This is a genomic window from Comamonas sp. C24C (assembly GCF_053345995.1).
Genome location: NZ_JBKFBC010000001.1, coordinates 557,345 through 613,789 on the forward strand (window position 1 = coordinate 557,345; position 56,445 = coordinate 613,789).

51 protein-coding genes and 1 riboswitch are annotated in these 56,445 nt (G+C 62.4%); of the genes, 36 read left to right on the plus strand and 15 right to left on the minus strand.

The genetic code is table 11. The annotated features are described in order from the left end of the window. Positions 1-1,277: Na+/H+ antiporter NhaA (nhaA, locus tag ACLBXN_RS02510; RefSeq protein WP_447611017.1), on the minus strand; the 1,277-nt coding region annotated here is incomplete at its 3' end. Between the two features lie 351 nt (positions 1,278-1,628). Here nhaA and ACLBXN_RS02515 point away from each other — a divergent pair. After that, a complete protein-coding gene (locus tag ACLBXN_RS02515) occupies positions 1,629-2,561 on the plus strand; it encodes a DMT family transporter (protein WP_211457593.1) in 933 nt (310 codons plus the stop codon). A 162-nt stretch (positions 2,562-2,723) separates the two neighbouring features. Here ACLBXN_RS02515 and ACLBXN_RS02520 read toward each other — a convergent pair whose 3' ends face one another. Both ACLBXN_RS02520 and ACLBXN_RS02525 read right to left on the minus strand, forming a co-directional pair. Then, positions 2,724-4,154 carry an amino acid permease gene (locus ACLBXN_RS02520; RefSeq protein WP_447611018.1) on the minus strand — a complete coding sequence of 477 codons (1,431 nt, stop codon included), beginning with the start codon at positions 4,152-4,154 and terminating at the stop codon, positions 2,724-2,726. 100 nt (positions 4,155-4,254) lie between these two features. Then, positions 4,255-5,523, minus strand: a complete 1,269-nt coding sequence (locus ACLBXN_RS02525) for a D-amino acid dehydrogenase (RefSeq protein WP_447611020.1) — start codon at positions 5,521-5,523, stop codon at positions 4,255-4,257. Positions 5,524-5,694: 171 nt separating this feature from the next. Next, positions 5,695-5,794: riboswitch (glycine riboswitch) on the minus strand. 531 nt (positions 5,795-6,325) lie between these two features. Here ACLBXN_RS02525 and ACLBXN_RS02530 point away from each other — a divergent pair. From ACLBXN_RS02530 to ACLBXN_RS02545, 4 genes are all read left to right on the plus strand, one after another. Continuing rightward, entirely contained in the window at positions 6,326-7,846 is a 1,521-nt protein-coding gene (locus tag ACLBXN_RS02530) for an amino acid permease (protein WP_249334313.1), read from the plus strand. 193 nt (positions 7,847-8,039) lie between these two features. Next, complete coding sequence (dinB, locus tag ACLBXN_RS02535; protein WP_407716233.1) at positions 8,040-9,257, plus strand: DNA polymerase IV; 1,218 nt, start codon at positions 8,040-8,042, stop codon at positions 9,255-9,257. Between the two features lie 137 nt (positions 9,258-9,394). After that, complete coding sequence (locus tag ACLBXN_RS02540) at positions 9,395-10,951, plus strand: methyl-accepting chemotaxis protein (RefSeq protein WP_447611021.1); 1,557 nt, start codon at positions 9,395-9,397, stop codon at positions 10,949-10,951. A 74-nt stretch (positions 10,952-11,025) separates the two neighbouring features. Beyond that, on the plus strand, positions 11,026-13,386 hold the full coding sequence (locus ACLBXN_RS02545) for a hypothetical protein (RefSeq protein ID WP_447611022.1): 2,361 nt from the start codon (positions 11,026-11,028) through the stop codon (positions 13,384-13,386). 95 nt (positions 13,387-13,481) lie between these two features. Here ACLBXN_RS02545 and queF read toward each other — a convergent pair whose 3' ends face one another. From queF to ACLBXN_RS02565, 4 genes are all read right to left on the minus strand, one after another. Continuing rightward, a complete protein-coding gene (gene queF, locus ACLBXN_RS02550; protein WP_343495809.1) occupies positions 13,482-14,327 on the minus strand; it encodes an NADPH-dependent 7-cyano-7-deazaguanine reductase QueF in 846 nt (281 codons plus the stop codon). A 74-nt stretch (positions 14,328-14,401) separates the two neighbouring features. Further along, the gene (locus tag ACLBXN_RS02555) at positions 14,402-15,301 is read right to left on the minus strand and encodes a 2OG-Fe(II) oxygenase (RefSeq protein WP_447611023.1); all 900 of its coding nucleotides are present in this window, start codon (positions 15,299-15,301) and stop codon (positions 14,402-14,404) included. Positions 15,302-15,346: 45 nt separating this feature from the next. After that, a complete protein-coding gene (yaaA, locus tag ACLBXN_RS02560; protein WP_447611024.1) occupies positions 15,347-16,126 on the minus strand; it encodes a peroxide stress protein YaaA in 780 nt (259 codons plus the stop codon). A 107-nt stretch (positions 16,127-16,233) separates the two neighbouring features. After that, a complete protein-coding gene (locus ACLBXN_RS02565) occupies positions 16,234-19,200 on the minus strand; it encodes an Rne/Rng family ribonuclease (RefSeq protein ID WP_447611025.1) in 2,967 nt (988 codons plus the stop codon). Between the two features lie 586 nt (positions 19,201-19,786). Here ACLBXN_RS02565 and ACLBXN_RS02570 point away from each other — a divergent pair. The 4 genes from ACLBXN_RS02570 to ACLBXN_RS02585 are packed head-to-tail and all read left to right on the plus strand — an operon-like array spanning position 19,787 to position 22,906. Beyond that, a complete protein-coding gene (locus tag ACLBXN_RS02570) occupies positions 19,787-20,791 on the plus strand; it encodes an RluA family pseudouridine synthase (protein WP_447611026.1) in 1,005 nt (334 codons plus the stop codon). Positions 20,792-20,800: 9 nt separating this feature from the next. Then, on the plus strand, positions 20,801-21,484 hold the full coding sequence (locus tag ACLBXN_RS02575) for an HAD family hydrolase (protein ID WP_003058077.1): 684 nt from the start codon (positions 20,801-20,803) through the stop codon (positions 21,482-21,484). Positions 21,485-21,492: 8 nt separating this feature from the next. After that, the gene (locus tag ACLBXN_RS02580) at positions 21,493-21,858 is read left to right on the plus strand and encodes a Rieske (2Fe-2S) protein (protein ID WP_343676238.1); all 366 of its coding nucleotides are present in this window, start codon (positions 21,493-21,495) and stop codon (positions 21,856-21,858) included. Between the two features lies 1 nt (position 21,859). Continuing rightward, positions 21,860-22,906, plus strand: coding sequence for a S49 family peptidase (locus ACLBXN_RS02585; RefSeq protein ID WP_043007675.1), 1,047 nt, complete (start codon positions 21,860-21,862; stop codon positions 22,904-22,906). 97 nt (positions 22,907-23,003) lie between these two features. On the opposite strand, the gene ACLBXN_RS02590 is transcribed toward ACLBXN_RS02585, so the two are convergent. After that, a complete protein-coding gene (locus ACLBXN_RS02590; protein WP_447611027.1) occupies positions 23,004-23,792 on the minus strand; it encodes an SAM-dependent methyltransferase in 789 nt (262 codons plus the stop codon). After that, on the minus strand, positions 23,789-24,397 hold the full coding sequence (locus ACLBXN_RS02595; protein WP_447611028.1) for a Maf family nucleotide pyrophosphatase: 609 nt from the start codon (positions 24,395-24,397) through the stop codon (positions 23,789-23,791). Before ACLBXN_RS02595 ends, ACLBXN_RS02590 begins: the two co-directional genes overlap by 4 nt. 25 nt (positions 24,398-24,422) lie before the next feature. On the opposite strand from ACLBXN_RS02595, the gene ACLBXN_RS02600 reads away from it, so the two are divergent. From ACLBXN_RS02600 to purT, 26 genes are all read left to right on the plus strand, one after another. After that, the gene (locus ACLBXN_RS02600) at positions 24,423-24,977 is read left to right on the plus strand and encodes a YceD family protein (RefSeq protein WP_447611029.1); all 555 of its coding nucleotides are present in this window, start codon (positions 24,423-24,425) and stop codon (positions 24,975-24,977) included. Between the two features lie 240 nt (positions 24,978-25,217). Further along, positions 25,218-25,400: a 50S ribosomal protein L32 gene (rpmF, locus tag ACLBXN_RS02605; protein WP_003058062.1), complete on the plus strand. Its 183-nt coding sequence runs from the start codon at positions 25,218-25,220 to the stop codon at positions 25,398-25,400. A 197-nt stretch (positions 25,401-25,597) separates the two neighbouring features. Then, entirely contained in the window at positions 25,598-26,638 is a 1,041-nt protein-coding gene (plsX, locus tag ACLBXN_RS02610; RefSeq protein WP_447611030.1) for a phosphate acyltransferase PlsX, read from the plus strand. Positions 26,639-26,646: 8 nt separating this feature from the next. Continuing rightward, positions 26,647-27,627 carry a beta-ketoacyl-ACP synthase III gene (locus ACLBXN_RS02615; protein WP_043007685.1) on the plus strand — a complete coding sequence of 327 codons (981 nt, stop codon included), beginning with the start codon at positions 26,647-26,649 and terminating at the stop codon, positions 27,625-27,627. A gap of 51 nt (positions 27,628-27,678) precedes the next feature. Further along, positions 27,679-28,623: an ACP S-malonyltransferase gene (fabD, locus tag ACLBXN_RS02620; RefSeq protein WP_447611031.1), complete on the plus strand. Its 945-nt coding sequence runs from the start codon at positions 27,679-27,681 to the stop codon at positions 28,621-28,623. Then, positions 28,620-29,363 (plus strand): 3-oxoacyl-ACP reductase FabG, encoded by a 744-nt coding sequence (gene fabG / locus ACLBXN_RS02625; RefSeq protein WP_211457579.1) that lies wholly within the window; start codon positions 28,620-28,622, stop codon positions 29,361-29,363. The genes fabD and fabG overlap by 4 nt, the downstream gene beginning before the upstream one ends. Before the next feature lie 159 nt (positions 29,364-29,522). Further along, positions 29,523-29,762 (plus strand): acyl carrier protein, encoded by a 240-nt coding sequence (acpP, locus tag ACLBXN_RS02630; RefSeq protein WP_003058049.1) that lies wholly within the window; start codon positions 29,523-29,525, stop codon positions 29,760-29,762. 36 nt (positions 29,763-29,798) lie between these two features. After that, the gene (gene fabF, locus ACLBXN_RS02635; RefSeq protein ID WP_003057981.1) at positions 29,799-31,046 is read left to right on the plus strand and encodes a beta-ketoacyl-ACP synthase II; all 1,248 of its coding nucleotides are present in this window, start codon (positions 29,799-29,801) and stop codon (positions 31,044-31,046) included. Positions 31,047-31,170: 124 nt separating this feature from the next. After that, the gene (locus ACLBXN_RS02640; RefSeq protein WP_447611032.1) at positions 31,171-31,653 is read left to right on the plus strand and encodes a hypothetical protein; all 483 of its coding nucleotides are present in this window, start codon (positions 31,171-31,173) and stop codon (positions 31,651-31,653) included. Positions 31,654-31,691: 38 nt separating this feature from the next. Then, complete coding sequence (gene rpoE, locus ACLBXN_RS02645; RefSeq protein WP_003064186.1) at positions 31,692-32,321, plus strand: RNA polymerase sigma factor RpoE; 630 nt, start codon at positions 31,692-31,694, stop codon at positions 32,319-32,321. 27 nt (positions 32,322-32,348) lie between these two features. Beyond that, positions 32,349-33,137 carry a sigma-E factor negative regulatory protein gene (locus ACLBXN_RS02650; RefSeq protein WP_447611033.1) on the plus strand — a complete coding sequence of 263 codons (789 nt, stop codon included), beginning with the start codon at positions 32,349-32,351 and terminating at the stop codon, positions 33,135-33,137. Between the two features lie 260 nt (positions 33,138-33,397). Beyond that, positions 33,398-34,900, plus strand: a complete 1,503-nt coding sequence (locus ACLBXN_RS02655) for a DegQ family serine endoprotease (protein ID WP_447611034.1) — start codon at positions 33,398-33,400, stop codon at positions 34,898-34,900. A gap of 428 nt (positions 34,901-35,328) precedes the next feature. Beyond that, entirely contained in the window at positions 35,329-37,137 is a 1,809-nt protein-coding gene (lepA, locus tag ACLBXN_RS02660) for a translation elongation factor 4 (RefSeq protein WP_447611035.1), read from the plus strand. Beyond that, positions 37,137-38,114 carry a signal peptidase I gene (gene lepB / locus ACLBXN_RS02665; RefSeq protein ID WP_003057970.1) on the plus strand — a complete coding sequence of 326 codons (978 nt, stop codon included), beginning with the start codon at positions 37,137-37,139 and terminating at the stop codon, positions 38,112-38,114. The genes lepA and lepB overlap by 1 nt, the downstream gene beginning before the upstream one ends. A gap of 71 nt (positions 38,115-38,185) precedes the next feature. Then, complete coding sequence (locus ACLBXN_RS02670; protein ID WP_407715256.1) at positions 38,186-38,536, plus strand: DUF4845 domain-containing protein; 351 nt, start codon at positions 38,186-38,188, stop codon at positions 38,534-38,536. Between the two features lie 9 nt (positions 38,537-38,545). Further along, the gene (gene rnc / locus ACLBXN_RS02675) at positions 38,546-39,229 is read left to right on the plus strand and encodes a ribonuclease III (protein WP_447611037.1); all 684 of its coding nucleotides are present in this window, start codon (positions 38,546-38,548) and stop codon (positions 39,227-39,229) included. Beyond that, the gene (era, locus tag ACLBXN_RS02680) at positions 39,226-40,329 is read left to right on the plus strand and encodes a GTPase Era (RefSeq protein ID WP_003057966.1); all 1,104 of its coding nucleotides are present in this window, start codon (positions 39,226-39,228) and stop codon (positions 40,327-40,329) included. The genes rnc and era overlap by 4 nt, the downstream gene beginning before the upstream one ends. 91 nt (positions 40,330-40,420) lie before the next feature. Then, positions 40,421-41,197, plus strand: a complete 777-nt coding sequence (gene recO, locus ACLBXN_RS02685) for a DNA repair protein RecO (RefSeq protein WP_447611038.1) — start codon at positions 40,421-40,423, stop codon at positions 41,195-41,197. Then, positions 41,194-41,967 carry a pyridoxine 5'-phosphate synthase gene (locus ACLBXN_RS02690; protein ID WP_447611039.1) on the plus strand — a complete coding sequence of 258 codons (774 nt, stop codon included), beginning with the start codon at positions 41,194-41,196 and terminating at the stop codon, positions 41,965-41,967. Before recO ends, ACLBXN_RS02690 begins: the two co-directional genes overlap by 4 nt. A 64-nt stretch (positions 41,968-42,031) precedes the next feature. Then, positions 42,032-42,427, plus strand: a complete 396-nt coding sequence (gene acpS / locus ACLBXN_RS02695; RefSeq protein WP_003064212.1) for a holo-ACP synthase — start codon at positions 42,032-42,034, stop codon at positions 42,425-42,427. Positions 42,428-42,483: 56 nt separating this feature from the next. Further along, a complete protein-coding gene (gene nagZ, locus ACLBXN_RS02700) occupies positions 42,484-43,575 on the plus strand; it encodes a beta-N-acetylhexosaminidase (protein ID WP_447611040.1) in 1,092 nt (363 codons plus the stop codon). A gap of 192 nt (positions 43,576-43,767) precedes the next feature. Beyond that, on the plus strand, positions 43,768-45,549 hold the full coding sequence (locus ACLBXN_RS02705) for an ABC transporter ATP-binding protein/permease (protein WP_447611041.1): 1,782 nt from the start codon (positions 43,768-43,770) through the stop codon (positions 45,547-45,549). A gap of 112 nt (positions 45,550-45,661) precedes the next feature. Beyond that, positions 45,662-46,717 (plus strand): 6-phosphofructokinase, encoded by a 1,056-nt coding sequence (locus ACLBXN_RS02710; protein WP_447611042.1) that lies wholly within the window; start codon positions 45,662-45,664, stop codon positions 46,715-46,717. A gap of 54 nt (positions 46,718-46,771) precedes the next feature. Continuing rightward, positions 46,772-47,242 (plus strand): hypothetical protein, encoded by a 471-nt coding sequence (locus ACLBXN_RS02715; protein ID WP_447611044.1) that lies wholly within the window; start codon positions 46,772-46,774, stop codon positions 47,240-47,242. Between the two features lie 115 nt (positions 47,243-47,357). After that, positions 47,358-47,711: a hypothetical protein gene (locus ACLBXN_RS02720; RefSeq protein WP_447611046.1), complete on the plus strand. Its 354-nt coding sequence runs from the start codon at positions 47,358-47,360 to the stop codon at positions 47,709-47,711. A 132-nt stretch (positions 47,712-47,843) separates the two neighbouring features. Next, positions 47,844-49,061: a formate-dependent phosphoribosylglycinamide formyltransferase gene (gene purT, locus ACLBXN_RS02725; RefSeq protein WP_447611047.1), complete on the plus strand. Its 1,218-nt coding sequence runs from the start codon at positions 47,844-47,846 to the stop codon at positions 49,059-49,061. A gap of 71 nt (positions 49,062-49,132) precedes the next feature. On the opposite strand, the gene ACLBXN_RS02730 is transcribed toward purT, so the two are convergent. The 6 genes from ACLBXN_RS02730 to ACLBXN_RS02755 form a co-directional block, all read right to left on the minus strand. Then, complete coding sequence (locus ACLBXN_RS02730) at positions 49,133-49,789, minus strand: mechanosensitive ion channel family protein (protein ID WP_034364924.1); 657 nt, start codon at positions 49,787-49,789, stop codon at positions 49,133-49,135. 146 nt (positions 49,790-49,935) lie between these two features. Beyond that, positions 49,936-50,994: a GGDEF domain-containing response regulator gene (locus tag ACLBXN_RS02735; RefSeq protein WP_211457567.1), complete on the minus strand. Its 1,059-nt coding sequence runs from the start codon at positions 50,992-50,994 to the stop codon at positions 49,936-49,938. Positions 50,995-51,107: 113 nt separating this feature from the next. Continuing rightward, positions 51,108-52,136 carry a hypothetical protein gene (locus ACLBXN_RS02740; RefSeq protein WP_447611048.1) on the minus strand — a complete coding sequence of 343 codons (1,029 nt, stop codon included), beginning with the start codon at positions 52,134-52,136 and terminating at the stop codon, positions 51,108-51,110. A gap of 106 nt (positions 52,137-52,242) precedes the next feature. After that, positions 52,243-53,079, minus strand: a complete 837-nt coding sequence (locus ACLBXN_RS02745; RefSeq protein ID WP_447611049.1) for a class II glutamine amidotransferase — start codon at positions 53,077-53,079, stop codon at positions 52,243-52,245. Positions 53,080-53,257: 178 nt separating this feature from the next. Then, positions 53,258-54,802: a lysine--tRNA ligase gene (lysS, locus tag ACLBXN_RS02750; RefSeq protein ID WP_167005730.1), complete on the minus strand. Its 1,545-nt coding sequence runs from the start codon at positions 54,800-54,802 to the stop codon at positions 53,258-53,260. A 242-nt stretch (positions 54,803-55,044) separates the two neighbouring features. Continuing rightward, on the minus strand, positions 55,045-55,695 hold the full coding sequence (locus tag ACLBXN_RS02755) for an LON peptidase substrate-binding domain-containing protein (RefSeq protein ID WP_447611050.1): 651 nt from the start codon (positions 55,693-55,695) through the stop codon (positions 55,045-55,047). 60 nt (positions 55,696-55,755) lie between these two features. Here ACLBXN_RS02755 and ACLBXN_RS02760 point away from each other — a divergent pair, with 60 nt between their 5' ends. Continuing rightward, the gene (locus ACLBXN_RS02760) at positions 55,756-56,322 is read left to right on the plus strand and encodes a YggT family protein (protein WP_211457562.1); all 567 of its coding nucleotides are present in this window, start codon (positions 55,756-55,758) and stop codon (positions 56,320-56,322) included. The last annotated feature ends 123 nt before the right edge of the window (positions 56,323-56,445 follow it).

The window sequence follows — 56,445 nt, forward strand, 5'->3', positions numbered from 1 at the left end:
TCCGCAAAGGCCAGACCGCCGACAAAGATGGACATGGTGAAACCGATGCCGGCCAGCAGGCCCACCAGCAGTACGCCGCGCCAGTTCAGGCCCTCGGGCAGGCTGCACAGCCCGCTTCTGACGGCCAGCCAGGTACAGATGAAGACCCCCAGGGGCTTGCCCAGCACCAGGGCCACCAGCACGGCCATGGCCGTGGTCTGCGGTGCGGCAGCGCTCAGGTCTATGCCCGAGAACTGCACGCCGGCATTGGCCAGCGCAAAGATGGGCATGACGCAGAAAGCCACCCAGGGATGAAGAATCATGGGCAGGCGCAGCGCAGGCGGCAGCAGGTCGCGCTGTGCGAACTGGGCGGTACGCAACTCCTGTAGCAGGTGCTGCGGGTCGGGCCGCCCGCTGAGCACCTGCTCGCCGGCCTTGCGCATGGCCGTCTGTGCCGTGATCAGCAGCGGCATGGGGGCAGGGCGGGTAAAGACGGGCGTCATCAGGCCCAGCACCACGCCTGCCAGGGTGGGATGTGCACCGGTCTTGAGCAGGCCGAACCAGAGAACGGCTCCGGGCAGCACATACAGAGGAGCGGCGGCAATGCCCATACGGTTGAACAGCAGCACCAGCAGCACGCCGGCTGCGGCCACCACAAAGCCCATGGCCTGCAACCCGCCCGAGTAGAAGAAGGCGATGATGAGCACGGCCACGATGTCGTCGATGATGGCCAGGGCCAGCAGGAAGATGCGCAGCGCTCCCGGAATATTGCGACCCAGCAAGGCCAGCACGCCCACGGCAAACGCGATGTCGGTCGCCGTCGGAATTGCCCAGCCGTTGAGCAGCGTCCTGTCATTGCCCGCCAGGGCCACGTAGATGAGCGCGGGCACGGCCACGCCGCCGATGGCAGCGATCAGCGGCAGACTGGCCTGGCGCAGGCTGGCCAGCGCGCCGTTGTGCAGCTCGCGCCGGATCTCCATGCCCACGACCAGGAAGAACACCGTCATCAGCACATCGTTGACGATGAAATGCAGATCGGTGCTGAAGCTCCACGGCCCCAGCGTCAGCGCGACGGGCGCATGCCACAGTGCAAAGTAGCTTGGCGCCGCAGCCGAATTGGCCCAGATCAGGGCGACGGCGGCGGCCAGCATGAGCACCATGCCGGCAAAGGATTCGATATGCAGCAGGTGCGAGATTTGCGCCTGCACGCGTTCGGTGGCGGATTGCAGCGCGGGGATGCGGGGTGAATTTTGGGATGCAGAAGGCGCAGGGGCCTGCACAAGTGTTTGTGGGTCCATGTGTCGGTAGGTGTCTGAAGTCGTCTGCCGACAGGCGTATTGCACCCGAGCTCATGCCTCTTGGTGCAGTCAGCACTGCAAACGACTGGCGCGCTGGCGGCCCGACCTGCGCATGAACATTCACCTGCCATCGCCACCTTGTGTGACGGGCACCCGGCTGGAATTGTAGCTAAAGATGCAGCAATGGTCTGGATATGGGGTTTATTTGCGGGGAAGCAGACTTCGCCATCAGGACGGTTGCCTCTCGCGGTTCGCGTCGCCTTGGCTCAAGCGGGTGGACTGCACGAATCACGTCAGCGCCGTCCGGCAGCCGGCGCTATGCTGGCGCGCTAACGAGAGAGAAGGCGTGTCATGTCGGGCATAGGAATGGAATATTTGTGGGTGGGCGTGGTGCTGTTTGCCGCGGCGGCGCAGACGGTGCGCAACACGGCCCAGCGCTCGCTGACGGCACAGGTCGGCACGTTGCCGGCCACGCTGGTGCGCTTTCTCTACGGCCTGCCGTTCGCCGCCGTCTATCTGCTGGCGCTGTATGCGCTGGGCGATCCGTCCCTGGTGCTGCCGAAGTTCAGTGCCGCCTATCTGGGCTGGATTGCGCTCGGAGCCTTCTTTCAGGTCGCGGCCACGGCGGCCTTGCTGATGGCCATGAAGGAGCGCAACTTTGCCGTGGCGGTCACGCTGTCCAAGACCGAGGTGCTGCAGGTGGCCCTGTTTGCCGCCATGTTCCTGCATGAGCTGCCGACCCGTCTGGCGCTGCTGGCCATGGTGCTGGCCACGGTGGGCGTACTGATGCTGTCGCTGCCGCCGCGCGGGCAGCTTTTCACGCTCTCGGCCTGGACCAGCAAATCCTCGGTGTACGGTCTGATCTGCGGTGCCTGCTTTGCGCTGGCCACGGTGGGCTTTCGCGGCGGCGCGGTCGAGATCGCAACACTGGGCGTGAGCTCGCCCTGGCTGTCCGGGGCCTGGGGCGTGCTGATCGCGCAGACCATGCAGTCCGTCGTCATGAGCGCCTGGATTGCCAGAACCCATGAGCAGGGCCTGCGCCCTATCTTCAAGGCCTGGCGCATCTCACTGCTGGCCGGCAGCATGGGCGCTGCGGCCTCGCTGGCCTGGTTTACCGCCTATGCCATGCAGGGGGCCGCTGCCGTGCGCACCCTGGGCATGGTGGAGGTGGTGTTCAGCTATATCGTCTCGCGCAAGGTGTTCAGCGAGAAGCTGTCGCCGACGGAAAAGCTGGGCATGGCGCTGATGATGCTGGGCCTGGTGCTGATCTGTCTGCAGCTCTGATTTCAAGAGCTGCCTGCGCTTTCCACTGCTCATTTTTAAAGAAAAAAGTCCTTTAAATAAAGCATGGAAGAGCGCAAGAAGCTCCTGAATCAATAGCGTGCTGCCATGGCATCCATGGCATCCATGGCATCCATGGCATCCATGGCACGGCTGTGCTGCGCCTCAGGCGGCTTGCTGTTGTGCCTGCGCCAGGCTTTGGCGGCGCTCGGGCTTGACCGCGTAGAGTCGGTAGCCAATCGTCAGCAGCACAAACCACAGGGGCGCGATATACAGCGCCACGCGGGTGCTGGCATCCAGCGACAGGCAGACCAGCACCACGGCCAGAAAGGCCAGCACAAACCAGTTGGTGAACGGCGCGCCGGGCATGCGATAGGCCACGGCAGCGGCATGACCCAGCCTGACGGCGCGGCGATAGCGCAGATGGGCAAAGACGATGATGCCCCAGGTCCAGACGGCGCCGATGGTGGCAATGCTGGTCACGTAGATGAAGGCCTCCTCGGGCACCAGATAGTTCAGCACCACGCCAAGCAGCATGAATGCCGCAGAGATCACAATGCCGGCCGCAGGCACATGGCGCGCATTGACCCGGCCCAGCCTGGCGGGCGCCTGCTTGAATTGCGCCAGCGTGTAGAGCATGCGGCCCGTGCTGAAGATGCCGCTGTTGCATGAAGAGGCGGCGGCGGTGATGACCACGAAGTTGATGATGCCGGCGGCCGCAGGAATGCCCAGCTTGTCGAAGACATGGACAAAGGGGCTCATGTCGGGGCTGAGCTCGTTCCAGGGCACCAGCGACATGATGACCACCAGGGCGCCGATATAGAAGATCAGAATGCGGTAGACGATGCTGTTGGTGGCACGGGGCAGCACTTTCTCGGGCGACTCGGCCTCGCCCGCCGTCACGCCTATCAGCTCCACGCCGGTATAGGCAAAGCAGGCGATCTGCAAGGTGAAGACCACGCCCACCATGCCCACGGGCGCAAAGCCGCCGTGCGACCAGAGATTGGCGAAGCTTGCCGTCTGGCCCAGCGGTCCCCAGCCCGTGGTGATGATGGCCACGCCCAGCACCAGCGTGGCCACAATGGTCACAACCTTGATCAGCGCGAACCAGAATTCCAGCTCGCCGAAGACCTTGACCGCAATCAGATTCACGCCCAGCAGCACGGCCAGGGTGGCGAGCGCCGGAACCCATTGCGGAATGGCCGGAAACCAGTAGTGGGTGTAGATGCCTATGGCCGTGAGTTCGGCCATGCCCGTCACCACCCAGGTGAACCAGTAGGTCCAGCCGGTGACGAATCCGGCCCAGGGGCTGACATAGGTTTCGGCATAGGTGGCAAAAGAGCCGGCCACCGGGCGGTGCACCAGCAACTCGCCCAGCGCCCGCATGATGAAGAAGATGGCCAGCCCCGCGATGGCGTAGCTGACCAGCAGCAGCGGCCCGGCCTTGTGGATCGCCTTGGCCGAGCCCAGGAACAGGCCCACGCCAATGGCGCCGCCCAGGGCGATCAGCTGGATATGCCGGTCCTTGAGGCCGCGCTCCAGCTCCCCTGTCTGCTGCAGCGACTCCCCGGCTGCGCTTGGATGATTTCGACTCATGTTGTATGTCTCCGTTTTGCCATTCACACGGCAACAGCTGTCCCTCACGGGGCGCTGCGGCTGCCGTGTCTGGCTTGTTGATGAGGTCTTCAGGTCGTGGTCAGGCGCTGGCGGTGCTCAGCGTGGCCGGTCGGGGCTGCCTGCTGGCACTGCCCATGGACTGCAGCACGAGGTCGCCGACCATGTCGGCGGTGACGGCCGACAAGGTCCAGCCCAGATGGCCGTGGCCGGTGTTGTAGAACACGCAGGGCTTGTTGCCGGGGCCCACGCGCGGCAGCATGTCCGGCATCATGGGGCGCAGGCCCGCCCAGGGCACGACGCTGCGCGTGCTGACGCCCGGGAAGCACTGCTGAACCCATTCGATGAGCGGGCGGATGCGGTCGGCGCGGATGTCCTTGTTGTAGCCGTTGAACTCCGCCGTGCCGGCCACGCGGAAGCGATCCTCGCCCAGGCGGCTGGTGACCAGCTTGGTCTCGTCGTCCAGCAGACTCACGACGGGAGCTGCGGCGCGGCTGGCTTGGTCCGGCAGATTGACCGTGATGGAATAGCCCTTGACGGGGTAGATGTTGACGCTGTCGCCGAGCTGGGCGGCCAGCGCGCGGCTGGCCGTGCCCGCGCAAACCACCATGGCGTCGAAAGTCGAGGTCTCGGTTTCCAGACCCTGGCGCACAGTCACGCTGGCCTGTTTGCCGTTGCTGTTCACCGACACGATTTCCTGGCCGTAGCGGCATTGCACGCCCAGTCGCTCGCAGGCGGCGGCCAGGCCGCTGGTGAACTTGTGGATGTCGCCGGTGGAGTCGCTCTCGGTGAAGTAGCCGCCATAGAAGGTTCCGGACAGGGTCGGCTCGATGGCCTTCATTTCATCGGGCGTGACGGCGCGGCGCTCCAGCCCGCCCAGGGCGAGCAGTTGCGAGACCTTTCCCGCATGTTCGAAGCCGGCGCGGTCGCGGTAGATATGCAGGATGCCTTTTTGCTTCAGATCGAAGTCAATGCCTTCGGCTGCCGCCCATTCGAACAGGTGCTCGCGTGCCGCAATCGCCAGCCTGGCGGTCTCTACCGTGTTCTTCTGGTAGTGGGGGATGGCAGCGAGAAACTGGCAGAACCAGGAAATCTTGTGCCAGCCGGGCTTGGGGTTGAGTAGCAGCGGAGCATCGCTCTTGAGCATCCACTTGAGGCCTTTGACGATGGTGGACCAGTGGGTCCAGACCTCGGCATTCGAGGCCGAGAGCTGGCCGCCATTGGCGAACGAGGTCTCCATGGCGGCATAGCGCTGCTTCTCGAACAGGGTGACGGAAAATCCGCGGCGTGCGAGGGCGTAGGCGGTGGTCACGCCCGTGATGCCACCGCCGATGACGGCGATTGTCTTCATGATTCAGATTCCAGAAACGTCAAGGGTGGAGCCCGTGCGCAACATGCGCAGCGGACGCCCCCTCTGTTCTGGACCTGAGAGATTCACGAGGCAGCGCCCTGGGCCGCTGCTCGCTTGCTCCTTCGGTATGCCCGGCGGACGATGACGTCCGGACATTCTTCAGAGTGTGTGAAAGCGATGCCGATCCTTTGGCCTGAGAGTTTCCGGGGCGGTTGCTCCTTCGGCGCTGCATGCGCCAAGTTTGCGCTGCAGTCTCTCTCGGCATCACCGGGCTGAGAGCCTGTGGCGAATGTAGGAAGAATGGCGGCGCCTGGATATACGGGTTTTCTAGAGTTCTGCGCCGGGGCAGGCCGTGCTCCGCTTCTTTTATTTGATAGCGGCTAGCGCTTGTTATTTAAAGACTTCCTTGTGTTTTCATAAGGAAAGTGAAGATATTCATACGCAAGAAGCTTCCGAATTCATAGCATCAGACGCTGTCAAGTGCCGCTGAGCAGCCCCAGAGTCAACCCCTGCATTGACAGGACGGCTCATGGCCTGCGGTGGATTTGGGCAAAATATCGTCTTTGCCTGTCAATGGGCCCGGCGATATCACCGCTTTGCCATTGAAGCGCCCGACCGGGGTGGCTGCCGATTCAGGATGCAACTGGCCTATCCGCCATGGCGTTCTGCTGTCATGGCTTCGTTCCTTTGTCCTTGTTGCCCGCGACCGTCATGGTCGCCTTTTTGCGTTGCCTGTCGCAGCGCCTGCGGGATGGTTGGGTGTTTTGTCCGGATGGGCGCAAACCATTACAACAAGACATTTATGTCCCAACCCAACTCAAGCCAGCAGCTCGCGCCGACTGGCGATGGTGACGATAACCAGCCCCGCTTGCACCGGGTGCTCAAGCAGCGCCACCTGAGCATGATCGCCATTGGCGGCGCCATCGGCACGGGCCTGTTTGTGGCCTCCGGCTCGGCCATCGCCCAGATCGGCCCTGGCGGTGCCGTGCTCACCTATCTGCTCATCGGCATCATGGTCTACTACATCATGACCAGCCTGGGCGAGCTGGCCGCCTTCATGCCGGTGGCCGGTTCCTTCTCGACCTATGCCTCGCGCTATGTGGATCGAGGCTTCGGCTTTGCGCTGGGCTGGAACTTCTGGTTCAGCTGGGCCGTGGTGGTGGCGGTGGATCTGGTGGCCTCGCAGCTGGTCATGGCCTACTGGTTTCCCAATGTGCCGGGCATCCTATGGAGCGGCCTGTTCCTGCTGCTGATGGTGGGGCTGAACGCGTTTTCCGCGCGCGGCTTTGCCGAGGCCGAGTACTGGTTCGCGCTGATCAAGGTGCTGGCCGTGGTGGCCTTTCTGATCACCGGCGTGCTGATTCTGTTCGGCATCATCAGCAACGGCCATGTGCCCGGTTTCGAGAACTGGACCACGGGCGATGCGCCATTCGTCGGCAATTTCGCGACCTTTGTGGGCGTGGCCATGATCGTGGCCTATTCCTTCCAGGGCACGGAGCTGGTGGGCGTGGCGGCGGGCGAATCCGAGAATCCGCGCGAGAACGTGCCGCGTGCGATTCGCCAGGTGTTCTGGCGCATTCTGCTGTTCTATGTGTTGGCGATTATCGTCATCGGTTTCCTGATTCCCTATACCGATCCGCAGTTGCTGCGCACCGATGTGGCCGATATTGCCGTGAGCCCGTTCACGCTGGTGTTCCAGCATGCGGGCCTGCTGTCGGCGGCCACGGTGATGAATGCGGTGATCCTGACCTCGGTGCTGTCGGCCGGCAACTCGGGCATGTATGCGGCCACGCGCATGCTCTACAACATGGCGACCGAGGGCAACGCGCCGCGCATCTTCTCCCGGCTGACCCAGAACGGCGTGCCGCTGGTGGCCTTGATCGGCAGCACGCTGGTCGCCAGCCTGTGCCTGTTTTCCTCGCTCTACAGCCCGCAGGCCGTCTATATCTGGCTGTTGAACCTGGCCGGCATGACGGAGTTCATCGTCTGGCTGGGCATTGCCGTCAGTCACTACCGCTTCCGTCGCGGCTATGTCATGCACGGTCATGATGTGGGCCTGCTGCCCTACAAGGCCGGCGCCTTCCCCTTCGGCCCCATCTTTGCCTTTGTGCTGTGTCTGGTGGTGACGCTGGGCCAGAACTACCAGGCCTTCCTGGAAGATCGCATCGATTGGGGCGGCGTGGTCTCGACCTATCTGGGCATTCCGCTGTTCCTGCTGTTCTGGCTGGGTTACTGGCTGGTCAAGCGCAAGACCTGGGTCAGCTATGCCGATATGCGCTTTGACGAACTCGAAGACATCAAGCAGGGCAAGGTGTCATCCTGAGGCGGTGTAAGCCTTCCCCTTCTCCAGGCGGGAAGGGGTAGCGGCATGGGCTGACGCTGCTTGCGGTATCCCGGTGCCCGTGTGCTTGTTTGACGCATGGCTGCCGTCTCTTGCCAGCGCAGGCAAAATCGGCAATGTGAGCGATCTACCCACCAGCCCCGAGTCCAGGCCCAGGCGCATAGCGCATCTGGACATGGATGCGTTCTACGCCTCCGTGGAGCTGCTGCGCTACCCGCAGCTCAAGGGGCTGCCAGTGGTGATCGGCGGCGGGCGGCGCAGCTTTGACGAGGAGCTGCTGGCGCGCCATGCGGGGCGGCCGCTGTCCGAGATCCCGGTGGCTGACTTTCCGCTGCTGCGCGATTACACGGGGCGCGGCGTGATCACCACGGCCACCTATGCGGCCCGGCAGTTCGGCGTGGGCTCGGCCATGGGCATGATGAAGGCCGCCAGGCTGTGCCCGCAGGCGATTCTTCTGCCCGTGGACTTTGGCGAGTACCGGCGCTTTTCGCGGGCCTTCAAAGAGATCATCGTGTCGATTGCGCCGCTCATGGAGAACCGCGGCGTGGACGAGGTCTACATCGACTTCACCGACGTGCCCGGCGGCCAGCGCGAAGGCGGGCGCGTGCTGGCCCGGCTGATCCAGAAATCCATCTTCGACGCCACGGGCCTGACCTGCTCGGTCGGTGTGGCGCCCAACAAGCTGCTGGCCAAGATGGCCAGCGAGTTCAACAAGCCCAACGGCATCTCCATCGTCCAGCCCGAAGATCTGCAAAGCCGGATCTGGCCGCTGGCCTGCCGCAAGGTCAACGGCATAGGGCCCAAGGCCGATGCCAAGCTCAAGAGCCTTGGCATCGAAACCATCGGCGACCTGGCCGCGCAAAGCCTGCCGCAACTGCTGCACTGGTTTGGCAAAAGCTATGGTCACTGGCTGCACGAGTCGGCCTGGGGGCGCGACGAACGCGCTGTGGTGACCGAGAGCGAGCCGGTGTCCATGAGCCGCGAGACCACCTTCGAGCGCGATCTGCATGCCGTGCGCGACAAGGCCGAGCTGGGTGCCATCTTCACGGACCTGTGCGAGCGGCTGGCCGAGGATCTGCGGCGCAAGGGCTATGTGGGGCGCACGGTGGGCATCAAGCTGCGCTATGACGATTTCAGGATCGCCACGCGGGACCAGACCCTGAACCTGCCGATACAGGATGCGGCCGCCATCCGCCTGGCCGCAGGCCAATGCCTCAAGCGCGTGCCGCTGGGCAAGCGCATCAGGCTGCTGGGGGTCAAGGTCTCGGGCCTGATCGCCGAGCCGCTCTGGCAGGCCAGTGCCCACGATCCGGTGGCGCGAGAGTTGCTGCTCAGGCCTCATGGTTTGACCTCAGTCAAGCATTTGGATCCCTATACCGCATCTCTGTTCTGAGCCTGTGGGCTCGGGAATCATCGCTGTGCGATGATCCAAGTGTGAATTTGTGTATCTGGTTAACCAGCTGTCGACGGGATGCCTGATCGCTCACTCTCGAACAAAAACTACATAGGCCTATTGGAGGAGTGCAAAGCATGCGCCTGAACCTGCCGGTATCTCAACAAAACTACGACTTTCCGGGCGACGAGCTGCTGGTCTCCAGCACCAACACCAAGGGCGAGATCACGCATTGCAATCCCGCCTTCGTGCGCGTCAGCGGTTATGGCTATGAAGAGCTGATCGGCCAGCCGCACAATCTGATCCGCCACCCTGACATGCCGGCCGCCGCCTTCAAGGACATGTGGCGCACCATCGCCCATGGCTACCCCTGGACGGCGCTGGTCAAGAACCGCCGCAAGAACGGCGATCACTACTGGGTGCGCGCCAATGTCACGCCCATCATGGAAGGCGGCAAACCCAGCGGCTATCTGTCGGTACGCACCAAGCCTTCTGCCGCCGAAGTGGCCGCAGCCGAAGCGTTGTACGCGCGCATGCGCGACGAGGAAAAGCAGGCCCGGGCCAGTTTCCGCCTGCGCGCAGGTGCGGTGCGCCGTCTGGGGCTGATGGGCTGGTGGGACGGCCGCAAGGATGTGGGCCTGGTGGCGCGCATGGCCTGGCTGCTGGTCATCGTGGCCTTGATCGCCATGCTGCCCGATATGCTGGGCTGGCAGGGCGCGGCGGCCTGGGGTTGGCGTGCTGCCAGCCTGGTGGTCGGCGGTGCATTCGTGCTGTGGCGCTTTCAGCAGCGCTGTGTGGCGGGGCTGGAAGAAGCCAGCCGCTTTGCAGCCGATGTGGCGGCCTGCAATCTGAGCACCGAATGCAACCAGAGCTATAGCGGCGCCATGGGGGCGCTGATGCTGAGGCTGCAGCAGATTCAGATCAATCTGCGCGCCGTGGTGGGCGATGTGCGTACCGAGGTGCAAGGTTTTGCCCAGACCGCCCATGAAATCGCCCAGAGCAGTTTCGATCTGGCAGGGCGTACCGAGTCGCAGGCCACCAGCCTGCAGCAGACGGCGGCCTCGATGGAGGAAATTTCGGGCACCGTGTCGCAGACGGCCGATACGGCACAGTTCATGGCCGGCGCCAGCGACGAGAGCAGCAAGGTGGCCAGCCGCAGCGGCGCGGCCATCAGCGAAGTGGGGCTGGCCATGGAGCATATCCGCGGCTCCTCCACCCGCATGAGCGAGATCATTGGCGTGATCGAGAGCATTGCCTTCCAGACCAATCTGCTGGCGCTGAACGCGGCCGTGGAAGCGGCGCGGGCTGGCGAGCAGGGGCGCGGCTTTGCCGTGGTGGCGGGCGAGGTGCGGGCACTGGCCCAGCGCAGCGCCGAAGCAGCCAAGGAGATCAGCGTGCTCATCAACCGCACGGTCGATGGCATCAACGACGGCAACGCGCGCATGCGTGCCGCGGGTCAGACCATAGACGGCATGGTGCAGGCCGTGGACAAGGTCGGCTCCCTGGTGCACCAGATCAGCATTGCCACGCGTGAGCAGTCGATAGGCATCTCCCAGGTCAACGAGGCCGTGGCCCAGCTCGACTCCGTGACCCAGCAGAATGCGGCGCTGGTGGAGCAGTCGACCAGCGCAGCGCAATCGCTGCGCCAGAGTGCCAAGACACTGGAGCGTTCGGTGGACGTGTTCCATCTCTAGGCTTTTGTGGTCATGCTCTTAAAAGGCAGCCGTGGAGCTGCCTTTTTCGCATCGGCTTTCGGTAGGATTGCGGCATGAGTGTTGTGCTGACCCTGATCGCCATTGCGGCGCTGGCCCTGTGTTTGCTGATCTGGCTGATATCGCGTTTGCGCGCTGACGCCAGACCCGCGTCGTCTGCAACTGCCCAGCAGGAGGCCGAGCCGTCCGTGGCCCAGGCCGGAGCGGCGTCGGAGGTTGCAGCGCAGACGCTCTCCGATCAAGAGCTTGCGGCGCAGGCGGATACGGCGTCAGAGGCCAGCAGGGATGTGAATTTTCGTCCCCAGGGCGAGCGCGGCATGGGCGGCCCCATCTATGGTGATGTGCTGTGTGCGGACGGCGTCTACCTGCCCCATGTCTGGGAGATGGACATGCACACCTCCTATGACGGGCGCTGGCTGCGTACGGGCTTTTATGACAGCGAGGCCGCCCATCTGGTCGACCGCAAATCACGTCGCAGCTGGGTGATCAGCAAGCCGGAAGGCGAGCTGCTGGATGCCATCCATTGGCGCATGCCGCGCTGGAGTGGCGAGAGCATCAACGAAAGCGGCATTGCCGACGATGCACATGTGATCATGTCCGATGCCAGCTTCGAGGCCTGGCTGGGCGAGCATATGGCTGCGCAGCCGCAGCCTTTGCTGCAGGTGGTGGATCTCTGGGTGCCGGCAGACTGCCTGCCGGCCGAAGTCGCCCGGCCAATGCCGACTCTGCCGCAACCGGCTCAGCCCACTCCGGTGCCGCCGGTGCTGCTGCAGCGCCACTGGCCAGCCTCGCTGCGCAAGCTGCGCTACCCCATGGCTCCGCTGCAGAATCCGCACTGGCAGCTGATGCTGGGTGAGGCCGCCCAACCCTGGGTGCTGGACGAGAGCCACAGCATGGTCTGGCGTGCCGATGCCCAGGCCTTTGCGCTCTATGCCTACCCTACCCAGGGCGATGCCAGCCAGGCCAGCCTGCGGCTGGCCGTCTGGACCATGGAGCGAGGCTGGCAGCAATGGCCGCAGCTGATGCCCGAGGATCGCAAGCCCTGGGCCCTGGGCCTGCCGGATCTTGAGCCGCCGAGCGAGCCGCAAGCGCCAGCGGTTTTGCCGCTGAGCTGGCTCAATGAACAGCTGCTGCAGAGAGTGCAGATCGATATGCCCGAGACCGAGCGCCTGCACGATGGCACCAGCATCAGCTGCGCCATGAGCGAGGTGGATGTCTGCGCTGCCCATCAGCGCGATGGCCTGCCCATCCTCAAACCCTCGCTTCCCTTGTGCTTCGACTGGCTACGTGATCCGGCGCAGCCCGCGCTGTGGCGCGCGCAGAGCGAGCCCCTCAAGGGGCAGCGCCTGATCTGGACCCTGTCCAAGCCCGCCCGGGAGGAGCTGGGCGAAACGGCGGCCTACAACCTGCAATGGGGCGAACGTCATCTGCCCGGCACCTGGGCTCTGGAACATGTGATCGTGCAGGGGCGCTGGGCGATTCTCATGCCGCACGGCCGTGCACCGATTCGCGGTGGCAGCGGCAGCCTGCAGGTCTGGGACGGGGAGCGCCTGCAAAGCGTGGACCTGCCCTGGCCCGTGGTGCGGCTGGCCGCTGTGCCGTCGGTTAAGGGCGGCATGGCCGCTCGCCTGCGCGTGCTGGCGCTGACGGCCAGTCTGGCGGACAAGGACTGGGACCCCTCGACGGCATCCTGGCGCTGGCCTTTGCAGTCCGTATCGGCCAGCCATCTGGCAAGACCCGACTGGCGCCCGCTTTACTCCGAGCGTGAACTGGCGCCCGATGCGCAAGGGCGCTGGCAGTTGCTGCCGCGCTGGCGCGAGGTCGGGCAGATCCAGCATCCCTGCTCCGACGGCGACTATGTCTGGCGCGACGATGTGCGCGGCGACACCGTCTGGTGGTGGGGCGGCGTGAACGAGCGCGTCAACCACTATTGGCAGCATGATGAACCTCGCAAGGACGGCGTGATCATGACGCGCAGCGGTCTGGCGTTCTGCGGTGTCGGCCCCTGCGCCTGTCCCCATCCTTCAGGCGAAGGCTGGGCCTTGCTGGAGCCGGTGGAGACACGCTACGGCGAACTGGGTCAATGGCAGCTGCACTGGCTCAACCCCGTGGAAAAGGAAGTGCGCACGCTGACGCTCAAGGCGCGCATGCCGGTGCTGCAGGGCTGGGATGCCCAGGGCCTGCATTGGCAGGATCTGCCCTTGCCTGACGAAGCGGCGCTGCAGGGCGAGGCCAGTGCGGTTCACAAGCCCCCGTCGGAGCCCGCAGCGGCGCGTCAGCTGGTGGTGGCGCAGACCTGGCAGCGTGCTGCCGTCGAGCCTCTGCGCCAGGGCATGAACGGGCTGTGGCTGCGCATTCAGGATCTGCGCTATGCAGAGGCTTTGCTGGGGCAGGATGACTGCCCTTGGAAGAATTGATCTCCCTGAGCCGCTTTGCGGCTTCTCGCTGAGAGGATGGCTGCCTTGCGACGGGGCGGCCCTTGCTTGCTGCCCTTGATTGGGTCGTGTCGGTGTTACTGGCGTGCCGTGCGCACATTGGCGGGCAGGGCGCCCGGGTGGCTGGTGCGGAAGGGGTTGATGTCCAGGCCGCCGCGGCGCGTGTAGCGGGCGTAGACGGCCAGCTTGATGGGTTTGCAGCGGGTCCAGATGTCCATGAAGATGCGCTCCACGCATTGCTCATGGAATTCGTTGTGGTTGCGAAAGCTCACCAGGTACTGCAGCAGACCTTCCTGCTCGATCTGCGCACCGCTGTATTGAATCTGCACGCTGCCCCAGTCGGGCTGGCCGGTGACCAGGCAGTTGCTCTTGAGCAGATTGCTGACCAGGGTCTCGCTGACGGGCGCTTCGTCGTGGTTGGCACGCAGCAGCTCGGGAGCCGGCGTGTACCGGGTGCACTCCACATCGAGGCGGTCCAGCAGCAGACCGTCCAGCTCATGCACTTGCTGGGCATCGAACTGCTCCGCTTCCAGCAGACGAACGCCCACGCTGCCCTGGGCCTCGCTGCCGCGCCAGGTGGCTTCGGACAGATCGGTGCGCAGGCGCGCCAGCACCTCGCTGGCATCGGCAAAGCGGGTGTTGTTGAAGCTGTTCAGATACAGCTTGAAGGACTTGCTTTCGATCAGGTTGGGTGTTTCGCAGGGGATGGTGAAATGCGCCAGTGCCACCTGGGGCTTGCCACGCAGATTGAGCCAGGAAACTTCGAATGAGGTCCACAGATCGGCGCCAAAGAACGGCGGGTTGATGGCTGCGCCGATTTCCTCGCGCTTGGTCAGGCGTGGCAGGGGAAAGAGCAGGGACGCGTCGTACTGGTCCACATAGGCCGAGCTTTTGCCCAGCTGCGATTGTTCAGGGGTGTGCATGATTCAAAAACAAAATGAGCAGCAGTAAAAAAGATAGCTGCTGGCGCTTTGTGGGTAAGGGCTAGAGCCTGTTTTTACTTGAACTCTCGTTCGCGTAGCCACTTGGTGGCAATCCATTTTTCGCCTTCCAGCACGGGAGCGCCGCCGTGCAGGGTCTTGGTTGCCGGGTCGGGCCGGTTGTAGCTGAAGAATACGGCATTGCCACGGCGCGGCACGACCTGCAGCCCTACATCGGGAAAGGTGGTTGCGCCGCCGCGCGCGGGCTCGTTGAGATACATGACCAGGGTTCCCACACGCTGGCCGCCACGCTTGAGTATGGTCGGCGTGCCGGGCTCGTTGGGGGCGAAGTAATCGTAATGCGGCTTGTATTCGGCGCCTGGGCGGTAGTGCAACACCTGCATGCCTTCGCCGTTTTCCAGCGGCCAGTTCAGCAGCCTGGCAATGCGCTGCTCCACACGGCTGATGAGATCGTTCTCGCCCCGCTGGAAGAACATGCCATTACTGGTACGGTCGTCGTTGACGGCCTCGCCACCGCTCTGGTTGTCCACGGTCAGCGAGCGCTGCATGCGCGGGCCGGCGGCGGCGATGATGGCATCGCACTCCTCGTCGGAGAGCAGGTTGCCGAACACCACGACCCTGGGGTGACGCATATTCATCAGCACATGGACCTCGCGATCGCCGGTGTCGATGCAGCAGGGATCGGTGTGCAGATCGGGCTCGGGCACGCCGGACTCGTGAATCTGCACGCTCACCCCGGCCTCGGGCCTGGCCGCTGCGAACGCCTGGGGCAGCTCGCCTTCTTCGGGCAGGGCCAGTGCCCGGCGTGCCAGATGTTCGGCCCAGCCTGCCTTGCGCATGGATTGCAGCAGCGATGGCAGCGGCACGCCGGAGGCGCTTTGCGTGCGCACCCATTGCATCAGCTCGGGTGTCAGGCCGGGAGGTGTGACGAACTCGTCTTGGGTGGAGGTGCTCATGTCGACAATGCTAGTGTGCACTGATGCCGATTTCAATGCGCGGCGTCAGTCTTGCAGCTTGCGGCGGAACACCAGCTTGCCGGGCGTGCTGGCCTGCTCGGCCAGCGCATAGCCTTCCAGATCGAACTTGCGCAGGTCGGCCACCTTCCTGGCCTTGTGCTGTACGGCCCAGCGCACCATCAGCCCGCGCGCGCGCTTGGCATGGAAGCTGATGATCTTGTACTTGCCGCCCTTGAAGTCCTCGAAAACGCATTCGACCACGGGGGCCTTGAGCGTCTTGAGATCCACGGCCTTGAAATATTCCTGAGACGCCAGGTTGACGACAATGCGCTCGTCCTGGGAGGCACTGCGCTCGTTCAGATAGTCGGCAATCTGGGTTCCCCAGAACTGATAGAGGTTGCTGCCCTTGGCGTTTTCCAGCCGGGTGCCCATCTCCAGGCGATAAGGCTGCAACAGGTCCATCGGGCGCAGCACGCCATAGAGGCCGCTCAGGATCACGACATGCTCCTGGGCCCAGTCCAGCTCCCGGGGCTTGAGGCTGGCCGCATTCAGACCTTCGTAGACATCGCCATTGAAGGCCAGCACGGCCTGGCGCGAGTTCTTGGCGGTGAACCTGGCACTGAATGCTTCGTAGCGGCCCACATTGAGCACGGCCAGCTTGTCGCTGATGCTCATGAGCTCGGAAATCTGCTGGGGCGACTTCTCGCGCAGCACTTCGATCAGTTCCAGGGGCTGCTTTTTGAATACCGGCAGCGTGTGTGGCAGCTCGGCGGAAATAGGGCTTTCATAGTCCAGCGATTTGGCCGGAGAGATCAGAAACAACATGGCTTGACGTTCACTCAATCAAAGAAAGGGCGCATGAAAAAGGGCCAAGGCCCCATCCACGGAAGTGGACAGTCCCCTTGGCCCTGTGATGCCGGAAGGCAGTCTGCTTAGGCGTTGGCGCCTGCAGCCTGTTCTTCCTTCTCGAACGGCAGCTGCATCAGGCTCAGATCCTTGCGGGTCTCGACCAGAATCAGCGGGCCTTCGTCGAGCACCACCACGGGCGGGCGCTCGCGCGGAATGCGCACGGGCTTGGGCTCGGCGGCAATCGCAGCCTGGACGGCGGCGATCTTTTCGGCATCGGAGTTGATCCATTCCAGACCCGATGCGGCTGCCAGGGCTTGCAGCTCGGCAATCGGCAGCGCATAGCTCTGTGCCTTGGGCGTTGCGACTGCGGGGGCAGGAGCCACGGTCTCAGCCACAGGCTCGACTGCGGCTGCGGCAGGCTCTGCCTGCACGGGCTGGGCGGGCTCTGCCGCAGGAGCGACAGCCACCGCGGCTTCTTCTGCAACCACGGGTGCCTGCACTTCTGCAGCAACAGGCGCTTGTTCTGCCTGAGCCTGAGGTGCAACAGCATCAAAGTAGCTGCGGCGTGCCGGCTGCTCGCCAGCGTCTGCGGCAGGCACTTCGACCGGGGCCTGGGCTTCGGCTGTCTGCTCGGCAGCCTGGCCTTCTGCCTGGGCGTCGCGCGGTGCACGGTCGCGGCGGTCACGGCCATAGCGGTCGCGCGAACGGCGCTGACGGGGCTCGCGAGCCTCGCCGCCTTGTGCGCCATCCTGCACCTGAGCGTCAGAACCCTCGACTTGGGCGGTGTTCAGCGCCGCTTCGTCGGCTACGGCCTGCATCGCTGGCTGGGCATCGGCGTTGCGATTCTGGCGCTCGCGGCGGCCTTCACCGCGTTCGCCGCGCTCATTGCGTTCCGAACGTTCACCGCGTTCCTGGCGGTTGCGCTCGGGCTTGGGGGCTGCGGCCTGAGTATTGAACTCTTCGCCATTCAGCGCGGCTTCTGCCACCTGGGGCTGGCGGTCGTCGCGGCGCTCGCTGCGATCGCCACCGCGGCGGTTGCCGCGCTCGGGGCGGTCCTGGCGCTGTTGCTGCTCGGGACGCTCGTTGCGTTGCTGCTCATCACGGCCCTGGGCATTGCGGCGGTTGTTGCGGTCTCCACGTTCGGCACCAGTGCGCTCGGCGCTGCTACGGTCGCCACGTTCGTTGCGGTCGCCGCCACGGCGGTTGCGGTCACCGCCACGGCCTTCGCCTCGGCGGCCGTCGCGGCTGCCTTCACGGGCGGCAGGAGCTGCAGGCTCCGCCGCGGGGGCGGGTGCTGCCACGGGAGCCGGTGCGCCAAAGCCGAACAGATTCTTGAGCCAGGCAAAGAAGCCTTGCTCGCGCACCACGGGGCGGGCCGCTACGGGAGCGGGTGTCGCGGCGGCAGCGCGAGGCTGGCGGGGGGGGCGAGGCTCGGCAATCGGCGCGGGAGCATCGGGCAGCACCCCCTTGATGACAGGAGTCTGCTTATTGGTGGGTTCCTGCGAGCGGCGGGTGACGGTGGTCACCTCTTCGGGCTCGTCGGCCAGCTTGTAGCTGGCTTCCATGGATTCCAGGCGCGAGTCGTCGTGCTTGAGGCGCTCGAGCTTGTAGTGCGGTGTGTCCATGGACTTGTTGGGAACCATGATCACGTTGACGCGCTGCTTGAGCTCGATCTTGGTGATTTCGCTGCGCTTCTCATTGAGCAGGAAGGAGGCCACTTCCACGGGCACCTGGCAGTGCACGGCGGCCGTGTTGTCCTTCATGGACTCTTCTTGGATGATGCGCAGAATCTGCAGCGCAGAGCTTTCCGTGTCGCGGATGTGGCCGGAGCCGCCGCAGCGTGGGCAGTTGATGTGGGCGCCCTCGGACAAAGCGGGCTTGAGGCGCTGGCGGCTCATTTCCATCAGGCCGAACTTGCTGATGGTGCCGAACTGCACGCGGGCGCGGTCCTGGCGCAGGGCATCGCGCAGGCGGTTTTCCACTTCGCGGCGGTTCTTGGCCTCTTCCATGTCGATGAAGTCGATCACGATCAGGCCGCCCAGGTCGCGCAGGCGCATCTGGCGCGCCACTTCGTCGGCTGCCTCGAGGTTGGTGCGGGTCGCGGTTTCCTCGATATCGCCGCCCTTGATGGCGCGGGCCGAGTTTACGTCCACGGAGACCAGGGCTTCGGTGTGGTCGATCACGATGGCGCCGCCCGAGGGCAGGGTCACGGTACGCGAATAGGCGGACTCGATCTGGTGCTCGATCTGGAAGCGAGAGAACAGGGGGGCGTCGTCGCGGTAGCGCTTGACGCGGGCAGCATGCTCGGGCATCACATGTGCCATGAACTGCTGGGCCTGTTCGTAGATGTCATCGGTGTCGATCAGGATGTCGCCGATGTCATTGTTGAAATAGTCGCGGATGGCGCGGATAACCAGACTGGATTCCTGATAGATCAGGAAGGCGCCCTTGGAGGCCTTGGCGGCACCGTCGATGGCGCTCCACAGCTTGAGCAGGTAGTTCAGGTCCCACTGCAGCTCGGGAGCCGAGCGGCCGATGCCGGCGGTGCGCGCAATGATGGACATGCCCTTGGGGTACTCGAGCTGGTCCATGGCCTCCTTGAGCTCGGCGCGGTCCTCGCCCTCGATGCGGCGCGAAACGCCACCTCCACGGGGGTTGTTGGGCATCAGCACCACATAGCGGCCGGCCAGCGAGATGAAGGTGGTCAGGGCTGCGCCCTTGTTGCCGCGCTCTTCCTTTTCGACCTGGACGATCAGCTCCTGACCCTCGCGGATCACGTCGTTGATGCGGGCCTGGCTGGGCGAAACGCCTTCGGCAAAGTATTGCTTGGAGATTTCCTTGAAGGGCAGAAAGCCGTGGCGGTCTTCGCCATAGTCCACGAAGCAGGCTTCGAGGGAAGGCTCGACGCGGGTAACGACGGCCTTGTAGATATTGCCCTTACGTTGTTCGCGACCTTCGATTTCGATCTCGTAGTCCAGCAGCTTCTGGCCGTCCACAATGGCCAGGCGGCGTTCTTCAGACTGCGTCGCGTTAATCAGCATCCGTTTCATGATGCGCTTCCTTTATTCGTTTTATGGGGCACGCTGGTCACAGACCAACGTGCCTTTGACTGGTAATCAAAGACAGGCTCAACAGGAGCCGTGATGCCAGACGAACGCGTTGAAACGGATGAGGAATCTGGGGGCGGTACAGGGCGGCGCTACTGGCCTGATCTCAAGTCAGTAGCGGAGGTACAGGCCGGGGGACGAGCGGGAGAGGACGCGCATGCAGACGGGGTACAAAAGAAGCCGACGCGCGTGCTAGGGAGGTGGGTGGTTTCTTCGAGACATGACTCGTCCCGGGGGCCGGCCGTGCCTTGCCCCAGAGGTTGATCAGCAATGTCCAAAAGATCCACATGCTCGTTGAGAGAACCGACAGTTGCAGGCTGCTTTTGCCTGGTCAACTGCACGGTATGAGATTCCGTATCAGTGTTTCAATTCGTCAGCCTTTGCCAGGCTTTCACAGGCTGCTGCAGCTCATCTTGACTGCAATTTGCGTGTGCAAAACTGGCGGGCATCGACCTGCCTGTGCGGTGGGAAATGATTGTTTGGACTAAACTCCATGCGAATCAATCACTTACAACTAAGCTCGGCACAGGTGAAACACATTATAGAGGGCAAACCGGCACAGGACCGGTCCCAGAATACGGCCACGGCCTCGGTACGGCTGATCGAGGTCGATGAAGACTCCGCCGGACAGCGACTCGACAACTTTCTCATGCGTCACCTCAAGGGGGTGCCCAAGACCCATGTCTACCGCATCATCCGCAGTGGAGAAGTGCGGATCAACAAGGGGCGCGTGAGTGCAGAGACCCGGGTTCAGCCCGGCGATGTGGTGCGTCTTCCCCCGGTCCGGATTTCCGACAAAGTGGCTGAAAAAGCGGAACGCCCGGCACCTGCTAAGGACTTTCCCGCCCTGTTGGATGACGAACACATGATCGCTCTGTCCAAGCCTGCCGGCGTGGCCGTGCATGGAGGCTCGGGTGTGAGCTTTGGCGTCATCGAGCAACTGCGCCAGGCGCGTCCCGATGCCAAGTTTCTCGAGCTGGTGCACCGACTGGATCGCGAAACCTCGGGCATTTTGCTGGTTGCCAAAAAGCGCTCCGCACTCATCAATCTGCAGGACCAGTTTCGCGAACGCGAGACCGGCAAGACCTATCTGGCACTGGTGCAGGGGGCCTGGCCGGCCAACAAGAAGGTCATCGACCTGCCGCTGCACAAGTATCTGCAGGCCGACGGTGAGCGCCGCGTGCGCGTGACCACGGCCGATGACCCGGAGGGAATGCGTTCCATCACCCTGGTCAAGGTCAGAAAGCTGATCGAGCCGCGTCCCTTGCAGGGTCTGCCTGCCATGAGCCTGCTGGAGGTGACCATCAAGACAGGTCGTACCCACCAGATTCGCGTGCATCTGTCATCGCAGGGTCATCCCATCGTGGGCGACGACAAATATGGTGATTTTGATCTCAACCGTCGTGTGCAAAAGCAGGGGCTCAAACGCATGTTTCTGCACGCCTGGCGGCTACAGTTCAATCATCCCGCCAGCGGCGAGCGTGTCGAGCTGCGCGCCGAGCTGCCGCCGGAGCTGGCGGATTTTGTGAACTGACTAGGCTTCATGACTACTGAAAACCATAGCGCCAGGCGACCACGCCGCTTCGATCTGATTGCATTCGACTGGGATGGGACCGTGGCGGACTCGACGGCCATCATCAGTCGCAGCATCCAGGAAGCGGTGCGTGATGTGGGTGGCACCGTGCCCAGCGACGAGCAGGCAGCCTATGTGATCGGCATGGCGCTGATGCCGGCCCTGGCCCGCGCGGCACCCGATGTGCCGCCCGAAAAATACCCGGAGCTGGCCAATCGCTATCGCTTTCACTTCTTCAAGCACCAGGACGATATCTGCGTGTTTGATGGCATCCTGCCTTTGCTTGCCGAGCTGCGCGAGCGCGGCCACTGGCTGACCGTGGCCACGGGCAAGAGCCGCATGGGGCTTAATCATGCGCTGCAGGACCCGCAGCTCAAGGGATTGTTCGACGGTTCGCGCACGGCCGACGAGACCGCCGGCAAGCCCAGTCCGCTGATGTTGCACGAGCTGATGGCCGAATTCGGTGTGGAGCCCGAGCGCACGCTGATGATCGGCGACACCACGCACGACTTGCAGATGGCCCAGAATGCCGGCTGTGCCTGTGTAGGGGTGTCCTATGGTGCCCATGCACCAGATGGCTTTGCCCAGTTCGATCCGCTGTTCGTGGCTGATTCCGCGGCGCAACTGCGGGCCTGGCTGTTGGCCAACGCGTGAAGCCAGATATGACAGATGCCGTGGAGCTGTGCGCCAGTGCGGATCTGGTCGACGGTGGCCGGGCGGTGGGCTTTGATGTGCTGTATGCCGGTCAGAGCAGCCGCGCTTTTGCGATTCGCTATCAGGGGCAGGTTCATGCCTATCTGAATCGCTGCAGCCATATCCCCATGGAAATGGACTACCAGGAAGGTCAGTTTTTTGACGATTCCGGTCGCTGGCTGTTGTGTTCTACCCACGCAGCTGCCTACGAACCTGACAGCGGTGCCTGTGCAGGCGGTCCTTGCCGCGGCGGGCTGGTAAAAATCGCCTTGAGCGAAAGCGGCGGCTTGGTGCACTGGCATACTGGGCCACAACTGAAACCTCTGAAGTTTTGAGATGAGTACTCCTGACAACCATGATTCCCAGTCGCATGTGACGCCGGGCGCGGACCTCTGGTCCAAGGCGCCTGCTGCGTCCGCTGAGGCGCCCGCCGCTGCGGCCAAGGCCTCCGGGAACGGGGGCTGGGAGCGCGATGTGCTGGAAAAGCTGGTGTTCGCCTCCATCAAGGAGCAGCGGGCGGCCCGGCGCTGGCGCTTTTTCAGCCGTCTGCTGTGGTCCGTGGTGGTGCTCCTGGTGCTGTGGGCGGTGTTCTTCAAGGACACGGCCACCAAGACCAGCACCTCACCCCATACCGCGGTGGTGGAGATCAAGGGCGAGATTGCCTCGGGAGCGGACGCCAGTGCAGAGTTCGTTGTGGCGGCCATGCGCAGCGCCTTTGAGGATTCCGGCTCGCGCGCCGTGGTGCTGCTGATCAACTCGCCCGGCGGCAGCCCCGTGCAGGCGGGCATCATCAACGACGAGATGACGCGTCTCAAGGCCAAGTACAACAAGCCTCTGTATGCGGTGGTTGAAGAGTCTTGCGCCTCGGCGGCCTACTACATTGCGGCGGCGGCCGACGAGATCTTCGTCGACAAGGCCAGCATCGTGGGCAGCATTGGCGTGCTCATGGACGGCTTTGGCTTCACCGGCGTGATGGACAAGGTCGGCGTGGAGCGTCGCCTGCTGACAGCCGGTGAGAACAAGGGCTTTCTCGACCCCTTCAGCCCCATGTCGGCGCAGCAAAAGGAATTTGCGCTGCAGATGCTGGAGCAGATTCACCAGCAGTTCATCGGCGTGGTCAAGGCCGGTCGCGGTGACCGCCTGCATGAGACCCCCGAAATGTTCAGCGGACTGTTCTGGACCGGTCAGCAGGCCGTGGAGCTGGGCTTGGCCGACAAGCTTGGCAGCCTCGACTATGTGGCGCGCGAGGTGGTCAAGGCCGAGGAGGTCATCGACTACACCCGCCGCGACAACGTGGCCGAACGTCTGGCCAAGCGCTTTGGCGCCGCCATTGGGGAGGGCTCGGTCAAAGCCATGCGCGGCCTGATGCCCAGCATTCGCTGATAAAGCATAAGAAAGGCTGATAACCTTTACCAGGTAAGCGTCGGTAGCTATCAAAAAAGCCTGCGGTATTGGCCGCAGGCTTTTTTATTTCAGGCGCTTAGCGGCCTATGGCAAACACCACCGGTGTTCGGTTGTCGGGAGGTGTATTGCGCTGGCGCCATTCGCGCACCAGATGGCTTTCGATGCGTGCCGTCTCGAGCGTCAATCCGCTGGCCAGGGCCAGTCTGGTATTGGGTTGCAAGGTTTGCAGCAGTGCCTGCCAGAGGGCTGCGTTGCGGTAAGGCGTCTCGATGAACTGCTGGGTCTGGCCTTGGCGCAGGGCCAGGCTCTCCAGCTCCTTGATGCGGGCCGTGCGCTCGGTGCCATCCTGAGGCACATAGCCGACAAAGGCGAAGTTCTGGCCGTTGAGGCCGCTGGCAGCCAGGCCCAGCAGCAGTGAGACCGGTCCCGTCAGCGGTACGACGCGAATGCCCAGATCATGGGCGGCACGCACGATGGAGCTGCCCGGGTCGGCCACGGCGGGCATGCCCGCCTCGCTGATCAAGCCCATGTCCTGCCCGGCCAGTGCCGGCGCCAACAGGGGCTTGGGGTCGAAGACGGCGCCGCCCTTATTGCCATGGTCGCCTTTTTTGTGGGCTTCGCGTGGCAGCTCGGCAATGTTCTGGGCCTGCAGTGGCGCAGCCAGCGGGAACAAGGCGTCAATGCGCTTGAGATAGGCGCGTGCTGTCTTGGCGTTTTCGCTGATCCAGTGAGTCAGAGAGGCGGCGCGGCGCAGCGTGCCCTCGGGTAGCACCTCGGTCAGTGCGGTCTGGCTTTCGCAGCCGAAATCGAGTGGAGCCGGCACCAGATAAAGGGTGCCGGCCTTGCTTTTAGATGTGTCGCTCATGGCAGAACCACTCCTGCGGCACGAAGCAACTGGCAGGTGCGGATCAGCGGCAGGCCTATGAGTGCCGTGGGGTCGTCGCTGACGATGGCATCCAGCAGGGCGATGCCCAGGCCCTCGCTCTTGGCCGAGCCTGCGCAGTCATAAGGTTGCTCGGCACGCAGATAGCGCTCGATCTCAAGGTCGTTCAGTTCACGAAAGCGCACCTGCACCGTGACCACGCCGGACTCCATGAAGCCGGTCTCGGCACAGATTACGCAGACGCCGGTGTGGAAATTCATCTGGCGGCCGCTCATCTGGCGCAGCTGCTCGGTGGCGCGCTCGTGGGTGCCTGGCTTGGACAGGGGCTGGCCGTCGAGTTCGGGCACCTGGTCGGAGCCGATCACGATGGCACCAGGGTGCAACTGGGCCACGGCTTGTGCCTTGGCCACGGCCAGACGCAGGCTTAGCTCGTAGGGCGTTTCGCCGCTGAGCGGGGTTTCATCCACTTCGGGAGACACCGTCTCGAACGGCAGTTGCAGGCGGCTGAGCAGCTCGCGGCGGTAGCGCGAGGTGGAGCCAAGAATCAATGGACGCTCAAGTCGTCCGGCAATCAATAAGTCGGGCATTGCGGGATTCTCTTACACTGGCTGCATGAGCAAGGATTTTTCTGCGACCCGGCTGGACGTGCGTGCTTTCGCGCAGGCCGCAGGTCATCTGCATGGTCAGGCACCATTGTCGGACTTCAAGCGTCTGGCGGCCGATGCGCTGGCGATTACTGGCGAGCAGCCCCTGGTGCGCTGGGAAGCCGAAGGCGAGTTGGTCGAGCAAAAGGGCGGCAACGGCCATGTGTGGCTGCATCTGAGTGCCGAGGTGGAGTTGCCGTTGACCTGCCAGCGCTGCCTGACCGAGGCCGATATTCCCCTTTATGTGGATCGGTCATTTCGCTTCGTTCCGGACGAGGCGACGGCAGAACTGGAAGATGACGACAGCGATGAGGATGTGCTGGCATTGAGCAGCGAGTTCAATCTGCTGGAGTTGATCGAGGACGAGTTGCTGATGGAAGTGCCGGTGGTGCCTCGCCATGAGGCTTGCCCGGTACCCGTCAAGCTGGAGGTCAGCGATGACGCCTTCGAGCAGGCCAATGAGCAAAAGGAGAACCCTTTTGCAGTGCTGCAATCTCTCAATGTAGGCAAGTCTGCCGACTGATCCAGCCCGGAGCACGGTGGGGATTTGATTTTGCGTAGGCCACGAAAAGCGTTTGCGCTATAATCGTGAGCTTCGCGCGAAACCCCCTCGTGTCTTTAATGGGCTGATCGCGTTTTTTTAGGACTTGCACAGACAAGGGCGCACTTACTCTCGGTGGGTGCGTCGAAAGGCAGAGTTTTTTTGCCCGGTCTTGCTGTGTGGGTCGTGTTACCAACCCTTTCAAGATACACAGGAGCCATCATGGCTGTTCAGCAAAACAAGAAGTCTCCCTCCAAGCGCGGCATGCACCGTTCGCACAATGCACTGAATGTGCCTGGCATTGCTGTCGAAGCCACTACCGGCGAGACACATCTGCGCCACCACATCAGCCCCAACGGCGTGTACCGTGGCCGTCAAGTGCTGAAGAACAAGTCCGAAGCCTAAGCGACGACTGCATTCGCAAAGCCTGTTGCTACATTTTTTGTAGCAGCAGGCTTTTGTTTTTATGGGAGATATTTGCAAAATCAGCCTTGGCTGGCCTTGCTGCACAATTCCAGGGCTGGTTTTGCAGATAACTCCTGTGGTGGTCTCAGGACCATTCAGTTCATTACCCCAAACCCGATTGGACCTGTCAGTCGCCCATGATTACTTTGGCTGTTGACTGCATGGGGGGCGATCATGGCCCCCGCGTCACGCTGGCCGCGTGTCGTCAGTTTCTGAATTTACACCCCGATGCGCATCTGCTGCTGGTCGGCAAGGCCGATGAGTTGGCTGACTTCAAGCACGAGCGTGTGACCGTCGTCCCCGCCACGGAAGTGGTGAGCATGGATGACCCCGTTGAAATAGCCCTGCGCAAGAAGAAGGACTCGTCCATGCGCGTGGCTGTGCAGCAGGTCAAGAATGGCGCGGCTCAGGCTGCAGTGTCTGCCGGCAATACCGGAGCGCTGATGGCGATCTCTCGCTATCTGCTCAAGACTCTGGATGGAATTGACCGTCCTGCCATTGCTTTTGGTTTGCCCAATGCCAAGGGCAGCGACACCACCATGCTGGACCTGGGAGCCAATGTGGACTGCACGGCGGAGCATCTGCTGCAGTTTGCGGTCATGGGCTCGGCCCTGGTGTCGGCGCTCAAGAACACCGAGGCGCCCAGCGTCGGCCTGCTCAATATCGGCGAAGAGCTGATCAAGGGCAGCGAAGTCATCAAGCGCGCTGGCGAGCTGCTGCGTGCTGCAGGCGATGCGGGCAATCTCAACTTCTACGGCAATGTCGAGGGCAACGACACCTTCAAGGGCGTGGTGGACATTGTGGTGTGCGATGGTTTCGTTGGTAACGTTGCGCTCAAGACCACCGAGGGGGTTGCCTCGATGATCTCGGGGATTCTCAAGGAAGAGTTCAAACGCAATATCTTCACCAAGATTGCCGCCATCATTGCTTATCCGGTGCTATCTGCGCTGATGAAGCGTGTTGATCACCGTCGTTACAACGGCGCTGCCTTGCTGGGCCTGCGCGGGCTGGTCTTCAAAAGCCATGGCTCGGCCGATGCAATGGCATTCGAGCATGCTTTGAACCGCGCGTATGATGCGGCACGCAACAACCTGCTTGACCGTGTCCGCAGCCGTATTGCTGCTGCCGCCCCCTTGTTGCTGGCAGCGCAGACGGAATCTGGAACTTCGGCGCCCTGATAGAAGACATGAGACGCTACGCACGCATCATCGGCACCGGCAGTTACCTGCCGCCCCGCCGCCTGACCAATAACGACCTCGCAGCCGAGCTGGCTCAGCGTGGCCTGGAAACCTCGGACGAATGGATCGTCGAGCGCACCGGTATCCGTGCCCGCCACTTTGCCGAGCCCGATGTGACCAGCAGCGATCTGGCTCTGGAAGCCAGCCGCAAGGCCATCGAGGCTGCAGGCATAGAGGCTTCGGACATCGATCTGATCATTGTCGCCACGTCCACACCGGACATGGTGTTTCCCTCGACGGCAGCCATCCTTCAGCACAAGCTGGGCATCAGCAATGGCTGTCCTGCCTTTGATGTGCAGGCGGTGTGCAGCGGTTTCGTCTATGCCCTGACGGTGGCGGACTCCATGATTCAGTCCGGCGCTGCCAAGCGCGTGCTGGTGGTGGGCTCCGAAGTCTTCAGCCGCATCCTGGATTTCAACGACCGCACGACCTGTGTGCTGTTCGGCGATGGCGCCGGCGCCGTGGTGCTGGAAGCCTCCGACGAGCCCGGCATCCTGTCCACCGAATTGCATGCCGATGGCAGCCATGTCGGCATTCTCTGCGTGCCGGGCAATGTCTCCGGCGGCAATGTGCTGGGCGACCCCTTGCTCAAGATGGACGGTCAGGCCGTGTTCAAGCTGGCAGTGAGCGTGCTGGACAAGGCTGCTCGCTCCGCGCTGGAAAAGGCGGGCCTGACGGATGCCGACATCGATTGGCTGATTCCGCACCAGGCCAATATTCGCATCATGCAAAGCACGGCGCGCAAGCTCAAGCTGTCCATGGACAAGGTGGTGGTGACCGTCGATCAGCATGGCAACACCTCGGCGGCCTCGATTCCCCTGGCGCTGGACCATGGCGTGCGCAGCGGCCAGGTCAAAAAAGGCCAGACCGTGCTGCTCGAAGGTGTGGGTGGTGGCTTCACCTGGGGTGCTGTGCTCCTCAAGATGTAGCTATAAACGCAAGCTGTATAAGCGTTTAAGGCAGTTTTTATACTAAGAAATATGAAGAAATTCGCGTTTGTATTTCCTGGCCAGGGCTCTCAGTCCGTAGGCATGCTGGACGGCTGGGGTGATCATCCCGTCGTGGCTCAGACCGTGGCCGAAGCCTCCGAAGCTCTGGGTGAGGATGTAGGTCTGCTGATCAAGCAAGGCCCCAAGGAAGCGCTGGCGCTGACCACCAATACCCAGCCCGTGATGCTGGTGGCCGGTGTGGCGGCCTGGCGTGTCTGGCAGGCCGAGGGCGGTGCGCTGCCCGATGCCGTGGCTGGTCACTCCCTGGGTGAGTACTCGGCGCTGGTTGCGTCCGGCGTACTGACGCTGGCTCAGGCCGCTCCCCTGGTGCGTCTGCGCGCCGCAGCCATGCAGGATGCCGTGCCCGTGGGCACGGGCGGCATGGCGGCCGTGCTGGCGCTGGATGCCGAAAAGGTAAAGGCGGTCTGCGCCGAGGTGACGGCCCAGCTGGGCGGCGCCGAAGTGGTGGAAGCCGTGAACTTCAACGATCCCGGTCAGACCGTGATCGCTGGCAGCAAGCTGGCCGTGGAAAAAGCCTGTGAAGCGGTCAAGGCGGCCGGTGCCAAGCGCGCCCTGCCTCTGCCGGTCTCCGCGCCTTTCCACTCCAGCCTGATGAAGCCCGCTGCAGAAAAGCTCAAGGCCGCGCTGGCCGAACTGACGTTGGCTACCCCCTTGATTCCCGTCATCAACAATATCGACGTCACCGTCCAGACGGACGCTGATTCGATTCGTGATGCCCTGTACCGTCAGGCCTTTGGCCCGGTGCGCTGGGTGGAATGCGTGCAGGCCATCAAGGCGCGCGGCGTGACCCATATCGTGGAATGTGGACCCGGCAAGGTGCTGGCCGGCATGGTCAAGCGTATTGACGCCGACCTGACGGGTGCTCCCCTGTTTGATACAGCCACCCTGGCTGACGTGAAAGAATTGCTCGCATGACTGATAACCAGACCAAGCCCCAGGTTGCCCTGGTCACCGGAGCCACTCGTGGCATTGGTGCCGCCATCGCGCAGGAGCTGGCCTCCAAAGGCTATCAAGTGATCGGTACGGCCACCTCGGATGCCGGTGCCGAGAAGATCAGCCAGGCGCTGTCCGCCTTCGGCGGCCGCGGTGTCATGCTGAACGTGACCGACGGCGCTGCCGTGGATGCCCTGATCGACTCCATCGTCAAGAACGACGGCGGCCTGCATGTGCTGGTCAACAATGCCGGCATCACGCGCGACACCCTGGCCATGCGCATGAAGGATGACGACTGGGATGCCGTCACCGACACCAATCTGAAGGCTGTTTTCCGAGTCAGCCGTGCGGCTATTCGCCCCATGATGAAGCAGCGTTTCGGCCGCATCATCAGCATCACCAGCGTGGTGGGTGCCTCGGGCAATGCCGGTCAGGCCAACTACGCGGCAGCCAAGGCCGGTGTGGCAGGTATGACCCGTGCTCTGGCCAAGGAACTGGGCAGCCGCGGCATCACCGTGAACTGCGTGGCTCCCGGCTTCATCGCCACGGACATGACGGCAGACCTGCCAGAGGCGCAGAAGGCTGCGCTCAAGGCGCAGATCGCCATGGGCGACCTGGGTCAACCCAGCGACATCGCACATGCCGTGGCCTATCTGGCCTCTGCCGGTGCCGGCTATGTGACGGGGCAGGAATTGCACGTCAACGGCGGCATGTACATGTAAGAGATTTCGGCAGCTAGCGTGGTGTTTGCCACACTTGCTGCCAGAGGCTGAACATTTTTGCAAGTTCAGTGGCCGTTTCCTCGCGACGGCCAGCCGCCAAGGGGCTTCTCCCGAAACGGCTAGAATCGCGGGTTCATTCACAACCCCCTGAGGGAAACCATGAGCGATATCGAAGCACGTGTCAAAAAAATCATTGCTGAACAACTCGGCGTTGAAGAGTCCCAAGTGACCAACGAAAAGGCCTTCGTGGCTGACCTGGGCGCTGACTCCCTGGACACAGTGGAACTGGTGATGGCCCTGGAAGATGAATTCGGCATCGAGATCCCTGACGAAGACGCAGAGAAGATCACGACGGTGCAAAACGCCATCGACTACGCCAATACCCACCAAAAGGCCTAAGGTCTTTTTTCAGCGATCAGTTAAAGGTTTGAACGCATGAGCCGTCGTCGCGTTGTCGTGACCGGTCTGGGCTGCATCTCCCCCGTGGGTAACACGGTGGGCGAAGCCTGGGCCAATCTTTTGGCCGGCCAGTCCGGTATTGACCTCATCACCAAGTTCGATGCGTCGAACTTCTCCTGCAAGATTGCGGGTGAGGTCAAGGGATTTGATGTGGAGAAGTACATGAGCGCCAAAGATGCGCGCTCCATGGATACCTTCATTCATTACGGCATCGCGGCTGCGGAGCAAGCCGTTCTGGACGCAGGCCTGCCCACAGGCGAAGCCCTGTCCGAAGACCTTGCCACACGCATTGCCTGCGTGATCGGCTCGGGCATTGGCGGCCTGCCGCTGATCGAGAACACTCACGCAGAACTGGCTGCCCGCGGTCCTCGCCGCATCACGCCGTTCTTCGTGCCTGCTTCCATCATCAATATGGTGGCAGGGCATGTGTCCATGCGATTTGGCTTCAAGGGGCCGAATCTGTCGATCGTGACAGCCTGCACCACAGGTCTGCACTGCATCGGCGAAGCCGGACGCATGATCGAATACGGCGATGCGGACATCGTCGTGGCCGGTGGCACGGAAGCCACTGTCTCGCCTCTGGGTGTTGGCGGCTTTGCTGCCATGCGTGCGCTGTCCACGCGCAACGACGACCCCAAGGCTGCCTCGCGCCCCTGGGACAAGGACCGTGACGGCTTTGTACTCGGCGAAGGTGCCGGTGTGCTGGTGCTCGAAGAGTACGAACACGCCAAGGCCCGTGGCGCCAAGATTTACGCGGAGCTGGCAGGCTTTGGCATGAGTGCCGATGCCGGTCACATGACGGCTCCCAACATGGACGGCCCCCGCCGCGCCATGCTCAATGCTTTGCGCAATGCCGGTGTGAACCAGGATCAGGTCAATTACCTGAATGCGCATGGCACGTCCACGCCGCTGGGCGATGCGAACGAGTCCAATGCCATCAAGGCGGCCATGGGCGAGTTTGCGAAGAAGAATCTGGTGGTTAGCTCGACCAAGTCCATGACGGGTCACCTGCTGGGTGGCGCGGGTGGCATCGAGAGCGTTTTCACCGTGATGGCGCTGCACGACCAGAAGATTCCTCCGACCATCAACCTGATCAACCAGGATCCCGAGTGCGATCTGGACTATTGCGCCAACACGGCGCGTGACGCCAAGCTGGAAGTTGCCGTGAAGAACAACTTCGGTTTCGGCGGCACCAACGGCACGCTGGTTTTCAAGCGCGTCTAAATCGCTTCGAGCCGCTTCTGTACAAGCCCGCACAGGCCCAGGCCTTGCGGGCTTTGTTTCGTGCGCGGCTTGATCGTGCTTTCCCTAGCTTTGCGGCAGCCGGTTTTTCGCACATGGTCTGCCCATGAGTGCTCGCTACCATGCTCCCGCCGTTGCCTACGTCTTCGAGCGGCCAGTCTGGGCCGGCGGGGTGCTGCTGTTGATCGAGGCAGGCCTTTTGACGGTCCTGCAGGCCTGGTGTCTGCAGGCCAGGGAAAACGGTCTACAACTGCTGCTGACCCTGTCGGCCCTGATGCTGGCTGTGGTGCTGCTTTGCGCACAGTGGCGGAACTGGCCCCAAGGACGTCTGCTCTGGAATGGCGGGCATTGGTCGCTGGAGGCCAAAAACCTGTCAACCGCACAGTCATTGCCCGTGCGGCTGGAAGTGGGGCTTGATGGTGGTCACTGGCTTTGGCTCAGCGTTTCGGATGTCGTGGTGCTCAGGGCCAAGGGCGGCAGGCGCAGAGTGCTATGGATTTTCCTGTCTCAACGACACAGCCCCGAGCAATGGGGAGACTTGCGGCGTGCGGTATATTCCTCCATCGTGCCGCTGGCAGAGCAAGGCTAGGCCTTCGCCGGTTATGGCAGCACGCCGCTTGGCCTTTCATGACACCACCCGATTTTCCCACTCCCTCTGCCGACAGCGATCTGGCTCTGGTCGAACGAGCCAATGCTGGCGACACACGGGCTTTTGAGCTGCTGGTCATCAAATACCAGCGTCGCATCGAACGTCTGGTGGGCCGCATGGTACGCGATGTCGATCTGGTGCCTGATATCACGCAGGAAACCTTTATCCGCGCCTACAAGGCCTTGCACCAGTTTCGCGGCGAGGCCCAGTTCTACACCTGGCTGTACCGCATCGCCGTGAATACGGCCAAGAAGGCCTTGATGGAAATGCATCGCTCGCCGGTGATGACCGAGAGCGCGTTACACACTGGGGACGATGAGGATGAAACTTCTGTTCACAGACAGGAACTAACGACTCAGGAAACCCCGGAAACAGTATTGGCGGCGCGTGAAATTGCCGAAGCCGTCAATGCCGCCATGGAAGCTTTGCCCGAGGATTTGCGTCAAGCGGTCACGCTACGTGAAATCGAAGGGCTCAGCTATGAAGAAATCGCTCAGGCGATGGACTGTCCCATAGGCACGGTGCGCTCGCGCATCTTTCGGGCACGCGAGGCGATCTCGGCCAGGGTCAAGCCCCTGCTGGAGCGCCAGGGCGGGAAGCGTTGGTAGTACAGGCAAGACGAGCAGGTGAACTTCATGAATGACGATCTGATCAAGCAGGAACAGTTGTCGGCCCTGGTAGATGGCGAGGCTACCTCGGTCCAGATGCAGGCCGTGCTTTCCTATGCGGAAAGCGACGAAGGCCAGCAGTCCTGGGCCATGTATCACCTGATTGGCGATGTGCTGCGTTCTCCCGAGCTGGCCCATCACAGTCAGCACGATATTTTGAGCGGTGTGCGCGCCCATATGGAGCGCGAGCCTATCCGTGGCATTCATCTGCCCGGTGTGAGCGCAGATGTGGCCAGTTCCCTGGGTCTGGGCAGTCTGGAGCAGATCACCGCTGCCGAGGAGCGTGAGAGGGCGCTGGGCAATGGCGCAACCGTGGTCAGCCTGCCCGGTCGTCAGGCGGCCAATGCATCCGTCTTTCGCTGGAAGATGGCAGCCGGCTTTGCCTCGGTGGCTGCCGTGGCCGCCGTGGGGTGGGGCGCGATGCTCGCGGGCTCGGGCGGCCTGTACGGTCGCCAGGGTGGCGCTCAGCTTGCGGCTCTGAGCCCGAATGTCGTCGTGGCTGCCGCGCCCGCCGCATCGCTGGGTTTGAGCCAGCCGGTCTCCGGCGCTGAGGAAGCGGTCATGCCGCTGAGCTCGGAAGCCCAGTCGTCCACCGTGGTGGCAGTTGCCGGCCCCAACGGCCAGACCGTGATGCTGCGTGATCCGCGCCTGGACGAATTGCTGGCTTCGCACCCGCAGCAAAGCAGCGCACCGAATCTGCAGATGCCGGCCAGCTTCCTGCGCAATGCAAGCTTTGCCACGACTACCCGCCATTGATGCTTCTCGGTATGGCGGCCCTCCGTCTGGATTCATGGCTTTTCAGCCTTGAGTCTTGCGCAGACTACGCAAGCTGCTATTGATTTCAATACATTTGACCGCAGATGCTGTCTCATCTGCGGTCAATTCGATGGGGCAGGGCACTTTCGGCCGATGCCGGCTTTTGCCAGAATGAACGTTCGACGCTCCTACCCGCTTTCTCTCATGGGTCTGATTTCACGACCGCTTGTGTCAGACGATTCGAACAAGGAATAGAAACGATGCGCACACCCGCCCGGATGACGCTCAAGTCCCGTGTTTCGGCTACAGCCCTGGCCAGCGCCATGGCAATCGCGGCCCTGGCCGCAGGAGCCATGCTGCCGGTCACCGCCGCCCATGCCCAAAGTGCTGCAACGGCGCGTGGCCTGCCGGACTTCACGGATCTGGTCGATCAGGTCGGCCCTTCGGTGGTCAACATCCGTACGTTGGAGAAGGTCTCCAACAACAGCGCCGAAGCCCTGGGCATGGATGAAGACATGCTGGAGTTCTTCCGCCGCTTCGGCCTGCCCGTGCCCAATGTGCCGCGCCAGCGCACGCCCAAGGGCGGTCAGTCGGAGGAAGAGCAGCCGCGTGGCGTGGGCTCGGGCTTCATCCTCACAGCCGATGGCTATGTGATGACCAATGCCCATGTGGTCGATGGCGCCGATGAGGTCATCGTCACGCTGACCGACAAACGCGAGTTCAAGGCAAAGATAGTCGGTGCGGACAAGCGCACCGATGTGGCCGTGGTCAAGATCGATGCCAAAGGCCTTCCCGCAGTCAAGATCGGTGATGTGAGCAAGCTGCGCGTGGGCGAGTGGGTCATGGCGATTGGCTCGCCCTTCGGACTCGAAAACTCGGTGACGGCCGGCATTGTCTCGGCCAAGCAGCGCGATACCGGCGACTATCTGCCCTTTATCCAGACCGATGTGGCCATCAACCCCGGCAACTCGGGTGGCCCGCTGATCAATATGCGGGGCGAGGTGGTGGGGATCAACAGCCAGATCTACTCTCGTTCGGGCGGCTTCATGGGCATCAGCTTTGCGATTCCCGTGGATGAAGCAATCCGTGTCAGCGATCAGCTGCGTGCCACCGGCAAGGTCACGCGCGGCCGTATCGGCGTGCAGATCGGCCCCGTGACCAAGGATGTGGCCGAGTCCATCGGCCTTGGCAAGCCCGAAGGCGCACTGGTGTCGGCTGTCGAGCCGGACTCTCCTGCGGCAAAGGCCGGTGTGGAGGCGGGTGACGTGATCACCAAGTTCGATGGCAAGGCCATCGAGAAGGTCTCCGATCTGCCGCGTCTCGTGGGCAATACCAAGCCCGGCACCAAGAGCACCATTACCGTGCTGCGCCGCGGCAAGCTCAAGGAGCTGAGCATGGTGATTGCCGAGGTGCCTTCCGACGAATCTGCCAAGGCCAAGGCCGGCAGCGGCGGGGCAGGCAAGACTCCTCCCTCCGGCACGCTGGAGAACAAGGCTCTGGGCCTGACGCTGAGCGAGCTGACGGCTGCGCAGAAGAAGGAACTGGCCATCAAGGGCGGCGTGCGCGTGTCGGCTGCGGTGGATGCTGCAGCCCGTGCCGGCCTGCGCGAGGGCGATGTGATCCTGCAACTGGCCAACGTGGAAGTCTCCGATCTCAAGAGCTTCGAGGCGGCCTGGGCCAAGGCCGACAAGTCCAAACCCGTGAATGTGCTGGTACGCCGAGGTGACTGGGCGCAATATGTGCTCATTCGCCCCGCCAAATAAGGGTAATGAAAAGTCGGCAAGAGCTTGTTGTCATTTCGCGATCTGAAATGACAACAAGCCCTCAGCCTGCCAGTGCCCCTATGCCATTGGGTAGAATCCCACGCAAATGCATGGTGGTTGGACGCAAAAAATCACGCTGACAAGCGGTTTTCAAGCGGTGCAAAAGCCTTTGCAATCTCCTGCTACTGATGGCTAAACGGCGTTTTTCGGTTTGTGGATAATTTGTTGATAAATGAATTTGAAAATCACAAACCGGAACTTGTCAAGCCTTGCTGGGTCTTGGTTTGCGGCCAGTTTTGCCTACAATAAAGTCCCAACTATCGCAGTTGCCAGAGATTGTTGGTTAAGGGCGCGCCGCTTGAGGGACGCGCCCTTTTTTCTTGCTGCTGCAGGCCACTTTTTTCAATTCCAAGCTGTCTTTCTCGTTGATGAATCACATCCGTAATTTCTCCATCATTGCGCATATCGACCATGGCAAGTCCACACTGGCGGACCGCCTGATCCAGCGCTGCGGAGGCCTCGCCGACCGCGATATGGAAGCCCAGGTGCTGGACTCGATGGACATCGAGAAAGAGCGCGGCATCACCATCAAGGCTCAGACTGCGGCCCTGCAATACAAGGCCAAGGACGGGCAGGTCTACAACCTGAACCTGATCGACACCCCCGGCCACGTGGACTTCTCCTACGAAGTCTCGCGCTCGCTGTCGGCCTGCGAAGGCGGTCTGCTGGTGGTCGATGCCTCTCAGGGCGTGGAAGCCCAGACCGTGGCCAATTGCTACACCGCGCTTGACCTGGGCGTGGAGGTGTTCGCCGTCCTCAACAAGATGGACCTGCCTCAGGCCGACCCCGAGAATGCCAAGGCCGAGATCGAGGACGTGATCGGTATCGATGCCAGCGACGCCATTCCCTGTTCGGCCAAGACCGGCATGGGCATCGACGAAATTCTGGAAGCCATCGTGGCCAAGGTGCCGGCTCCCAAGGGCAATCCCAATGGCCCTCTGCGCGCCATGATCGTGGACAGCTGGTTCGATCCCTATGTGGGCGTCGTGATGCTGGTGCGCGTGGTGGATGGCGAGCTCAAGAAGAATGAGCGCTTCAAGATGATGGCCAGCGGCGCAGCCTATGAAGCCAACAACATCGGCGTGTTCACCCCGGCCAACCAGCCGCGCGAGATGCTCAGGGCCGGCGAGGTGGGCTACATCATTGCCGGCATCAAGGAGCTGAAGGCCGCCAAGGTCGGTGACACCATCACGCTGGAAAAAAAGCTGCCCAACAACCTGGGTCCTGCCGAGAAGCCTCTGCCAGGCTTCAAGGAAGTCAAGCCCCAGGTTTTCGCGGGTCTGTACCCCACCGAAGCCTCCGAATACGACCAGTTGCGTGATGCGCTGGAAAAGCTGCAGCTCAATGATGCGGCACTGCAGTTCGAGCCCGAGGTCTCGCAGGCGCTGGGCTTTGGCTTTCGCTGCGGCTTCCTGGGTCTGCTGCACATGGAAATCGTGCAGGAGCGACTGGAGCGTGAATTCGACCAGGATCTGATCACCACGGCCCCCAGCGTGGTCTACCAGGTGATCAAGGGCGACGGCGAGCTGATTGACGTGGAGAACCCCTCCAAGATGCCCGATATCGGCCGCATCCAGGAGATCCGCGAGCCCATCGTGACCGTGCACCTCTACATGCCGCAAGACTATGTGGGTCCGGTGATGACGCTGGCCAACCAGAAGCGTGGCGTGCAGATGAATATGCAATACCACGGTCGTCAGGTCATGCTGACCTACGAGATGCCTCTGGGCGAAATCGTGCTGGACTTCTTTGACAAGCTCAAGAGCGTTTCGCGCGGTTATGCCTCCATGGACTACGAGTTCAAGGAATATCGCGCGTCCGACGTGGTGAAGGTCGATATCTTGCTCAACGGCGAGAAGGTCGACGCCCTGTCCATCATCGTGCACCGCTCGCAGTCCGTGTATCGCGGCCGTGCCGTGGTGGCGAAGATGCGCGAGATCATCAGCCGCCAGATGTTCGACGTGGCCATTCAGGCTGCCATCGGCGCCAACATCATTGCGCGTGAGACCGTCAAGGCCATGCGCAAGAACGTGCTGGCCAAGTGCTACGGCGGCGACATCACGCGTAAGCGCAAGCTGCTCGAAAAGCAGAAGGCCGGCAAGAAGCGTATGAAGCAGATCGGTTCGGTAGAAGTGCCGCAGGAAGCCTTCCTGGCCATTCTGCAAGTGGAGGATTGATGCAAGTCATGCAGTGGATCACGGCCGCCATCCTGGCGGCCTTTGTAGGCTATATCGCGGCCTGGTACACCGGCTCCATCGAAGGCAACTTCGCATTGCTGCTGTTTCTGGCAACCGTGGTGACCGGTGTGTACTGGCTGGCCGAACGCTTTTACTTCTGGCCACGGCGCCGGGCGGCTGCGGCCGCGCTGGAGCAGGCTGCCGTCGAGCGCCGCGCCGAGCTGGACCGCATGGGCATTGCCAAGACTGACATCGAAGTCTCCGAAGACGCCAAAGGTCGCATTCTCATGCAACCCTGGTGGCTGGACTGGACTGCCGGTCTGTTCCCGGTGATCGCCATCGTCTTCGTGCTGCGTTCCTTCCTGTTCGAGCCGTTCAAGATTCCCTCGGGCTCCATGATTCCGACGCTGATGGTGGGTGACCTGATCCTGGTCAACAAGTTCACCTACGGCATCCGTCTGCCCGTGATCAACAAGAAGATCACCGAAGGCAACAAGCCCCAGCGTGGCGATGTGATGGTGTTCCGCTACCCCCCCCAGCCCACGCTGGACTACATCAAGCGTGTGGTGGGCGTGCCTGGTGATGAAGTGGCCTATATCAACAAGCGCCTGAGCATCAACGGCAAGGAGTTGCCCGTGCGCGACCTGCCGGACTTTCTGGACCGCGACGTGATGCGTTACTTCAAGCAGTTCGAGGAAACCCTGGGCGAGCAGCCGCACCGTGCCATCGTCAACAACGATGTACCGGCCTTCATCCAGGGGGCGAGCAACTTCGAGTACAAGGAAAACTGCCGCTACAGCGTTGAAGGCGTGACCTGCAAGGTGCCCGAAGGCTATTACTTCATGATGGGTGACAACCGCGACAACTCGCTGGATTCGCGCTACTGGGGCTTTGTGCCGGACCAGAACATCGTGGGCAAAGCCTTTTTTGTCTGGATGAACTTCGGTGATCTGAGCCGTATCGGCCGCTTCCACTGAGTATCGGCAATCGTTTCGTCATTTTCTGGGATACACGGGCAGGAACATGCCCGGCTTGAGAGGGGAAAAGCATGAAAAAACTGGCATTGCGCTCCAGGCAGCGTGGTCTGTCCTTCATCGGTCTGGTGTTTCTCGTGGCCATCATCGTGGCGGTTGCCGCAATTGGCGCACAATCGGTGCCCGTCTTCCTGGAGTACCAGGCCATCACCAAGGCGGCCAACAAGGCCGCCGCTGAAGGCAGTACCGTTGCCGAAGTCAAGGCCAGCTTCGATCGTTCGGCTTCCATTGATGACTTCAAGTCCATCTCCGGCAACGATCTGAACGTGACCAAGGTCAACGACAAGATCGTCGTGGGCTTCGAGTATTCCCGTGAGATTCATCTGGCAGGCCCTGCCTACCTTGTTTACCGTTTCAAGAAATAGACCTTTCAGGTGGAACCTGCTCTAGTCGCTCTGCAGCAAAGGCTGCAACATCAATTTGCCAACCCGGCGCTGCTGCAGCGTGCCATCACGCACCGCAGCTTTTCGGCCGACAACAACGAGCGACTGGAGTTTCTGGGCGACTCGGTGCTCAGTCTTGCCATCTCCAGCTTGCTCTATGCCAAGCTGGCCTCCATGCCCGAAGGCGATCTCTCGCGTGTTCGGGCCAATCTCGTCAAGGAAGGCACGCTGCACAAGATTGCGCTGAAGTTGCAGCTGCCCGATCTGCTGCGTCTGGGCGAAGGTGAGTCCAAGTCCGGTGGCAAGCAGCGCCCGTCCATCCTGGCCGATGCCGTGGAGGCGCTGATCGGTGCCGTATACCTCGATGCCGGCTTTGCCTCAGGCGAGAAAGTCGTTCACCACCTCTTCGAGGGCGTGGACATCAACCCCCATATGCGTGCGGCCGACAAAGACCCCAAGACCGCACTGCAGGAATTGCTACAGGGCAAGCGCATGAAGCTGCCGCAATACCATGTGGTGGAAATCAGTGGCGCGGCGCACAAGCAGACCTTCAAGGTCGAGTGCACGATTGCCGAATGGAATATCAGCGCCCAGGGCTCGGGAGCATCCCGTCGCATGGGCGAGCAGGCAGCTGCCGCTGCCTTGCTGGAAAAAGTGAAAGCCAAAAATCCATGACCGATGCTGCTAAGAAAAAGATAGCGGGCACCGCAGGTGCAGAAAAAGCCAAGGGCCAGAAAGGCCCCAAGTCTGTGACTACCGATATCAGCGACCCCAGCTTGGACTACATCAGCGCCATGCTGGCCGCTGCCAAGCCCGGCAGCACGCCGACCGCCATCCGCGATCAGGAGGAAGAAGCTCCGGCACGCGTCTACGCGCCCGAAGAGCAGCGCTGCGGCCTGATCGCCATCGTCGGCAAGCCCAATGTGGGCAAGTCCACGCTGATGAACGCGCTGGTAGGCCAGAAGATCTCCATCACGTCGCGCAAGGCCCAGACCACGCGCCACCGCATCACCGGCATCCGCACCAAGGACGAGACCCAGTTCGTCTTTGTCGATACCCCCGGTTTCCAGACCAAGCATTCCACCGCCCTGAACAAGTCGCTCAACAAGACAGTGATGGGCGCGATCGGCGATGTGGACCTGATCCTGTTCGTGGTGGAGGCGGGCAGCTTCACGCTGGCCGATGCCAAGGTGCTGAGCCTGTTCAAGCCCGGCATTCCCACGCTCTTGATCGCCAACAAGCTCGACACCGTGGGTCGCCGCGCCGAGATCGCCCCCTGGCTGCGGGACATGCAGGAGCGCCATCCTTTTGCTGAGTTCGTGCCCATGTCGGCCAAGAACAAAAAGGATATCGAGCGCATGTATGGCATCTGTGCCAAATACCTGCCGCAGCAGCCCTGGTTCTACGGCGAGGACGAGCTGACCGACCGCAGCGAGAAGTTCCTGGCTTCCGAGACCCTGCGCGAGAAGCTGTTCCGCTTCACGGGCGACGAGCTGCCCTATACCTCGACGGTGGTCATCGACAAGTTCGAGGAGGAGCCGAGCCCCAAGTTCGGCCGCTTCATGCGCGTTGCCGCCACCATCGTGGTCGAGCGCGACGGCCACAAGGCCATGGTGATCGGCCAGGGCGGCGAGCGCCTCAAGCGCATCTCCACCGAAACCCGCCAGGAGCTGGAAAAGCTGCTCAATGCCAAGGTATTTCTGGAAGTCTGGGTCAAGGTCAAATCCGGCTGGGCCGACGACGAGGCCCGGGTCAAATCCTTCGGCTACGAGTGATGGCCTTGCGGCGCCGTGAATACTGCGCCTCAAGCTATCATTTCCGGACCAAGGCCTCTGCTGAGGCCTTTTCTTTTATCTGACTCCTTCCGTGGCAGCCAAACGCGTCGGCGACGAACCCGCATACATCCTGCACCAGTATGACTGGAGCGAATCCAGCCTGATCCTGGAGGTGTTCACGCGCCATCGCGGGCGTGTGGCGCTCGCGGCCAAGGGCGTCAAGCGCCATACCTCCAACTTTCGCCCTGTGCTGCTGCCGCTGCAGCCGCTCAAGCTCAGCTACACGCTGGGGGCGGAAGGCAATGCCGAGATTCACACGCTCAAGGGTGCGGAATGGGCGGGCGGCCATGTCATGCCCCAGGGCGATGCGCTTTGGTCGGGCATGTACCTGAACGAGCTGCTGCTGCGTCTGCTGGCGCGCGACGATCCGTATGCGGCGCTGTTCGACATCTATGCAGGGGTGGTGCGTGTGCTGGCGGGCCAGCATGGCGGCACGACCGAGGCCATCGAGCCCGTGCTGCGTGCCTTCGAGCTGGTGCTGCTGCGCGAGCTCGGCCATCTGCCCGATCTGAGGCAGGAAAGCACAACGCTCAGCCAGCTCAACAGTGTTTTGCGCTACACGCTTGTGGCTGATGGAGGTCTGCGCCAGGCCGCCGGTTACGAGCGCGCGGCGCTGAGCGGCCAGCAGTGGCAGACCATAGAGCTGGCGCTGCAGGCCGAGCAGCCGTTTCCGCGAACCCTGAACGCGCTGGCCGAGCCTGAAGTGGCCCAGGCCCTGAAGCCGCAATTGCGCCATCTTCTGCAATACCATTGCGGCTCAACCATGCTGCGCACCCGCCAGCTGATGATGGATCTGCAATCGCTATGAATACCTCTGCCTCCTCCCGCACCGCGCTTTCGGTCAATGTCAACAAGGTGGCGCTGCTGCGCAATACCCGCCATCTGGGCATTCCATCGGTGACGCGTGCGGCGCAGATCTGCCTTGAAGCGGGAGCGCAGGGCATCACCATTCACCCGCGTCCCGATGAGCGCCATATCCGTGCGCAGGATGTGTTCGAGCTGCACGATCTGCTCAAGAACTGGCCTGGCGCCGAGTTCAATATCGAAGGCAATCCCACGCAGAACCTGATGGATTTCATCCGCCAGACGCGCCCGCATCAAGCCACCTTCGTGCCCGACAGCGAAGACCAGTTCACCAGCGACCATGGCTGGAGCTTTCCCCAGGATGCCGAACGCCTCCAGCCGCTGATTGCCGAATGCAAGGCCCTGGGCGTGCGCGTGAGCCTGTTCATGGACCCCATCCCCGAGCAGATGGCGGCAGCCAAGGCCGTAGGTGCCGACCGTGTGGAGCTCTACACCGAGCCTTTTGCCGCCAACTGGGGCAAGGCCGAGCAGGAGCAACAGCTGCAGACCTATGCCAGGGCCGCGCAGGCCGCGCTGGACGCCGGGCTGGGCATCAATGCCGGCCATGACCTGAATCGTGACAATCTGGCCGCCTTTGTGGCCCGGGTGCCGGGTCTGGCCGAAGTCTCCATCGGCCACGCCCTGATTGCCGATGCACTGGAGCTGGGCTATGCCGAGACCGTCAAGGCCTATCAGGCCTGCATCGACGCTGGCATGGCAGGCAAGAATTCCTGAAAAGATAGCTGCCAGCGCTTTATGGGTAAGCGTTTGAGGCCTTTTTCTCTATAAGGAGCCATAGATGATTTACGGCATCGGCACCGATATCTGCGATGTGCGCCGCATACGCGCAAGCCTGGAAAAGCATGGCGAGCGTTTTGCCCGCAAGGTTCTGGCCGATGGCGAACTGGCGACCTGGAAGGCGCGCAGCGAGCGCTGGCCCGAGCGCGGCATCCGCTACATGGCCACGCGCTTTTCGGCCAAGGAAGCGTTCAGCAAGGCCGTGGGAATGGGCATGGTCATGCCCATGACCTGGCGCCATTGCGAAGTCATCAAGCTGCCCAGCGGCCAGCCTGCGATTCGTCTGCATGGCGAACTCAAGGAGTGGTTTGAGAAAAACAATCTGACGGCGCATTTGTCCGTCACGGACGAATCCGACTACGCAGCCAGCTTTTGTGTCGTCGAAAGAAAAGAGTGAAATCAGCCTCTGGTGCTTGATATATAGGCGCTGGCAGCTATAGAAATTTTTACATCATGAGCATGCATGCACCTCTGATCATTGATATTGCCGGCACATCGCTGACTGATGTGGACCGCGCGCGCCTGGCCCATCCGTTGGTGGGCGGCATCATTCTCTTCAAGCGCAACTGGGAGGACCGCAGCGCGCTGGTCCAGCTGTGTGTCGATATCAAGGCCGTCAAGCCCGATCTGCTGATCAGCGTGGACCACGAGGGCGGCCGCGTGCAGCGCTTTCGCACCGATGGCTTCACGCATATTCCGCCCATGCGTGCCTTTGGCGAGATGTGGATGGATGATGGTCAAGGCAAGAAATACCGTGAAGGCAGCGGTGCCATGCGCGCCATGAACGCCGCCACGGCCGCCGGCTATGTGCTGGGTACGGAGCTGCGTGCCTGCGGTGTGGATTTCAGCTTCACGCCTGTGCTGGATCTGGACTATGGCGAATCCTCGGTCATCGGCGACCGCAGCTTTCACCGCGACCCGCGGGTGGTGGCCGCTCTGGCCAGGAGCCTGATGCAGGGTCTGCTGCAGGCCGGCATGGGCAATTGCGGCAAGCATTTCCCCGGTCACGGCTTTGTGAAGGCCGATTCGCATGTGGACATTCCCGTCGACAAGCGCAGCCTGACGGCCATTCTCGACGAAGACGCCGCTCCCTATCCCTGGCTGTCCAGCGTGCTCACCGCCGTCATGCCCGCCCATGTGATCTATCCCAAGGTGGACAAGCGCCCGGCAGGCTTCAGCGAGAAATGGCTCAAGGACATCCTGCGCGCCCGTCTGCGCTATGACGGCGCCATTTTCAGCGACGACCTCAGCATGGAGGGCGCGCGCCGCATCGACGGCGCACTCATCAGCTACACCGATGCCGCGCTGACAGCCCTGAATGCGGGCTGTGACATGGTGCTGCTGTGCAACCAGAGCCTGGGTCTGGGCGAGCATGTAGACGAGTTGCTGGACGGCATGGATGCCGCGCTGCGCGATGGCCGCTGGGTGCCCGATATCGACTCCGAATCGCGCCGTGTCTCGCTGCTGCCCGATACCGAACCCCAGACCTGGGACGATCTGATGCGCCAGCCTGCCTATCTGCAGGCGCTGGATCTGTTGCCCTAAACGGCACTGGGCCGATCCCGCCATCCGCTGCCTTTGACGCAAGGGCAGCGGATTTTTTTATGCCTTTCGAAGGTCCGGCAGGGCGGCTGCCGGAATTTAAGTCTGGCCTCAGTTAAGCGGCTTAGGGTGAGCTCAGGAGCCTGGCAGCGGCATCGCCGCGGCGCCTTTGTTCATGAATCACCGAAAGCCTGCATGACTTCCAAGAGCCCGGGACCTGAGTCCCGCAAAAACCGGTCGGGCGTGCTGCGCCAGGCCTTTTCGCTGACCCGGCCCTATTTCCAATCCGAGGAGAAATGGAAGGCCTGGGGGCTGCTGGCCGCCATCGTGGGTCTCAATCTCGCCGCAGTGTTCATGCTGGTGCAGATCAATGAATGGAACCGGGTGTTCTATGACGCATTGCAGAACAAGCAGGCAGAGGTGTTCTGGCAGCAGCTATGGCGCTTTCTCTGGCTGGCCCTGGTGTATATCGTCATCGCGGTCTACAAGTTCTATCTGACGCAGTTGCTGCAGCTCAACTGGCGGCGCTGGCTGACCGAGCATATGTTGCAGCGCTGGCTGTCGGCCAAGGCGTTCTACCGGCTGGAGCTGGGGCGCTATGGCGTGGACGGCAATGCCAAGGCCCCCGACAACCCCGACCAGCGGATTCAGGAGGACCTGAATCTGTTCACCACCTATACCGTGTCGCTGTCCATGGGGCTGCTGAATGCGGCCGTCACCTTTGTGAGCTTCGTCGGCATTCTGTGGAGCCTGAGTTCCGTCGTCGATATCGGTCTGCCGGCACTGCTCGGCGGCGGGCAGCTGCAGGTTTCCGGTTTCATGGTCTGGATGGCCGTGCTGTACTGTCTGGTCGGCAGTGCCATCACCTTCTGGATCGGCAAACCTCAGGTCTGGCTCAACAGCCGTCAGCAGCAGTTGGAGGCCAACTTCCGCCATCACCTGATCCGCGTGCGCGAGCATGCCGAAGCCATCGCCCTGGACGGTGGCGAGCGCGTGGAGGGTGCTCAGATCGGCCTGCGTTTCGGCGACGCCCTGGGCAACTATCTGAACCTGATCAAGAAGCAGAAGAGTCTGGGCTGGTTTACCAATTTCTTCGGCCAGGCGGCCGTGGTCTTTCCCTTCATCATTGCCGCACCGCGTTTTTTCAGTGGCGCCATCCAGCTGGGTCAGCTGATGCAGATAGGCTCGGCCTTCAATCAGGTGCAGGACTCGCTGAGCTGGATCGTCAACAACTACTCCGATATCGCGGCCTGGCGGGCCACGACCTTGCGTCTGGCCGGCTTCGACGAGAGTCTGCGCGAGCAGGAGGAGCACCCGGTCGGCGTACAGCTTGCAGCGTCGAACCAGTTGCAGACCCGGAATCTCGATGTATCCCTGCCCGCAGGAAGCCCCATCGTGGCGGACGCCAGGCTGCAGATACGCCCTGGCCAGAGGCTGTTGATCAGCGGGCCTTCGGGCAGCGGCAAGTCCACCTTGCTACGGGCGTTTGCGGGCATCTGGCCCTATGCGCGAGGCCAGGTGGAGCGGCCTCTGGACGCCATGTTCATTCCTCAGCGTCCCTATTTTCCCGACGGCAGCCTGCGCGATGCCCTGGCCTATCCGGAGCCGGCGGCAAGCTACAGCGACGCTGAGCTCAAACAGGTCTTGCGCGAAGCGCAGCTGCCGCAGCTGCAGGAGCGGCTGGACAGCCAGGCGGCCTGGAACAGCAGCCTGTCGGGAGGCGAGCAGCAGCGGCTGTCCGTGGCGCGGGTCCTGCTCAAGCGTCCGGCCTGGGTGTTTGCGGACGAGGCCACGAGCGCGCTGGACAATGCTGCCGAAGCGCAGATCTACAGCCGGCTGGTGCAACTGGTGCAGGGCAGAGGCGGGGCACTGGTTTCGGTGGCCCACCGCGACAGCGTGACGGAGTTCCACACGGCACGCTGGCTGCTGCAGCCGCAGCAAGGGATCCGGGAGGCCGACCTGCCCGGGAGCCGCTGAAGCAGGCAGGTTCGGGGACAAGCAGTCTCAACCACGGTGCAGGCAAGGGAGGCTCTGGGAGCGACTTTCTCGTGGGATGATGTGCATTCGAGAATCTTTGGAGAGCGAGCCCATGCGCGTTGGTGTGCTGACCGGTGGCGGCGATTGCCCCGGCCTCAATGCGGTGATCCGTGCGGTCACCAAGTCCCTGATCAACCATGGCCAGTGCGAGGTGCTGGGCATTGCCGACGGCTTTGAAGGGCTGATGGATGCCAGTCCGCGCGTCAGAGCGCTGAGCTGGGACGAGGTCAGCGGCATTCTGCATATCGGCGGCACGATCCTGGGCACCAGCAACAGCGCCAATCCATTGCGCGATGCGGCCACGCTGGCCCAGGTGGGGCGTAACGTCAAGGCGCTGGCACTGGATGTGGTGGTCGCCATCGGCGGTGACGGCACCATGAGCCTGGCCCATGGCTTGGCGCAGGTGGGACTGCAATGCGTGGGCGTGCCCAAGACCATCGATAACGACATTGCCAACTGCGAGCGCAGCTTTGGCTTCGATACGGCCGTGGCCACGGTGACCGAAAGCCTGCGTCGTATCGAGAGCACGGCCATGAGCCACCACCGGGTGATGATCGTGGAGACCATGGGTCGCCATGCTGGCTGGCTGGCGCTGGAGTCCGGCATCGCCGGTGCTGCCGACATCATTTTGCTGCCCGAGATCGATTACGACCTGCAGTCCATCATCAAGGTTTGTCAGGAGCGCGAGCGGCGTCAGCGCTACACCATCATCTGCGTCGGCGAGGGGGCCAAGGAAAGCGGCCAGAGCCTGACGGTGCGCGAGCGGATTGCGCACAGTCCCGACCCCGTGCGTCTGGGTGGCGTCGGCCATGTGCTGCGCGAGCGCCTGCAACCCCATCTCCAGAGCGAGGTGCGCACCACGGTGCTGGGGCATGTGCAGCGCGGCGGCGATCCGACGCCGTTTGACCGGGTACTGGCCACGCAGTTCGGCCACCATGCGGCGCAGCTAGTGCTGGGCGGCCAGCTGGGCCATATGGTCACGCTGCAGAACGGCCGCATCGGCAGTGTGGCGATTGCGGATGTGGCCAATACCCAGCGCACCGTCCCGCTGGACAGCCCGCTGCTGACCATGGCGCGCGATATCGGAATTTGCTTTGGCGAGGCCTGAGCTGCGCTAAGGTGTGAGCCTGCGCGCACTTTCGGCGCGCCGGAGAAATTCAGCATGGACCGACATGAAGAAGCCGTGATGCAGCTGCTCACGGCCAACGGTGAAACTTTTGTGGCCCCCAAGTATGAGGTGGCCGATGGCTGGCAATGTCCGGCTTTCGTGGCATTGCGCCCGGCTCGTCGCCAGGTCTATGTGGTCGAGGTATCGGCTTCCGGCTATCCGCTGGCGCTGGTCAACCGTCTCAACGAGCGAGTCGAGAAATGGTATGCCCCGCTGCTGTCGCAACTGCACGGTCTGGGCATCACGCAGCCCGACTGGGAGATTGCCTGCCTGGTGTTTGTGCGCAGCGATCAGATCGACTGGCTCAAGGAACGCGTCAAGGACCAGAGCGGTGTGCATGTGCTGGGTCTGGAGCAGGCCAGCAGCCCCTGGGTCTGGGACGATGCGGTCTGGACTTCCGAGATGCGATTCGACGCGGGAAGCATTCCGCAGCGTGGCGGCAAGGCTGTCGGTCTGACGCACTGATATCCACCGAAAAAATCCATGATATTGGCCTCAATCCCTTTTTCTTAAAGCGATTGATGCTATCTATTTGGTAGAGATGCTGGCCCATGAACACCACTCACTCGCAGGTAGGCAGATGACTCTTTTCCGAATTTTGATCGCGGCGGCTTTGACCTCCTGCGCCGCTGCCGCCCAGGCTGCAGACTGGCAGATCTGCGATCTCAAGGTGCAGGTGCGAGAAAAGCAAAGCGGTGGCCGCGCGCTGCAAGCCCGAGTGCTCGAAGCCAAAGCCAGCGGCGATGCCGAATGTCCGCAACCGGGCACGGCGCTGAGCTTCAGGCCCGAAACGGCGGACTATCAAAGCGAGCTGCCGCGCAGGCAGTGGCCCAGTCCCGGTGCTGCCGTGACGGTACGCTTTCGCTATCTCGACGGGCAATGCAAGAATCGCGGCGCCTGCCGCATCGAGCATTACTCGCCAATGCCGCACTGAATCTTCAGTCAGCCGCGCCATGCGCTTCATCGGTCGGCGCTGAAAGCGGCCGAATTGCCAAGCCGCAGTCACGAGAGGCTTGCCTGCTCGCCTATGATCGGGGGCTCGGCCCCATATATGCAGGATGCAACCATGACCACCCTAGGAACCCCTCTCTCCCCCAATGCCACCAAAGTCATGCTGCTGGGCAGCGGCGAGCTGGGCAAGGAAGTGCTGATTGCCCTGCAGCGCCTGGGCGTGGAAACCATTGCCGTGGACCGCTATGAAAACGCGCCTGGCCAGCAGGTGGCCCACCATGCGCGCACCATCACCATGAGCGATCCGGCCCAGCTCAAGGCACTGATCGAAGAGGTCAAGCCCGATCTGGTCGTGCCCGAGATAGAGGCCATTGCCACGCCCATGCTGGAAGAGCTGGAGGCCGCAGGCGTCATCACCTGCATTCCCACGGCCCGTGCCGCGCGTCTGACCATGGACCGTGAAGGTATTCGCCGTCTGGCCGCTGAAACCCTGGGCCTGCCCACCAGCCCCTATCGTTTCTGCGACTCGCTGGCCGAGCTGCAAGCCGCGATTGACGGCAGCGACGGCCAGCCTGCCATCGGCTACCCCTGTGTGGTCAAGCCCGTGATGAGCAGCTCGGGCAAGGGCCAGAGCAAGATCGACGGCCCGACCGATGTGGCCAAGGCCTGGGATTACGCCATGGCCGGCGGCCGTGTGGCCAAGGGCCGCGTGATCGTCGAAGGCTTTATCGACTTCGATTACGAAATCACCCAGCTGACCGTGCGCGCCAAGGGTGCGGATGGTCAGATCGAAACCCATTTCTGCGACCCCGTGGGCCATATCCAGCAGGCCGGCGACTATGTGGAGAGCTGGCAACCCCACCCCATGCATCCTGCAGCGCTCGAGAAATCACGCCAGATTGCCAAGGCGGTCACCGACGACCTCGGCGGCCTGGGCCTGTTCGGCGTGGAGCTGTTTGTGAAGGGCGAGCAGGTCTGGTTCAGCGAAGTCTCGCCGCGTCCCCATGACACAGGTCTGGTGACGCTGTGCACGCAGTGGCAAAGCGAGTTCGAGTTGCATGCCCGCGCGATTCTGGGTCTGCCCGTGGATGCCAGCCTGCGCAACCCTGGTGCCAGTGCCGTGATCTACGGCGGTCAGGATGCAGAAGGCCTGGTGTTTGACGGCGTGGACCAGGCCCTGGCCGTGCCCGGCACCGATCTGCGCCTCTTCGGCAAGCCCGAGAGCTTCGTCAAGCGTCGCATGGGCGTGGCCCTGGCACGCGCTGGTGATGTGGAGCAGGCCCGCGTGAATGCCAAGCTGGCCGCCAGCAAGGTCAAGCCGCGCCTGCCTTGAGGTAATCAAAAAAGGGCTTCTCAGGAAGCCCTTTTGCATGGAGGCCGGGTATCAGCCGATATCAGCCGATATCAGCCCGAGGCTGCGGCGCTGCCGCCAGGAGTCGTGATGGCCACGGCGCAAGCTTCCTCCTGGCTGGTGGCCGGCGTGTTCTCCGTCACCACCGGCATGCCGCCTTTCCAGCGGCGAATGACGCGCTGGAAGATCAGGGAGTTGGGAATCTGCAGCAGATTGGGCATGCCCGCCGGGGCGCTGTCATCCTGCAAGGTGATGTAAAGCATATTAAGGTCGATCACGCGGCCCTTGGCTCCGGGCTTCTCGGCAGTGTCGAGCACCTCGATATAGTCGCCCAGCCTGAACGGGCCGACGGTGACGATCAACAACGCACAGAACAGGTTGGAGAGCACGCTCCAGGCCGCGAAGAAGGCAACGGCGCCCACGGTGGCAAAGCCGGTGAAGGCCGTCCAGAGCACGGTGGCCGACATGCCCAGACGCTCGAGAATCGCCAGCACGGCGGCGGCGATGATGATCCAGCGAAACACGCCGCGCAACGGCATGAGCAGCTCATGCGGCAGGTCATAGGCCTTGCCTGCGCGAGAGATGATGCGCTTGATGAGCCAGTTGATCAGCCAGGCCACCAGGATGATGAGAAAGATCTGAATCCCGGGAATCAGGATTTCAAGCCAGTCCTGCATCCAATCGGGCAGGTGCATTTGAAGACGACGCATAACCAGTCACTCGAGAAAAACGGCAGAGGTCGGTCCCGAAGGACCGACAGGACAATGCGTCAATCCTAGCGTCTCTTGAGAGCGGAGCTGACAAGTGTCGACCTTGCAGGCTCCAGGCAGCAGTAGCAACGCTGCCCGGTGGATGACTAGATCTGCCTTTGCTCTATGGTGTCCATCTGCATCTCGAAGCTGAAGAAGCGGTTGCGTCCTTGTGACTTGGCAGCGTACAGGGCTTCGTCGGCGCGCATCAGCATGGATTCGGCGCTGGTGTGCTCGTCGGGAATGCAGGTGGTAATGCCGCCGGAGAGGGTCAGTGGAATGTCCTCGACCGTTCCTGGCGGACGAATCTTGAGGAACTTGAGCATCTGGCCAAGCGCACGTGCGAACGTCATCGAGCCGGAGCGCGGGGTGTTGGGCAGGATCAGGGCAAACTCTTCACCGCCGTAGCGTGCGGCAATGTCGCGCGGGCGCACGCAGACTTCGCGCAGCAGACGCCCGACCTGCTTGAGGCATTCGTCACCCTGGACATGGCCGTAGGTATCGTTGAAATGCTTGAAGTGATCGAGGTCGCAAAGCATCAGCGTCAGCGGCCTGCTCTCGCGTCTGGCCGCTGCAATTTCGGCATGCAGCATGCGGTCCAGCCCTCTGCGATTGACCAGGCCCGTGAGTGCATCGAGCTCCACCATCTCGTTGAGTTTCTGATTTGCCAGATGCAGCTCTGCAGATACGGAGACCAGGCGGCGACGCATGTCCAGCAGGCGGCGCATGGCACGCAGTTTGGCGACCAGCACAATGGGCTTGACAGGTTTGACCAGATAGTCGTCACCACCCGCTTCGATGCCGCGCCAGACGTCCAGGTCGTTATCCAGCCCGGAGAGAAAGATGATGGGCGTCCACTCGCCGGGTTCGGCCTCGCGCAGCTGACGGGCGACCCAGTAGCCGTCCTCGCCGGGAAGGCGGATGTCCAGCAGCACCAGATCGGGTCTTTCGCTGCGAAACAGTGCCAGTGCAGTGCGGCCGTTTTCGGCTTCCAGCACGTGGGTCACACCGGCCTGGCGCAGTTCGGTCACCAGGGCGGCGCGCATGACGGCCTGATCCTCGACAACCAGCACGGAGAACGGGGTCGCGGAATCGGGTGCCGAGAACCGTGCTCCGCTGGATTCGATGGCAGACAAAGCTGATGCAGAAGATGGCAGAGCTGTCATGGGAGGAAGATCAGGATCGGACGCATCTGTAGTTCAGGCATGTGCCGGGAAATATATTGTTACTTTATACGCCGGTTTCGAGCAACAGGCTTTGCGAATGGTCACGCAGACACTCAGGCCAATGCCAGGGCGGAGTGGGCTTTGCTGGATTCATCGTGCCAGAGCACAAAAGTCTGTGCCGCCGAGCACTGCGCCGTTGCGCCCAGCTGATCGATATAGCGACAGGCCGCGAACTGTGCCGATCTGGCCTCATAGTCCGACACCCACTGCTGGCGCGAAGCCTGGGAGGCAGCAGGCAGGGGCCAGCGCCTTTCCTGAGTGGAAAGGCCATTCAAGCCCATGCGCCAGGGCTTGCCGCTGACGCGAGCACGAAAGCACTGCTGCTGCTGGCACAGCATGGCATACAGCGGGTCGACCTCGAGTTGCTGGAACAGCGCCTGAACCTCGGGGGAAGAGGGGCTGAATGCGGCGTGAGTGACGATGACGCGCAAGCCCTTGGGCGTTTCGTAGATGCGCAGGCCCCAGTCAGGATGGCTGGCGGAGAACGCCTGAATCTTTGCCAGCGCAAGATCGACAGGCGGTGGCTGCCGGGCATGGTCGCGTTGCGCCTGGCGGGCATGCAGCCATTGCTTGAGGCCCGACCAGAAGACCAGGCCGATGCTGGCCACCAGCAGCATCAACACCGCAGGACCCAGACTCCAGGTCAGCGGGGTCACCCACAGCCAGGGCAGGGCCAGGGCCAGCAGCAGCGACGAGATGAGAGGGAAGCGGGCAGGCTTTTTCTGCGGTGGAAAGTCGATATCGGCAATGGCCACATGCTCTGTGTTCAGGCAGTGTGCGCCATAGCTGTTGCGGGTCATGACGGATTCATCACGCCGCTCCAGCACCTCTTCGCGAATGGGCGTGCCGCCGTCCAGACCGTACTCACCACGCCATTCCATGCGCTCGAATCCCGCATCGAGGTGGCGTTGCGTGGGAGCGGCCAGCACGGCGTCCAGCGCTTGCCGGGCTCGTTGCTGCGCATGGCTCTCGGCTTCCTGCTGGCTGTGGTCGGACCAGCCCCAACGCTGAACGGTCGCGCCGTGGCGTTGGCCGGTTGCATGGCGCAGCCGCGCTTGCGCCCAGTATTGAGGGATATGCATGGTGGGCCAGTATAGCCACGGGGTTGATGGCGCAGCCGCCGCCCGGATGGTGGCAGCGACTGGATGAACGTGCGCCGGGTTTGGGCTTGTGCGGCTGCGCACGCCCTCAGGGTTGAATGGGGGCGAACGGCAGGTAATCGATCTGCGTGCCACGCACAACGATTGCCGTGGACTCGGGCACCTGGGCCCAGGCCTGCGGCAGGTCGACCAGCGGCTCGGAAACGATCAGATAGGCATCATCGCCAACGGCCGCAATGCGCGGGTCGTCGGGATAGAGCGCGTGAAGATGCTTGAAGGAGGTGCTGTGATAGAGCGAGCGCGGCGACTGGCCTTCGCTCGCGTAGCGCACAGCCACCAGTTGCTCGCCATCGCTGGCGCACACGGTCATGCTGAGCGGGTGTGCTATCCCGTGCCTGCGCGCCGTGGCCTCGACAAAGCCCGCCATGCGCGCGATGGCCGGCACAGGAGTGTGCTCCAGCCCGAAGCTCATGGCCAGAAGGAACATGGCCTCCGAGTCCGTCGAGCCTTCCAGCGAGGCGAAGAGCTGCGGATCGATGGCCACGAGCAGATCGCGCCTCACCCGCGGAAAGTCCTCGATCATGCCGTTGTGCATGAACATCCAGCGCCGGTGGCGGAACGGATGGCAGTTGGTCTCCTGCACCGGCGTGTGCGTTGCTGCGCGCACATGCGCGAGAAACATGGGCGCCGACACGGCGCGCGACAGCTCGCGCAGGTTGTGGTCGTGCCAGGCCGGCTGGATGCAGCGATAGCGAAAGGGCATGTCGTGCGGATGCTGGTACCAGCCCAGTCCGAAGCCATCGCCATTGGTCGTCGTCGCTCCGAATCTCGAATGCAGGCTTTGGTCGATCAGCGAATGGCGCGCATGGAACAGCATTGTTTCCAGCGAAACAGGATTGCCCGTATAGGCCAGCCAGCGACACATGGCGCTCTCCTTGAGACATGGAACCGAGGATTCATCCTATCGGTTCCAGGTGCCTGCCGGGCAAAGCCTGTTTTTGCCAAATCTTTGATAGCAGGTAGCGCTTGCTCTGCTTGGATTTCAGCAATGAAAATATCTGAAAACCAAGACAGTCAAGCGCTAGAAGCTATCAATTTCAGGCTTACTGTTCGCGACGCAGTGCGGGGAACAGAATCACGTCGCGGATGCTGGCGCTGTCGGTCAGCAGCATCATGAAGCGGTCGATACCGATGCCGCAGCCGCCGGTGGGAGGCATGCCGTATTCCAGGGCGCGCACAAAGTCGTGGTCGAAGTACATGGCTTCGTCGTCGCCGCCGTCCTTGGCTTCCACCTGGGCATTGAAGCGGGCAGCCTGGTCTTCTGCGTCATTGAGCTCGGAGAAGCCGTTGCCGAATTCGCGGCCGGTGATGTAGAGCTCGAAGCGCTCGGTCACTTCGGGGCGCTCGTCGTTGGCACGCGCCAGCGGCGAGATCTCGGTGGGGTGTTCCATGATGAAGGTGGGGTTCCACAGCTTCTCTTCCACCACCTCTTCGAAATACAGCACCTGCAGGCTGGCCAGGGTGCGGGTGGACAGCTTGTCCTTGTCTTCCTTCATGCCCAGCTTCTTCAGGGCATTGGTCAGCCATTCGCGGTTGGCCACGTTGTCGCCGGCTTCGGTGTACTTGACGATGGCTTCGGGGATGGTCAGGCGCTCGAAGGGCTTGGCCAGATCCACAGGCTTGCCGCCGTAGCTCAGCTCCAGCGTGCCCACGGCCTTGATGGCTGCATCGCGGATCAGCTTTTCGGTGTAGTCCATCAGGTCCTGGTAGTTCCAGTAGGCCGCGTAGAACTCCATCATGGTGAACTCGGGGTTGTGGCGCACCGAGATACCTTCGTTGCGGAAGTTGCGGTTGATCTCGAACACGCGCTCGAAGCCACCGACGATCAGGCGCTTGAGATAGAGCTCGGGCGCGATGCGCAGGTACATCTCCTGATCCAGCGCATTGTGGTGGGTGATGAAGGGCTTGGCATTGGCACCGCCGGGAATGGGGTGCAGCATGGGGGTCTCGACTTCCAGGAAGCCGTGTTCGACCATGAAGTCGCGGATGCCGGCCACGGCCTTGCTGCGCGCCACGAAGCGCTTGCGGGCTTCTTCGTCGGTCATCAGGTCCACATAGCGCTGGCGCACCTTCTGCTCCAGGTCGGCCATGCCGTGGAACTTGTCGGGCATGGGGCGCAGGCTCTTGGTGAGCAGGCGGATTTTCGTGGCCTTGATCGACAGCTCGCCGGTCTTGGTCTTCATCAACTGACCTTCGACAGCGATGATGTCGCCCAGATCCCACTTCTTGAAGTCGGCATACACCTCTTCACCCACGGCGTCGCGGGTGACATAGGCCTGGATGCGGCCTGTGGCGTCCTGCACGGTGGCAAAGCTGGCCTTGCCCATCACGCGCTTGAGCATCATGCGGCCCGCCACGCTGACGGCGATGGCCGCGGCATCCAGGGCTTCGGCATCCTTGTCGCTGTGTTCTGCAATCAGGGCTGCGGCGCGGTGCTCGGGCTTGAAGTCGTTGGGGAAGGCAACGCCGCCATTGGCCTTGGAAGACTCGCGCAGGGCCTTGAGTTTTTCGCGGCGCTCGGCGATGAGTTTGTTTTCGTCCTGAGGGGCGGTGTTTTCTGCCGCAGAAGAGGTGTTTTGTTCAGTCATGAAAAGAGAGCGCCAGCGACAAGCGCCGGTTGGAGGCCAGAAATAAGGGGCAGCCAAGATGGCAGCTGCCCGAAACCGGTGATTTTAAGTTTTTTGCCGAAGCAGCGGTAGGCGACCGGGCAAAGCGCTGACGGGAGCTGCGGTATGCGGCCTCCAGGGCTCAGGCTGCATTCGGGCAAGTCAGTCTTTTGCTATCAAATAAATAGCTTTTGTCGACCGCCAGCAAAGGGGATTAGATGTTTTCAGGCATCGTCCTGTGGGGGTGATCCGGTAATGCCGCTTTGCTCCAGTACATCGGCGATCAGCTCCAGCCGCAGCAGCGGGGCGTCCAGCGTCATCAGCTGCTGCTTGATCCGCACCGGCAGGGGCAGCATCTCGGCCCAGCGATTGGCAACCCAGGCGCAGTCGTGCATCTGCGCCGGCGTGGGCAGCTGCGCGTGGTCGGGGTCGTGGTCGTGCAGGTTCAGCAAGGCCTGAGCCAGTGCATGGGAGGTGCTCAGCAAATGCTTGGGGATGGTGACCTTGGGGTCGTCGGGCAGCATGGCGACATCGGCCACCCACAAGCCATGCGGCAGTTGCCAGCAGCGCTGGATGTGAAAGCGCTGGGCGCCCTTGCATTGCAGATGCAGCAGCCCGGGCTGGGGCGAGTCGAGCCGGGCGATGCGGGCCAGCACGCCTTCCGAGTGCAGGCGCTCGGTCTGGGCGCCGGCCTTGCGCACTTCCTGTCCCGCCTGCAGCGCAACCACGCCGAAAGGGGCGTCGGCATGCTGGCATTTGCGGATCATGTCCAGATAACGCACCTCGAAGACCTGCAGACTCAGCAGGCCTTCGGGAAACAGCACCGTGTTCAGCGGGAACAGGGGCAGGGAATGCAGACTTTGCGTATCGGTCATGGTGCCCGGCTATCATCCCATGAATAGGTGAGTTGCTCACTGTTTTCTGAATTGGGTCACATGCTGTTTGAAATCGTTTTGTTTCTGCTGGATGTCGTCGTCGGCTTGATCAGCGGCGCCTGTCTGCTGCGCATGTATATGCAGGCGCAGCGTGTGCCGTTCGGCAACCCCGTGGGGCAGCTGGTCTTTGCGCTGAGCGACTGGATCGTCATGCCGCTGCGCAAGGTCGTTCCTGCCAAGGGGCGCTGGGACAAGTCCAGCCTGATTGCGGCCTTGCTGCTGCAACTGTCGCAGGTGCTGCTGATCTGGCTGCTGCTGGGCGGCAAGGGCTCGCTGCTGGCACTGCCGTGGCTGGCAATTTGCGGACTGGTCAAGGTCATCCTGTCCGGCATGATGGGCATCTTGCTGATCTACGCCATCCTGTCCTGGGTCCAGCCCTATTCCCCCATCTACGGCGTGCTGCAGCGTCTGGCGGAGCCGCTGGTGGCGCCTATCCGCAAGGTGGTGCCCCTGATCGGCAATGTGGATTTCTCGGCGCTGATCGCCCTGATCGGCCTGCAGGTGCTGCTGATGGTGCTCAACTATGTGCAGGCCGGCGGTCTGTCCATGATTGCCGGTGTGCGCTAAGGGAGCTGCCCGGGCCGGGAAAGCCGCATCGCCTTGAGGTTTGCGGATAACCTCTTCCATTCCAAAGCCTGCTCTCAGGTGCTTTGTGAAATTCCCGAGGCATAAAAACCCACAAAAAAAAAG

Coding starts and splice junctions, on each gene's coding strand:
- ACLBXN_RS02715 (WP_447611044.1), top strand. CDS start 46,772: ATGGACCGACATGAAGAAGCCGTGATGCAGCTGCTCACGGCCAACGGT.
- ACLBXN_RS02580 (WP_343676238.1), top strand. CDS start 21,493: ATGACAGATGCCGTGGAGCTGTGCGCCAGTGCGGATCTGGTCGACGGT.
- queF (WP_343495809.1), bottom strand. CDS start 14,327: ATGCACACCCCTGAACAATCGCAGCTGGGCAAAAGCTCGGCCTATGTG.
- ACLBXN_RS02590 (WP_447611027.1), bottom strand. CDS start 23,792: ATGAGCGACACATCTAAAAGCAAGGCCGGCACCCTTTATCTGGTGCCG.
- acpS (WP_003064212.1), top strand. CDS start 42,032: ATGATTTACGGCATCGGCACCGATATCTGCGATGTGCGCCGCATACGC.
- ACLBXN_RS02730 (WP_034364924.1), bottom strand. CDS start 49,789: ATGCGTCGTCTTCAAATGCACCTGCCCGATTGGATGCAGGACTGGCTT.
- ACLBXN_RS02540 (WP_447611021.1), top strand. CDS start 9,395: ATGCGCCTGAACCTGCCGGTATCTCAACAAAACTACGACTTTCCGGGC.
- purT (WP_447611047.1), top strand. CDS start 47,844: ATGACCACCCTAGGAACCCCTCTCTCCCCCAATGCCACCAAAGTCATG.
- acpP (WP_003058049.1), top strand. CDS start 29,523: ATGAGCGATATCGAAGCACGTGTCAAAAAAATCATTGCTGAACAACTC.
- lysS (WP_167005730.1), bottom strand. CDS start 54,802: ATGACTGAACAAAACACCTCTTCTGCGGCAGAAAACACCGCCCCTCAG.
- rpoE (WP_003064186.1), top strand. CDS start 31,692: ATGACACCACCCGATTTTCCCACTCCCTCTGCCGACAGCGATCTGGCT.
- era (WP_003057966.1), top strand. CDS start 39,226: ATGACCGATGCTGCTAAGAAAAAGATAGCGGGCACCGCAGGTGCAGAA.
- ACLBXN_RS02530 (WP_249334313.1), top strand. CDS start 6,326: ATGTCCCAACCCAACTCAAGCCAGCAGCTCGCGCCGACTGGCGATGGT.
- ACLBXN_RS02735 (WP_211457567.1), bottom strand. CDS start 50,994: ATGACAGCTCTGCCATCTTCTGCATCAGCTTTGTCTGCCATCGAATCC.
- ACLBXN_RS02655 (WP_447611034.1), top strand. CDS start 33,398: ATGCGCACACCCGCCCGGATGACGCTCAAGTCCCGTGTTTCGGCTACA.
- ACLBXN_RS02555 (WP_447611023.1), bottom strand. CDS start 15,301: ATGAGCACCTCCACCCAAGACGAGTTCGTCACACCTCCCGGCCTGACA.
- ACLBXN_RS02710 (WP_447611042.1), top strand. CDS start 45,662: ATGCGCGTTGGTGTGCTGACCGGTGGCGGCGATTGCCCCGGCCTCAAT.
- ACLBXN_RS02740 (WP_447611048.1), bottom strand. CDS start 52,136: ATGCATATCCCTCAATACTGGGCGCAAGCGCGGCTGCGCCATGCAACC.
- ACLBXN_RS02720 (WP_447611046.1), top strand. CDS start 47,358: ATGACTCTTTTCCGAATTTTGATCGCGGCGGCTTTGACCTCCTGCGCC.
- fabF (WP_003057981.1), top strand. CDS start 29,799: ATGAGCCGTCGTCGCGTTGTCGTGACCGGTCTGGGCTGCATCTCCCCC.
- ACLBXN_RS02515 (WP_211457593.1), top strand. CDS start 1,629: ATGTCGGGCATAGGAATGGAATATTTGTGGGTGGGCGTGGTGCTGTTT.
- ACLBXN_RS02525 (WP_447611020.1), bottom strand. CDS start 5,523: ATGAAGACAATCGCCGTCATCGGCGGTGGCATCACGGGCGTGACCACC.
- ACLBXN_RS02565 (WP_447611025.1), bottom strand. CDS start 19,200: ATGAAACGGATGCTGATTAACGCGACGCAGTCTGAAGAACGCCGCCTG.
- nagZ (WP_447611040.1), top strand. CDS start 42,484: ATGAGCATGCATGCACCTCTGATCATTGATATTGCCGGCACATCGCTG.
- ACLBXN_RS02585 (WP_043007675.1), top strand. CDS start 21,860: ATGAGTACTCCTGACAACCATGATTCCCAGTCGCATGTGACGCCGGGC.
- ACLBXN_RS02615 (WP_043007685.1), top strand. CDS start 26,647: ATGAGACGCTACGCACGCATCATCGGCACCGGCAGTTACCTGCCGCCC.
- ACLBXN_RS02760 (WP_211457562.1), top strand. CDS start 55,756: ATGCTGTTTGAAATCGTTTTGTTTCTGCTGGATGTCGTCGTCGGCTTG.
- rpmF (WP_003058062.1), top strand. CDS start 25,218: ATGGCTGTTCAGCAAAACAAGAAGTCTCCCTCCAAGCGCGGCATGCAC.
- ACLBXN_RS02640 (WP_447611032.1), top strand. CDS start 31,171: ATGAGTGCTCGCTACCATGCTCCCGCCGTTGCCTACGTCTTCGAGCGG.
- lepA (WP_447611035.1), top strand. CDS start 35,329: ATGAATCACATCCGTAATTTCTCCATCATTGCGCATATCGACCATGGC.
- fabG (WP_211457579.1), top strand. CDS start 28,620: ATGACTGATAACCAGACCAAGCCCCAGGTTGCCCTGGTCACCGGAGCC.
- ACLBXN_RS02755 (WP_447611050.1), bottom strand. CDS start 55,695: ATGACCGATACGCAAAGTCTGCATTCCCTGCCCCTGTTCCCGCTGAAC.
- ACLBXN_RS02650 (WP_447611033.1), top strand. CDS start 32,349: ATGAATGACGATCTGATCAAGCAGGAACAGTTGTCGGCCCTGGTAGAT.
- ACLBXN_RS02705 (WP_447611041.1), top strand. CDS start 43,768: ATGACTTCCAAGAGCCCGGGACCTGAGTCCCGCAAAAACCGGTCGGGC.
- plsX (WP_447611030.1), top strand. CDS start 25,598: ATGATTACTTTGGCTGTTGACTGCATGGGGGGCGATCATGGCCCCCGC.
- yaaA (WP_447611024.1), bottom strand. CDS start 16,126: ATGTTGTTTCTGATCTCTCCGGCCAAATCGCTGGACTATGAAAGCCCT.
- ACLBXN_RS02545 (WP_447611022.1), top strand. CDS start 11,026: ATGAGTGTTGTGCTGACCCTGATCGCCATTGCGGCGCTGGCCCTGTGT.
- dinB (WP_407716233.1), top strand. CDS start 8,040: ATGGATGCGTTCTACGCCTCCGTGGAGCTGCTGCGCTACCCGCAGCTC.
- ACLBXN_RS02600 (WP_447611029.1), top strand. CDS start 24,423: ATGAGCAAGGATTTTTCTGCGACCCGGCTGGACGTGCGTGCTTTCGCG.
- ACLBXN_RS02690 (WP_447611039.1), top strand. CDS start 41,194: ATGAATACCTCTGCCTCCTCCCGCACCGCGCTTTCGGTCAATGTCAAC.
- lepB (WP_003057970.1), top strand. CDS start 37,137: ATGCAAGTCATGCAGTGGATCACGGCCGCCATCCTGGCGGCCTTTGTA.
- ACLBXN_RS02520 (WP_447611018.1), bottom strand. CDS start 4,154: ATGAGTCGAAATCATCCAAGCGCAGCCGGGGAGTCGCTGCAGCAGACA.
- ACLBXN_RS02745 (WP_447611049.1), bottom strand. CDS start 53,079: ATGTGTCGCTGGCTGGCCTATACGGGCAATCCTGTTTCGCTGGAAACA.
- ACLBXN_RS02595 (WP_447611028.1), bottom strand. CDS start 24,397: ATGCCCGACTTATTGATTGCCGGACGACTTGAGCGTCCATTGATTCTT.
- ACLBXN_RS02575 (WP_003058077.1), top strand. CDS start 20,801: ATGACTACTGAAAACCATAGCGCCAGGCGACCACGCCGCTTCGATCTG.
- fabD (WP_447611031.1), top strand. CDS start 27,679: ATGAAGAAATTCGCGTTTGTATTTCCTGGCCAGGGCTCTCAGTCCGTA.
- ACLBXN_RS02670 (WP_407715256.1), top strand. CDS start 38,186: ATGAAAAAACTGGCATTGCGCTCCAGGCAGCGTGGTCTGTCCTTCATC.